Source organism: Asaia sp. SF2.1, from assembly GCF_000505765.1.
GTDB lineage: Bacteria > Pseudomonadota > Alphaproteobacteria > Acetobacterales > Acetobacteraceae > Asaia > Asaia bogorensis.
Genome location: NZ_AYXS01000050.1, coordinates 115343 through 160221, shown reverse-complemented (window position 1 = coordinate 160221; position 44879 = coordinate 115343). Strand labels below are relative to the sequence as shown.

34 protein-coding genes and 1 tRNA gene (1 of these 35 cut by a window edge) are annotated in these 44879 nt (G+C 60.6%); 12 read left to right on the top strand and 23 right to left on the bottom strand.

From position 1 onward, the window contains the following. Positions 1-422: 422 nt before the first annotated feature. The 3 genes from P792_RS35015 to rfaE1 all read right to left on the bottom strand — a co-directional run bounded on the left by P792_RS35015 (position 423) and on the right by rfaE1 (position 4005). Positions 423-938 (bottom strand): hypothetical protein, encoded by a 516-nt coding sequence (locus tag P792_RS35015; RefSeq protein WP_023979952.1) that lies wholly within the window; start codon positions 936-938, stop codon positions 423-425. 429 nt (positions 939-1367) lie between these two features. After that, positions 1368-2525 carry an AGE family epimerase/isomerase gene (locus P792_RS35010; protein ID WP_023979951.1) on the bottom strand — a complete coding sequence of 386 codons (1158 nt, stop codon included), beginning with the start codon at positions 2523-2525 and terminating at the stop codon, positions 1368-1370. 1 nt (position 2526) lies between these two features. Then, entirely contained in the window at positions 2527-4005 is a 1479-nt protein-coding gene (gene rfaE1, locus P792_RS35005) for a D-glycero-beta-D-manno-heptose-7-phosphate kinase (RefSeq protein ID WP_023979950.1), read from the bottom strand. A gap of 230 nt (positions 4006-4235) precedes the next feature. Here rfaE1 and P792_RS35000 point away from each other — a divergent pair, with 230 nt between their 5' ends. The 6 genes from P792_RS35000 to P792_RS34980 all read left to right on the top strand — a co-directional run bounded on the left by P792_RS35000 (position 4236) and on the right by P792_RS34980 (position 13853). Then, positions 4236-5417 (top strand): S1C family serine protease, encoded by a 1182-nt coding sequence (locus P792_RS35000; RefSeq protein ID WP_023979949.1) that lies wholly within the window; start codon positions 4236-4238, stop codon positions 5415-5417. Positions 5418-5537: 120 nt separating this feature from the next. After that, positions 5538-6218: a response regulator transcription factor gene (locus P792_RS34995; protein WP_023979948.1), complete on the top strand. Its 681-nt coding sequence runs from the start codon at positions 5538-5540 to the stop codon at positions 6216-6218. 18 nt (positions 6219-6236) lie between these two features. Next, on the top strand, positions 6237-7649 hold the full coding sequence (locus P792_RS34990) for an ATP-binding protein (RefSeq protein ID WP_023979947.1): 1413 nt from the start codon (positions 6237-6239) through the stop codon (positions 7647-7649). A 122-nt stretch (positions 7650-7771) separates the two neighbouring features. After that, the gene (locus P792_RS0120345) at positions 7772-8098 is read left to right on the top strand and encodes a hypothetical protein (protein WP_031241686.1); all 327 of its coding nucleotides are present in this window, start codon (positions 7772-7774) and stop codon (positions 8096-8098) included. 125 nt (positions 8099-8223) lie between these two features. Next, entirely contained in the window at positions 8224-11283 is a 3060-nt protein-coding gene (locus P792_RS34985) for an FAD-binding and (Fe-S)-binding domain-containing protein (RefSeq protein WP_023979945.1), read from the top strand. 335 nt (positions 11284-11618) lie between these two features. Next, complete coding sequence (locus P792_RS34980) at positions 11619-13853, top strand: TonB-dependent siderophore receptor (protein WP_235075547.1); 2235 nt, start codon at positions 11619-11621, stop codon at positions 13851-13853. Between the two features lie 47 nt (positions 13854-13900). Here P792_RS34980 and P792_RS34975 read toward each other — a convergent pair whose 3' ends face one another. Next, positions 13901-15352 carry a sugar porter family MFS transporter gene (locus tag P792_RS34975; protein ID WP_081866883.1) on the bottom strand — a complete coding sequence of 484 codons (1452 nt, stop codon included), beginning with the start codon at positions 15350-15352 and terminating at the stop codon, positions 13901-13903. 230 nt (positions 15353-15582) lie between these two features. Further along, positions 15583-18111, bottom strand: a complete 2529-nt coding sequence (gene hrpB, locus P792_RS34970; RefSeq protein WP_023979942.1) for an ATP-dependent helicase HrpB — start codon at positions 18109-18111, stop codon at positions 15583-15585. Between the two features lie 10 nt (positions 18112-18121). On the opposite strand from hrpB, the gene P792_RS34965 reads away from it, so the two are divergent. Next, a complete protein-coding gene (locus P792_RS34965; RefSeq protein ID WP_235075546.1) occupies positions 18122-20302 on the top strand; it encodes a protein-disulfide reductase DsbD in 2181 nt (726 codons plus the stop codon). Between the two features lie 26 nt (positions 20303-20328). On the opposite strand, the gene P792_RS37205 is transcribed toward P792_RS34965, so the two are convergent. Next, the gene (locus P792_RS37205) at positions 20329-20544 is read right to left on the bottom strand and encodes a hypothetical protein (RefSeq protein WP_152530281.1); all 216 of its coding nucleotides are present in this window, start codon (positions 20542-20544) and stop codon (positions 20329-20331) included. A gap of 105 nt (positions 20545-20649) precedes the next feature. After that, positions 20650-21588 carry an AraC family transcriptional regulator gene (locus tag P792_RS34960; protein WP_031241677.1) on the bottom strand — a complete coding sequence of 313 codons (939 nt, stop codon included), beginning with the start codon at positions 21586-21588 and terminating at the stop codon, positions 20650-20652. Between the two features lie 145 nt (positions 21589-21733). On the opposite strand from P792_RS34960, the gene P792_RS37200 reads away from it, so the two are divergent. Continuing rightward, positions 21734-21934, top strand: a complete 201-nt coding sequence (locus tag P792_RS37200) for a hypothetical protein (RefSeq protein WP_023979939.1) — start codon at positions 21734-21736, stop codon at positions 21932-21934. Between the two features lie 92 nt (positions 21935-22026). Further along, on the top strand, positions 22027-22758 hold the full coding sequence (locus tag P792_RS34955; RefSeq protein WP_023979937.1) for an SDR family NAD(P)-dependent oxidoreductase: 732 nt from the start codon (positions 22027-22029) through the stop codon (positions 22756-22758). A gap of 53 nt (positions 22759-22811) precedes the next feature. Here P792_RS34955 and P792_RS34950 read toward each other — a convergent pair whose 3' ends face one another. The 10 genes from P792_RS34950 to hisG form a co-directional block, all read right to left on the bottom strand. Beyond that, the gene (locus P792_RS34950; protein ID WP_023979936.1) at positions 22812-23540 is read right to left on the bottom strand and encodes a glycosyltransferase family 2 protein; all 729 of its coding nucleotides are present in this window, start codon (positions 23538-23540) and stop codon (positions 22812-22814) included. Next, a complete protein-coding gene (locus tag P792_RS34945) occupies positions 23540-25162 on the bottom strand; it encodes a hypothetical protein (RefSeq protein ID WP_023979935.1) in 1623 nt (540 codons plus the stop codon). Before P792_RS34945 ends, P792_RS34950 begins: the two co-directional genes overlap by 1 nt. Beyond that, a complete protein-coding gene (locus P792_RS34940) occupies positions 25159-25533 on the bottom strand; it encodes a phosphatase (RefSeq protein WP_023979934.1) in 375 nt (124 codons plus the stop codon). Before P792_RS34940 ends, P792_RS34945 begins: the two co-directional genes overlap by 4 nt. A gap of 471 nt (positions 25534-26004) precedes the next feature. Then, positions 26005-26080: transfer RNA gene (locus P792_RS34935), tRNA-Phe, on the bottom strand. 28 nt (positions 26081-26108) lie between these two features. Further along, positions 26109-26294: a DNA gyrase inhibitor YacG gene (locus P792_RS34930; protein WP_023979933.1), complete on the bottom strand. Its 186-nt coding sequence runs from the start codon at positions 26292-26294 to the stop codon at positions 26109-26111. Further along, a complete protein-coding gene (locus tag P792_RS34925; RefSeq protein WP_023979932.1) occupies positions 26291-27379 on the bottom strand; it encodes a ribonuclease E/G in 1089 nt (362 codons plus the stop codon). The genes P792_RS34930 and P792_RS34925 overlap by 4 nt, the downstream gene beginning before the upstream one ends. Further along, positions 27376-27984 (bottom strand): nucleoside triphosphate pyrophosphatase, encoded by a 609-nt coding sequence (locus P792_RS34920; RefSeq protein ID WP_023979931.1) that lies wholly within the window; start codon positions 27982-27984, stop codon positions 27376-27378. The genes P792_RS34925 and P792_RS34920 overlap by 4 nt, the downstream gene beginning before the upstream one ends. Positions 27985-27994: 10 nt before the next feature. Next, complete coding sequence (infA, locus tag P792_RS34915; RefSeq protein WP_023979930.1) at positions 27995-28213, bottom strand: translation initiation factor IF-1; 219 nt, start codon at positions 28211-28213, stop codon at positions 27995-27997. Between the two features lie 237 nt (positions 28214-28450). Then, positions 28451-29746 carry a histidinol dehydrogenase gene (gene hisD, locus P792_RS34910; RefSeq protein WP_023979929.1) on the bottom strand — a complete coding sequence of 432 codons (1296 nt, stop codon included), beginning with the start codon at positions 29744-29746 and terminating at the stop codon, positions 28451-28453. Next, positions 29743-30477, bottom strand: a complete 735-nt coding sequence (hisG, locus tag P792_RS34905; RefSeq protein WP_023979928.1) for an ATP phosphoribosyltransferase — start codon at positions 30475-30477, stop codon at positions 29743-29745. The genes hisD and hisG overlap by 4 nt, the downstream gene beginning before the upstream one ends. 240 nt (positions 30478-30717) lie before the next feature. Here hisG and P792_RS34900 point away from each other — a divergent pair, with 240 nt between their 5' ends. Continuing rightward, positions 30718-31587: an aldo/keto reductase gene (locus tag P792_RS34900; protein ID WP_023979926.1), complete on the top strand. Its 870-nt coding sequence runs from the start codon at positions 30718-30720 to the stop codon at positions 31585-31587. 556 nt (positions 31588-32143) lie between these two features. Here the strand turns inward: P792_RS34900 and P792_RS34895 are convergent. Then, positions 32144-33643 carry a replicative DNA helicase gene (locus tag P792_RS34895; protein WP_031241669.1) on the bottom strand — a complete coding sequence of 500 codons (1500 nt, stop codon included), beginning with the start codon at positions 33641-33643 and terminating at the stop codon, positions 32144-32146. 237 nt (positions 33644-33880) lie between these two features. On the opposite strand from P792_RS34895, the gene P792_RS34890 reads away from it, so the two are divergent. Next, complete coding sequence (locus P792_RS34890) at positions 33881-34600, top strand: MgtC/SapB family protein (protein ID WP_023979924.1); 720 nt, start codon at positions 33881-33883, stop codon at positions 34598-34600. Between the two features lie 233 nt (positions 34601-34833). Here P792_RS34890 and P792_RS34885 read toward each other — a convergent pair whose 3' ends face one another. Together P792_RS34885 and P792_RS34880 are read right to left on the bottom strand one after the other, a co-directional pair. Continuing rightward, a complete protein-coding gene (locus P792_RS34885; RefSeq protein WP_369794259.1) occupies positions 34834-36237 on the bottom strand; it encodes an aspartate ammonia-lyase in 1404 nt (467 codons plus the stop codon). Between the two features lie 186 nt (positions 36238-36423). Continuing rightward, positions 36424-37464 (bottom strand): aromatic ring-hydroxylating dioxygenase subunit alpha, encoded by a 1041-nt coding sequence (locus P792_RS34880; RefSeq protein WP_023979922.1) that lies wholly within the window; start codon positions 37462-37464, stop codon positions 36424-36426. Between the two features lie 110 nt (positions 37465-37574). Here P792_RS34880 and P792_RS34875 point away from each other — a divergent pair, with 110 nt between their 5' ends. Beyond that, positions 37575-38495, top strand: coding sequence for a LysR family transcriptional regulator (locus P792_RS34875; RefSeq protein ID WP_023979921.1), 921 nt, complete (start codon positions 37575-37577; stop codon positions 38493-38495). 11 nt (positions 38496-38506) lie between these two features. On the opposite strand, the gene P792_RS34870 is transcribed toward P792_RS34875, so the two are convergent. The 3 genes in view from P792_RS34870 to P792_RS34860 are tightly spaced (at most 42 nt apart) and all read right to left on the bottom strand, a layout consistent with a single transcriptional unit that may run on beyond the window. Beyond that, a complete protein-coding gene (locus P792_RS34870) occupies positions 38507-39535 on the bottom strand; it encodes a L,D-transpeptidase (RefSeq protein ID WP_235075545.1) in 1029 nt (342 codons plus the stop codon). A gap of 42 nt (positions 39536-39577) precedes the next feature. Then, positions 39578-41587, bottom strand: coding sequence for a S9 family peptidase (locus P792_RS34865; RefSeq protein WP_023979919.1), 2010 nt, complete (start codon positions 41585-41587; stop codon positions 39578-39580). A gap of 8 nt (positions 41588-41595) precedes the next feature. Next, a protein-coding gene (locus tag P792_RS34860; protein ID WP_023979918.1) for an efflux RND transporter permease subunit crosses the window boundary here: on the bottom strand, positions 41596-44879 show its 3' portion. The gene runs 25 nt beyond the window's last position; 3284 of the gene's 3309 nt are visible here — the last part of the coding sequence; its start codon lies beyond the right edge, outside the window; the stop codon is at positions 41596-41598.

Below are 44879 nucleotides of genomic sequence, written 5' to 3'. Positions count from 1 at the left end.
CAATACAGACATAAATCCCTACCCAACGCCTCAGCTTAGCTGCACGAGGCGTCTTACGCGCGCGTATGGCTCGCGTTGAGCGCAGCCCAGATAACCCCTGATCCTGCGTCGAAAACGCTCACTGCCTCACAGCAGGCACGAATACCGCCATCAGCGCGACCCAAACACAGGATAATCAAATCCTCGGTACAGATGGCCCATGGTCGTTATAAATTCTCAAGGCGTAGCGGCCTCATGAAGGAGGATCGTTCTTGCTTGTAGACACTTGCAACAGGGGCTCTACGGCAGATCCTCTCCCGAGCAAGAGCTTTACGAATCATTCGCAGAACATGTGCGAAATTCGAAACGATTCCCTCCGAAATTTATAGACTACAGCTGGAACCCCTTATCCTCGCTCGATATCGAGATTTGCAGGCCGGGCCTCAGAACCCGCCATAGAGATAGAATGGGATCAGGGCGAAGATAAACCAGGCGATGAGGAAGACCAGTGGCGCCTGATGGGCGAACATGCGACCGCGGCGCGCACGGTGATTCATCGCGCGAGCATCCTCGTCGCTTCTGGCCAGAGTGAACTCCGAAAGGTTGGGGCATTGCTTGTGCAGATGCTGCTCCTTCTCGTTCCATTTGCTGATTGCCGCATAGCCAGCGCGAATACCTGGCAAAGCCATCAAGGTCAGCATGAACCCTAAAAGCGAAAGCAGCGGCGGGATAAGGATCGCCATGCGATCGCCCCATCGCGTCGTTGAACCTGTCATGGCTGTGGCATAGGCGATGACCAGAAAGGCTTGCGAACTCAGGAGCGCCTGCAGGCGGCCATTGACCGTCTCTGTCTCGAACCGGATTTCGGAGCGGTAATAGGCGAGCAGTTCATTGTCCGTCGGTTTGCCATGGGCAATGACCTCTTCGGCCTCTGGCGGTGGAAAAGCAGGAATAACCATGATGCGTCCTCTCCTTGAGTTATGTCTGACAGGACGCGTTTCTTGTATCGTTTGGCCCAGAAGGCGACCGCGCTGAGCGCATGATCGCCGGGCCTGCCGCGTGAAGGATCAAAGCGCATGAGGCGCTTATCGGTTCGTCTTGTTGTTGATCGCTTGGATATGTTGCCATGAGCTTGCTTGTTAGGAGGCAAGCGCTGGGAGACATAGATATCAGTTCAGGCACAATGCTGGACCGTGCGCGCTTTGGATCAAAAGGAGGCGAGCTGATAACCCCCGACGTCTTCATCAGGATGTCTTCACGCGGTCCGGGAAGTGAACAGGCTCTAACGTCAGCCCACATAGCGGCCAGTAGGTGGCAGCATTAGCGCTTGGATCGCGGCCGCTTCGTGAGAGACCAGCCTCTCACGACGGCGAAAAGCCCCTGCTCACTCAGCGAGAGATGATTTCGCGTCCTGCACCATAGATGTGATAGAGAGAGCTTGCCGGCATGTAGTCGACCAGTGCGGCACTCCGCGCGTCGATATGGTCGACCCAGCCTCCGCCAAGCTGCGAGGGGGCGAAGATACGCAGGAAGGCAGCAGCATATGGCTCTGCGTCGTCGGTCTTGGGTGTCAGTCCCTGAGTGTAGAGCAGTCTCAACAGCTCGGTCTGCGCCCAGATCCGCGCCGAGTGCTCCTGGACCACATGCCTGTCGCTCATGCTGTCCAGCACGACGCGGCGTTGATGATCACAGCCATGCGTAAAGCCAGCCTCGAAAAGTGAAGCTGCTGTCTGTTTGCGCCATTCAGCCCCGCTCTCAGCTTCAGGTGTCAGACGACCGAAATCGCGTAACAGCCAGGACCATTCAAACAGATGACCTGCTTGCACCTGATTGGCACCATACGGGGCGAGGGGTGACCAGTCCGGGGCGAAGAATTCTAGGAGCAGCCCCGACCGTGTGTCGATCAGATGGGTGCGGGCCAGTTCGACAAGGCTCCGCGCCTTGTCGAGGTAGAACGAATCGCCCGTTGCCTCGAATACGACCAGATAGGCCTCAAGCAGATGCATGTGCGGGTTCTGGCTGCGTCGTGTCCCATCATCAGGTATCGCGTCGAGATAGCCACCGTTGTCTGCCGTAAAGATCAGGTCGATCTCATCAGCGATGCAGCGCGCCAAAGCCCGGTCTTTTGAGCGGTTTGCATAACGTATGGCCCAGCCGCAGGCGAAAAGGATGAAGGCATGGGCGTAGAGATCGCGTTTCGTACTGGCAGGGCGATCAGTCGGGTCGATCGAGAATACCCAGCCCGGCTGGGCATCGGTGCGGTGATAAAGCCTTTCGACCCGGTCCAGGCAATCAAGTGCCTGATTCCCCGCGGCATACACGCCATCCAGAGCAGCGCGGCAATAGGTCGCAATCTGCCGCGCCTGGACCATGAGTCTTGACGCATCGAGCCGGATGGGGCGCGCCTGCCAGTCAAGACGTTCGTGATACAGTACGCGTGACGGATCGAACCCGGCCTCGCTCCACAGGGGGAGGGCTTGCCCCACAAGCCAGTCGCGCCACTGATCCCGAATGGCGGGGGCCGTTTCTTGCTTGGCGCGGGTCATGTCACTCAGGTTTCAAACTCACTGGTTCCGGGCTCGTCGTCGCTGAAGGACCAGCCTTCATCTTGCGAACGATCGATGTTGTCGAACGCCCTGATACCAGATCGGCCAGAACGACGCGACCGCCCCAGGATTTCACTTCTTCGCCGCCTACAACCTGATCTTCAGTGTAATCAGCACCCTTGACCACGATATCCGGCCTGAGGGCGCAGATCGTTTCAAGAGGCGTGTCCTCGTCAAAAATGACGACCAGATCGACATCGCGCAGTGCGCCCATGACGGTTGCGCGGGCCCGCTCGTCCTGCAATGGGCGCTCTGCCCCCTTGAGACGACGTACCGAGGCGTCACTGTTCAGCGCGACGATTAGCTTGTCGCCCTCTCTGGCCGCGGCATGAATCAGCGCGATATGTCCGGGGTGGAGCAGATCGAAACAGCCATTGGTAAAGACCACGCGCGCACCATGCCGACGCCAGGCTTCGATAATTCCCTGGGCCTGGGGCAAAGTGGCAATAACACCATCACGGTCGATCTTGGATTTGAGGGCGGCGCTGAGTTCCGCGCGTGAAACGGTCGCAGTGCCCAGCTTGCCAACCACAATTGCCGCCGCATTGGTGGCAATGACCATGGCCGTGCGCAGATCGGCCCCGGCCGACATCATGGCTGCTACCGTAGCCACAACCGTGTCGCCGGCCCCCGAGACATCGAACACCTCGGATTGCGGAACATGCGCGTGGGTCATGCGCCCGTTGCGCTCAAGAAGGGTCATACCCTCTTCCGAGCGTGTCACAAGAACATCGCCGCCGAACTGCTCCTGTGCGGCAAGGGCTGCAAAATGGATTTCGGTGTCGCTGTTGACCGGTAGCCCTGTGGCTGCTGCCAACTCCTTGCGATTGGGCGTGATAAGCTGCGCGCCTTTATAGACCGAAAGATCCCGGCGCTTGGGGTCGACCACAACAGGGATGCCGCGCTGATTGGCTGCCTGAATGATGGCCTGAAGCACCTCGTTGCTCAGCACGCCTTTGGCGTAGTCGGAGCAGATCACGACATCCGCCTGGTCCATGGCAGCGAGTGATGCGGCGATCAGACGTTCCTGAACCGGCGGAGGAACGAGCACCGAGGGTTCTTCATCGATCCGCACGATCTGCTGGCGGCCGCTCAGCACGCGTGTCTTGGTGATGGTGACCCAGTCGGGATCTTCAACCAGATGGCCCAGATCGATGCCGGGTTCGCGCCCCACGGCCCGACGGAATTCCCTTGCCGAACCATCCTGCCCCACCAGCCCGACGAGTGTAACCGCGCAACCAAGCGCTGCGGCATTCATGGCCACGTTGGCAGCCCCTCCCGGCACGCTGCTGTGTTTGGCGCGCAGCAGCACCGGCACCGGTGCTTCGGGTGAGATACGATCGACCGAGCCGTGGATATAGCAGTCGAGCAGCAGGTCTCCGATGATCAGGACGCGCCCGAATATGAAGTCGCTAATCATCTGTAATCCCCGATAAAACCCGCCTCATGGCGCCACAGCATAGTCACTCTGTCGTCCTGCCAAAGGCGCGGGAGAATGACAATCCTGCTTCCCGTTCTGGAAGTGTCGGTCCCGCACCTTCGGGTGATGGCGCCTTGTCGCGGGTAAAAATGCAAGAGAGATGGAATCATTTCATTTCTGCGCTATCGTGCTGCCATGACCCTGAATATTGCCCTGCCTGTGGTTTGTTGATGCGCAAAGCTCTCCTCCTTCTCGTTCTGGCCGGGTTTGGCATTGACAGGGCCTATGCCTTGCCGGCGTTCCTGGAAAAATTCCTGCCACACCCGCCGCCGCAGCCCAGCCATCCGGCTATTCCCGCTGTGCCCCCTGCCAGCGCGGTGAAGATTCCGGCCCAGGCGGCGGTACCGGACGGAACGCCTGCCTTGCCCCCCGTGCTGGTGCAGTCGGGGCCACTCTCGTTTGCGCCGCTGGTGCAGCGTGTCATTCCGGCAGTCGTCAACATTGCCATCACACAGATAAGCTCGGAAGGCGGGGGCAAGGTGCCCGCCCAGATCAAGGGCACACCGCTCGAAAAGCGGTATCGCGAGAAAATGCAGCGCCATCAGGAGGAGATTCTTGGCGCTGGTTCAGGGTTTATCATTGATCCGTCCGGTATCATCGTGACGAATGATCACGTGGTCGGTGATGCCGATAACGTGACTGTCTCGCTCTCCAACGGGCAGGAACTGCCCGCCAAGCTCGTGGGGGTCGATGCCCTCACCGATATCGCCGTCATCAAGGTCGAATCACCCAAGCCACTGCCCTATGTGACCTGGGGAGACAGCCACAAGGTGAATGTCGGTGACTGGATCCTGGTTGCGGGCAACCCGTTCGGGTTCGGCTCGTCTGTCAGTGCCGGTATCGTTTCGGCGCGCGGGCGTGATCTGGGGGCGGGTTCCCTCGATGATTTCCTGCAGCTCGATGCGCCGATCAATCCAGGCAACTCCGGTGGTCCTGCCTTCAATATGAGAGGTCAGGTCGTGGCAGTGAATGCGGCCATGGTTTCCCCTGCCGGGGGATCGGTCGGGATCGGCTTTGGTATTCCCTCGGAAATCGTGGCCCCCATCGTGGAAGAGATACGCCGCACGGGCCATGTCGATCATGGCTGGCTGGGTGTCACGCTCGATGACGGTGACGGTTCTGTCGTGCTCGTGGATGTGGATCGTAACGGCCCAGCGCAGAAGGGCGGCCTGATGAAGGGCGACAAGATTACCGCCATCAATAACGCTCCAGTCGAAAACGGTCGTGCCTTGCTGCGTATCGTCGCCGCAGGAAAGCCGGGAAATGCCGTGACTTTCACGGTAATACGCAAGGGCAAGACCGTGACAGTGACACTTCCAATCGGGAAACGCCCGGCAGATGCCGATGAATGAGCGGACATTGCGTTCTTCGCCCTTTCTTCTGGCGCGTAACTGAAAGATAATAAGGTCACTGCAAAGTGAGGGGCGGGCGATCCTGCCCGTCATGGCCCCCGCCAAAGCCAAGGACTGATCATGCGTATTCTGCTTGTCGAGGATGATCCTACCGTCAGGAGCTTCATCGTGAAGGGACTGAAGGAAACCGGGCATCTCGTCGAGGAGGCCGATAACGGCAAGGACGGTCTCTTTCTGGCGGTCAGCGAGAATTTCGATATCGTTATTCTCGACAGGATGCTGCCCGGAGGCATTGACGGTCTGCGTATCCTGGAAACGCTTCGTGCCCAGAACAACGCTACGCCCGTGCTGCTTCTCTCGGCACTCGCCGATGTGGATGAGCGCGTTGCCGGCCTGAAGGCTGGTGGCGACGACTACATGACCAAGCCGTTCGCCTTCTCGGAGCTTCTGGCTCGTGTCGAGGCTCTGGCCCGTCGCGGAAGTGCCGAACAGGCACCGCAAACCAAGCTTGTTGTGGCCGATCTGGAAATGGATCTTCTCTCGCGCACCGTGAAGCGCGGTGAAGAGAAGATCGATCTGCAGCCGCGTGAATTTCGTCTGCTCGAATTCCTGATGCGTCATGCCGGTCAGGTCGTGACACGCACCATGCTGCTCGAGCGCGTGTGGGACTATCACTTCGACCCGCAGACGAACGTGATCGACGTGCATGTGTCACGCCTGCGCCAGAAAGTTGACAAGCCTTTTGAAACCGCGCTGATCCATACGATCCGCAATGCAGGTTACATCCTGCGCGCCAATTAAGCAGGATGATATAGCTCCATGAGGTTCAGCCTGTCGCGCTTTCCCCTGCTTCGCGTCTGGTGGAAGCGCGCCTGGCGGTTTCGTTCAGCCGGGCTGGGCTTCTCATTGGGCTATGGGCTGGTTTTTGCCCTTTCCGCCACACTCTTCCTGACCTTTCTGTGGTGGCACACCATCGGCGCGCTCGAGCGCGAGGTGGGGCAGGCAGTCGATGCCGACGCGCATGGTCTGGCAGAACGCTGGATGCAGGGTGGTCTTTCCAGCCTGCAGCGGGCCATTCAGGACAGGCTCGATCAGGATGTCGAGGATCAGGATCTCTATCTGCTGATCACACCGGGTGGCCAGAGGCTGGCTGGCAACATGCCCTCATGGCCCGAGGCGGTACAACGGGCCGATCGCTTTTACACGCTCAAGATCAGTCGGGCCGGCAACACGACTTCAGCCGCCATGCATGCCTATGTCCTGCCGGGTGGCCTGCAATTGCTGGTGGGCCGCGATATCAGGGGGCGGGATATCCTTCGCCGTGTGCTGACAGAAACCTTCCTGTGGTCATGGCTCATGGTGACAGCACTCGCCATTGGTGGGGCATGGGTTGTGCGCGGTATCTTCAGCCGTATTCTGAGCTCCATAGCCCGTACCACCACGGCGCTGGCCAATGGTGACATGCGTCAGCGTATGCCGCTGGTGGGTAATGATGTCGATCTCGTTGCCCATTCCATCAACCGCATGCTCGACCGTATTTCCAAGCTCATGGAAGGCGTGAAGCAGGTTTCCAACTCCATCGCTCATGATCTGCGCACGCCGATCACGCGTGCACGTAATCGTCTGGAAGATGCCGCCCTTCATGCGCGCTCGACCGAAGAGATGCATGACGCCATTTATCGTGCCGTGGCCGATCTGGATCATGTCACGGCGGTTTTTGATGCGCTCATGCGCATTGCCCAGATCGAGGCCGGTGCCCGCCGCGCGGCTTTCGAGACGACCGATCTCATCAGGCCGCTGCAGGATATCGCCGAGCTTTATGAGGCGACAGCCGAGGATGCCGGGCTGCAGATTGCGCGCGACCTGCCGCCGCGCCTGCTCTTTCATGGTGACGCCCGCCTGATCCAGCAGGCCGTGGCCAACATGATCGACAATGCCATAAAGTTTTCGCCTGCCGAAACGACGGTCACGTTACGGGCCAGCGTCTCCGGTAATCTGGTCCGTATCAGCGTGACTGATGAAGGCCCGGGCATGTCTGCAGAAGATCTTCTGCGCGCTTCCGAGCGGTTCTTTCGTGCCGATCAGGCACGCAATACACCGGGTGCCGGTCTGGGTCTGTCGCTGGTGCAGGCTGTCGCGCAGCTTCATGGCGGGGCATTGGCGCTCGAGCCCCTGCAGCGGGGGCTTCGCGTCGTGCTCAGCCTGCCAGTAGAGGAAACCGGGCTGGGCTGAGAGGCCGGCAGATCGGGGCTTGCAGGCTGTTTTGACACGCCCGGTCCAAAAACTGACTACATAAACAAGTCTTCATTCGCAGCCCATGAGAGCGCAATACGGACTGAATTAGTGCCGGTTCTATGACCCATACAGCCTTTGCGCTTTTTTGCCTGACCTGCGCGGTCGGGTTGCCTGGCGCTGCCAGAGCCGATGCCATACCGGGCGCCAGTACGGCGCCCGTGCATGAGGCCGTGCCTATGGCTGTCACCAGCGATACGCTGGACTATTGCCGCACCCTGGCCCGCAAGGTGCATCGCACCCTGCGTCAGACTGCGGCGGCTTCGGCGCCAATCATCAATCAGGCGATGTATCTGGAGCATGAAGGCGAGGCGCTCTGTGCTCACGGGCATCTGCGCTCGGGTATCGCGCAGGAAAGGCGGGCGCTGGTGGTTCTGACACGGTCCTGAGCAGGGCGTCATCGGTGGCGGGTCCGTTCTGGCAGCCATCGGTGATGAAGGTAGCGTCACTATCGTTCCAAGGTGGTTCAGGCTAATCCAGTGCCAGCGCGTGCCCTCGTGATGGATGACCGGCCATGACCATGATTGCTGTTCTCGACAAGACCCCAGGCAATGCGGCGGATCATGCCGCTTTCCTCAAGGCACTGCGTCAGCAGGGGTTCGAGGGCGAGATCGGCACGACGCACGATACGCGTCTGGTCCATGCGACCGATAATTCCATCTATCAGCGTCACCCCGAGGCCGTGGTCTTTCCTCGGCACAGGCAGGATCTGATCGTGCTGGCCCGGCTTGCGGGCGAGCCCGTCTGGCGCGGTATCACCATTGCACCGCGTGGCGGCGGAACGGGCACGAATGGCCAGTCCCTCACCGATGGTATCGTGGTCGACCTGTCCCGACACATGAACGCTATCCTCGAAATCAATGTCGAGGAGAAATGGGTGAGGGTTCAGCCCGGCGTGGTGAAGGACCAGCTCAATGCGGCCATTGCCCGTCATGGGCTGTTCTTCGCCCCCGAACTCTCGACATCCAACCGTGCCACGATCGGCGGCATGATCAGCACCGATGCCAGCGGGCAGGGAAGCTGCACCTATGGCAAGACACGCGACCATGTGCTTGGTGTGACGGCCGTGCTCGTGGGTGGCGACGTGCTCGACACGTCACCGCTTGATGAGAGCGAACTGGCGGTGCGCCGTCAGGGTCATTCCCGCGTGGCGCAGATCCATGATTGCGTGGCGGCGCTCCATGATCGTGAGCGCGACACGATCGATAAGGTGTTCCCCAAACTCAACCGCTGTCTGACCGGTTATGATCTGCGTCATCTGCGCAATGAGGCCGGGCAGTTCGATCTGACCAGCCTGCTCTGTGGATCGGAAGGGACACTCGGATTTCTGGCCGAGGCGAAACTCAATCTGCTGGCCATTCCGCCGCACAGTATTCTGGTCAACATCCGCTACGACAGTTTCATGGATGCACTGCGCGACGCGCGGGCGCTGATCGGGCTCAAGCCGCTCTCGATCGAGACCATCGATTCGAAAGTGCTCGGTCTTGCCATGCAGGATTTCGTCTGGAGCTCGGTCGAGAGCTATTTCCCGCAGGATGAGGCTGGCCCTGCGAAGGGGCTCAATCTGGTCGAGTTTGCCGGTCATGATGAGGCTGAACTCGGAAGACAGGTCGAGGGCTTTCTGGAGCATCTGCGGCAGGATCAGACGGTACGTCGCCGTGGCCATACGCTGGCTGTAGGCCGCGCGGCAGTTTCGCAGGTCTATGCCATGCGCAAGCGTGCTGTGGGTTTGCTCGGCAATGTGCACGGGGAGGCGCGGCCCCAACCCTTCGTTGAGGATACCGCTGTGCCGCCGGAAAAACTGGCGGATTTCATTGCCGAGTTCCGGGCGCTTCTCGATGGGCATGGGCTGGATTACGGCATGTTCGGCCATGTGGATGCCGGCGTGCTGCATGTCCGCCCCCTGCTCGACATGCGCAACCCCGATGATGCTGCGCTGATTCGCCCACTGAGTGACGCCGTGCATCGTCTGACACGCCGTTATGGCGGGTTGCTGTGGGGAGAGCATGGCAAGGGGGTGCGGTCGGAATATATGCCGGATGTGTTCGGCCCGCTTTATCCCTGCTTGGAACAGATCAAGGGTGTGTTCGACCCGCATAACCAGCTCAATCCCGGCAAGATCGCGGCCCCTCCGGGCGCTTCAGCACCGCTTTTGCGTGTTGATGACGTGCCGATGCGCGGGGCGCAGGATCGACAGATTCCCGATCCGGTCTGGCAGGGTTATGGCACGGCGCTGCATTGCAACGGCAATGGCGCATGCTTCAATTACGATCAGGACGATCCGATGTGCCCGTCCTGGAAGGCAACGCGTGACCGGCGTTTCTCCCCCAAGGGGCGCGCCTCGCTCATGCGCGAATGGCTGCGCCTGCAGGCTGGCGCGGGTGTGGATACGGCGGCGCTGGAGGCGCATGCGCCAAGTCTGCTCGACCGCGTGTCAGCGCAGTTCCGGCGCAGGCAGAACACACCGGTCGATTTTTCGCATCAGCTCTATGACAGTCTCGCCACCTGTCTGGCCTGCAAATCCTGCACCAGCCAGTGCCCGGTCAAGGTCGATGTGCCTGATTTCCGCTCCCGGTTTCTCAATCTGTACCACCAGCGCTATGCCCGCCCGCTGCGCGATTATGTCGTGGGGTTGATCGAATATACCCTGCCACTCATGGCGCGTATGAGGCGGCTCTATAATGTTGTGGTCGGCCTGAAGCCCATGGCCGCGCTGGGCAAAACCCTGCTTGGCCTTGTCGATATGCCGCCCCTCTCACGCAGTGGGCTGGCAGAAACCTGCCGTCGCTGGCACGTGCAGCCTGCCACACCAGAGCGTCTGGTGGCCCTGACCGAGGCAGAGAGGGCACGGTCTGTCATTCTGATGCCGGACCTGTTTACCCGTCATTTCGAGGCGCACCTTGTCGAGGCGTTTATCGAGCTGGCGGCGCGCTGCGGTTACAGGGTCTATCTTGCCGAGAGCCTGGCCTGCGGCAAGCCGCTGCATGTGCATGGCTTTCTTGGGTTGTTTGCCCGACAGGCGCGTCGCAATGCCGCATGGCTGCGCATACTGGCCTCGTTCGGGGTGTCGATTGTCGGGCTCGATCCTGCCATGACGCTGATCTACCGGCAGGAATACCGCAAGATTGCCGGGCTTGAGGCTCTGCCTGAGGTGCAACTGCCTCAGGAGTTTCTGTTGCATGCCTTGCCCCGGATGCAGGACGCTCCGCAAGCAGCGGCCGGTTTCGTGTTTCTTGGGCACTGCACGGAAAAGACAGCTCTGACGGGTTCGGGGGCAGACTGGCAGGCCCTGTTTGCGCGGCTTGGCCTTGGTTTGCAGCTGGAAAAGACGGGGTGTTGCGGCATGTCCGGCACCTTCGGTCACGAGGCGCGCAATGTGGAAACGTCCCGCGTGATTTTCGAGCAGTCCTGGGGGCCGCATCTGGACAGACAGGGTGAGAAAATTGTGCTGGCCAGTGGTTATTCGTGCCGTAGTCAGGTCAAGCGCTTCCGCGGGGCACAGCTCGATCATCCGCTCGTAGCCCTGCTGGATCGTCTGCGTGACATTGCACCGGAGTCCACGCGTCCGGTCTGATTGCGTGCCTTGCCAGTGTGTAAAACGCGTCGTCATCAGGGAGCCGGATCATTCGACCGTCTCATGGCGAGATGCGTCAGGCTTTGCGATGACGGATGCGATAGGCAACGCCGCTTAGTCAAAGGCAGCCACTTCTTCGCTCAGTCCCTCCCGTGGCATGAGCCCAATGCGTAGATATGTACACGATCTAAGATCGAAACGTGTCGTCACGGCCACAAGGGCGGTTGGACCCTGATCGCCTTGATTGACAGGCAGGCTAGCGGTTTCTAAGGAAACCTCAATGCAAATGATAAACGTTCTCATTTGTTTCCCTGTTTGTCTGTTCCGGTAGATTGATGTCCGTTTCCCTGCGTGCCGCCTTGTGTCTGTCCTCACTCCTTTCGGCGGCAATGGTGCCAGACGCTCTCGCTCAGGAACGCCAAACCCTGCCGGAGAAGGCGTCGCCCCTTCATGAAGGGGCGGGGCAGCACAGGGCCACGCCTGCACAGCCAGCCACGCGACCTCAGGCAGCAAAAGCTCAATCCGCCCAAGGAGCTCATGAGGGTATTCACGAGACCATTCGTGTGGCGGGCAGGCGCGGGGGCTTTCTTCCCGCTGCCGCAAGCAGTGCTACAAAGACATCGACGCCGCTGGAGCTGACGCCACAGAATATCACGGTCATCACACAGGAGCGTATGAGCGTGCTCAACGCCCGCAGCCTGTCCGAGGCCGTGCGCTACGCAGCAGGCGTTTCGGATTACGGGTCGAAGGACGACCCGCGCGGCTATTTTGGCACGATCCGCGGGTTCACGCCCGATATCTATCTTGATGGCACACGCGCTCCTGATGCCAGCACATCGCAGAGTTTCAGCATCGAGCCCTGGGGGCTTGAGGAGATGGATGTCTTGCGCGGGGCATCTTCGGCTCTCTACGGGTCGGGGCAGCTTGGGGGCATCATCAATGCTGTCAGCAAACGTCCGCATCCGGATCAGGTCAATGAGATCGATTTCCAGACCGGTTCCTATGGTCGTGTTCAAGGCGCGGTCGATGTCGGCGGCGCACTGAATGCCCGCAAGACTCTACTCTGGCGATTCAACGGGCTGATACGCAAGTCGGACACCTACGCGCGCAATATCAAGAACAACGAGATATATGTGGCACCCTCGCTGAGCTGGCGCCCTGATGAAAAAACCACGCTTACCCTGCTCACCAGTTTCGAGCAGCTCGATGCCGGGTCGACGGCGCAATTCCTGCCGGCTGTCGGGACCGTCCTGCCCTCGCGCTGGGGCCAGATTGCCCGCAACTTCCTGAGCAGCGATGCGGATTATGATGTCTACTCAAAGCGTCAGGTGGCGGTAGGCTATAATTTTGTCCGGCACATCCTGCCCAACTGGACCATCACGCAAAACATGCGTTACGCGCATCTCGACGTGCTCTACCGTTTCGTGACCACCTCGTCACTTTCAGCGGATAAACAGAGCATCAATCGCACCGCGCTCAACCAGCAGGGCAACTACAACAACGTCACCCTCGATACGCGGTCGGCAGTGACCTTCCATACGGGGGGTATTCATCATGAAATCCTGACAGGCGTGGATTTTCGCAGTGATTTTCTGGCCAATCGCCGCGGCCAGCGCGCAGCCCCCGCGCTCAATCTCTACAAGCCGGTTTATCGTGCCATCATCTGGCCAGGCTATGGCACCACCACGAGCACAAACGAGACGGAAACAGATACCGGGATCTATGCGCAGGAACAGGCCAACTGGCAGCGCTGGTATCTTATCCTGTCAGGCCGCGGTGATTTCACCCAGAGCATGACGGTCAATAATCTCAATGGCGGGCGGACACCGCAAAACAACAACGCTTTCACGGGGCGGGTCGGGCTGGTCTATCAGTCTTCCATAGGGCTCAACCCCTATGTTTCCTACGCGACGTCATTCCAGCCCCAGGTCGGGACGACATTCGGTGGTTCGGCCTTCGTGCCGACCACAGGCAAGCAGATCGAGGCAGGTGTCAAATACAAGCCGGTCAAACCCCTGCGTGGTGTGGATAATTTCATGCTTACGGCTGATTTCTTCAATCTGGTGCAGGATAATGTCCTGACAGCCGATCCGGCCAATTCGTCTTTCAGCGTGCAGACCGGGCGGCAGAGAACACGCGGCTTCGAGTTCGAAGGTGTAGGTCGTTTACCCTACAGGATCGATTTCATCGCAAGCTTTACCTATCAGGATCCGCGTGTGATGCGCTCGACAGTGGCAGCGCAGGTTGGGCAGCGGCCTGTGGCAATTCCCTCCCATATGGCGTCGCTGTTCCTCAAGCGTGACGTTGCCTTTTCGGCGCTCTGGCAGGCCGGTCTCGGGGCGGGCATGCGCTACACGGGTAATACTGCGGGCTCCATTCCCCTCACATTTTCCGTGCCTTCGCAGCTCGTATGGGATTTGCAGGCCCATATCGACCGGGGGCGCACGCGGGTGCAGTTCAACGGCACCAATATCGCCAATCGCAAATATGTAGCCATGTGCACCCGCGATGTTGCCTGCGCCTGGGCGCCCGGGCGCGCGGTATTCGTGACCCTGTTGCAGCGCTGGTAAGGCATAGCGACGGTAACATCCCGACGGGTCGCCTTCATGCCCCTCGCTCAGTGGGGCGTCTTTCGCGAAAGGAAGTCACCCTCATTCAGACTGCGTTCAATGGCTTCCAGCGAGCGGCCCTTTGTTTCGGGAATACGGCGCTCGATGAAGATCCAGGCAAGAGTGGTCAGGGCTGCAAAGAGAAGGAAGGTGCCCGATACGCTGATCATCGAGATGATGGACAGGGTCACCATCGAGATCAGCAGATCGAAAGACCAGTGCGAGACGGTGACAAGGCCCATGCCCTTGCCGCGCACAGCGAGCGGAAAGACCTCGGCACCTACCAGCCAGAGCGAGGCATTGATGCTCCCCAACGTGCAAAGCACATACAGAATCAGGCCAGCTACCGCGAAAAAGCGCCCCATACCCTGCGGGTCGCCACCGAAGAACACGACAGCCAGAACGATCAGGGCAAGGATCGACCCGGGCAGCACGCGCAGCATGAGGCGACGACGCCCCCAGTGATCCACGGCCCAGAACCCGAACACCGTCGCAACGGTGATGGCCACGCCAATGGCTAGCGAAATGAGCAGGGCAGAATTGCGGTCGAACCCCGCGCCGGAAAGGATGGTCGGGGCATAGGTCAGGACGGCATTTGTGCCGGTTACCTGACTGAACATGGCCAAGCCGGTTCCGGCAATCAGGGCCGGGCGGAGCCGAGGCGAGAAAAGCAGGCGCCAGCTCCCCTGTTCCTGCGCGGCACCCTCAATGTCACGCATTTCGGCCTCGGGGTCCTCACCGGGGCCCCGGAGGCTGCGCAAAATCGCGATGGCCTCGTCCCGTCGGCCCTTTGCGGCAAGAAAGCGCGGGCTTTCGGGCAGGAAAATGAGGCCGACCAGCAGCATCAGCGCGGGAATGGCACCGATGAGCACCATCATGCGCCAGTCTCCTCCCCGGTCGAGCAGTCGGATGAGCAAGGGGCTGCCGCTCAGCCACCAGCCGATCAGCGAACTGATAAGGACGCCGCTAACGATGGCCAGCTGAAACAGCAGGACGAGCCGCCCCCGTCGTGAAGCTGGTGCCAGTTCAGCGATATAGACGGGCACGATCTGGCTGGCGGCACCGACGGCCAGACCAAGCAGCAACCGCATGAGCGTCAGTTCCGTAGGGGACATGGCCATTGCCGAGCCGATAGAGCCAAGCAGGAACAGCGCCCCCGACAGCCCGACCACCATGCGACGTCCCAGTCGGTCTGATAGCGGCCCTGCGGCCATGCATCCCAGCAAGGCACCGGCAACCATGCCTGCGGCAATAGCCTGTTTGCCCAGCGTGCCGAGAGTGAAGCTGTCACCCAGTGTCAGGAGTGCCGCAGAAATGATGCCCTGATCATAGCCGAAGAGAATACCCGCCAGACCTGCCACGCAGGACGCGATGAACACGCGTCGGTGCCCCGCCTGCCCTGAGTGGGTGTTGTTTTCAAGGGCTGTGCCGGACGTACCTGCCGGGTGAGTCGAACGCATGATGGCCTCTCAGACGCGGATCATCCAGGCGATCCGTGCCCAAGTGGTGTGAGAAATATTTTCGATACGAAAGACAAGATTTCGTTACGAAAGGTTCTCGAGGTGTGATTTCAACCAGCGTAGCGCGGACAAATCACAGGATTCGTCAGGTGAATCGGGTATCATAGCGTCACGCGTAACATTTTCGTGGTTCGATAGTCACGTTCTGTGTGACGAATCGCGTGAGGCGCTCAGGTGTCGCGTGGACGCCTAGGCGGGGGCGGGCTGGCTGTCGCGGGATTTTCCGGCCAGTCATGTTTCGGGTAACGACCACGCATGTCGCGTCGCATGTCGGCCCAGCCCGTGGTCCAGAAGGCGGCGATATCGGCAGTGATGGCCTGCGGGCGACCCGCAGGTGACAACAGGGCAAATTGCAGCTTGATGCGCCCATTGGCGATGCGTGGCGTCTCCTTCAGCCCGTAGAAGGCCTGGGCACGGGCCGAGATCGTGGGCGTGGCATCGCGATAATCGATGGCGGGTTGCGCGCCGGGCAGGGTGAGGCTCGTCGGTAAAGCCTGATCGAGCTGTTTGAGCTGGGTGTAGTCGAGGCGTTGCCGCAGGAGGGGCAGCAGGTCCAGCGCCTGTATCTGGCTGAGCTTCGTCATGCCATCGATATAGGGGAGCAGCCACTCATCGAGAGTGGCGGCAAGGGTTTCGTCATCGGCGGCAGGCAGGGTCTCATCGAGATGGGCCCTTGCCAGGGCGAGCCGGGCACGAAATTGCTGGCATGAGTCGGACCAGGTGAGGCTGCCAGCCAGATCGGCGCGTATGCGTGACAGCAACAGCGCCTGCACCTCCTCCGGCTTTGCCGGGGCAGAACGGTCGCGCAGTACCAGATTGCCAAGGCGCAGCCTTCTGCGGGCGATCACGTTGCCGGTTGTCGTATCAAGCGCGGTCTCGACCTGTTCCTCCGTACGGGCCAGCAAGGTTGCAGGCAGGTTATCGAGATCGAGCGGGGCGGCGAGGCAGATTTCGGTTGCCGTACGCACATGAAGGGCAGGGGCGACGATCAGGGTTTCGCGCGCCAGCGGGTCGATGGCGCTCAGTCGGGCCGATCCTCCCCCCGACAGGCGATATCGTCCCGTTTCGCCCGCGGCCATGGCTACGCGATCCGGAAAGCCTGCGGCAAGCAGGGCCGACGCGCTGGCGGGGTCGGGCGCAAGACGCTGGCTCAGCCCGAGGCGCTTCTGATAGCGCTGGGCGGATTGCCGGATACGGGCAAGGCTCGCCCGGTCGGCATGGGGGTGATGCTCGGCGCCCTCGATCAGGCCGAGACGCGTCTGGATATCGGCGGGTACCGAGGGGCTGCGCGAACCGGGGACGATACGCGGGCGTAGGGGGTCGCGTTCTTCCAGAAGGGCGGCGAGGGCGGCGGCGGTGGCCTTTTCGGGTGGGGTACGGGCTGCGCACATCATCGCAGCCAGACGGGGCTGTGCGCCGAGCCGTGCCATGGCGGCGCCCAGCGGCGTGATCTTTTCTGCCTCATTCAGTGCCCCGAGCGCCGTAAGCAAGGCGCAGCCGGCCTGAAAGGCACCGGCTGGCGGTGTATCGAGTAAAGGCACAGCGGCTGGGGGCGTGCCCATGACTTCGTGCCATGCAGCAAGGTCAAGGCAATGGCCGGTCAGGTCGCTGGTCTGGATTTCGGGCAGATCATGGGCAATCAGGGCGCGGCCAGTGGCTTCTGTCCACAGACGTACCGCAATGCCTGGTGCCTCGCGGCCGGCGCGCCCGGCACGCTGTGTCGCCGTGGCCCGCGAGATGCGCATGGTCTCGAGCCGTGACAGGCCGGACCCCGCATCGAGACGCGGCGCACGGGCAAATCCGCCATCCACCACGATACGGACGCCAGGTACGGTGAGCGAGGTTTCTGCAATCGAGGTGGACAGCACCACCTTGCGCCTTTCGGCTGGTTTGAGGGCCAGATCCTGCTCGCGGGTATCGAGTTCGCCATAGAGGGGGACGATCAGTGCCGGAGCATCCGCCAGCGCTGCCGCACAGCGCCTGATTTCGCCGACACCGGGCAGGAAGGCCAGAATATCGCCTTCCTCCTCAGCCAGCAGGCTGCGTATGGTGCGCGCCATGACATCGGGCAGTTCGCGCAGGGCTGCGATGTCCCTTCTGGCGTGACGTATGTCCAGCGGAAAGGCGCGGCCTTCGCTCTCGACCAGGACGCCATCGAGCAAAGAGGTGAAGGCGCGCCCATCCGTTGTGGCCGACATGGCCACAAGACGGAGTTCGGGGCGCATGGTGCGTTGCAGATCGAGCGCGAAACCAAGCGCTGTATCGAGATCGAGCGAGCGTTCATGCACCTCGTCGAACAGAATGGCCGACACGCCCTCAAGCAGCGGGTCGGTCAGCAGGCGTCGCAGCAGCAGCCCTTCTGTCACCACCTCGATTCTGGTGGCCGCGCTCATAGCCGAATCCGTGCGCGTGCGATAACCGACTGTCTGGCCTGTGGCTTCGCCCAGCAGGGCGGCCATGCGATGGGCGGCCCCACGCACGGCAACACGCCGGGGCTCGACGACAATCAGGCGCCCTTCCTCGCGCCAGGGGGCTTGTAAAAGATGAAGCGGCACCAAAGTGGTCTTGCCTGCGCCGGGCGGCGCAACCAGTACGGCATTGCGTCCGGCATCGAGCACGGCCTGAAGCTCGGGCAGGGCTGCACAGACAGGAAGAACGGGAAGCGAAATGAGATTGGCGGGCAATAGGGGACCGGTCATAATGACTTCTATGGCGCGTCCGCGGGGCGGTCGGCAATTCTCTTCCTTCACAGCGATTGGTCTCATGCTGCGCAAGCTGTCTCCTGTTGTCCTCACCCTGCTCGCTTTCGGTTCTGCTCCTGCCTTTGCTGCCGAGAGTGCCCCCGTCACCTCGGCCCATGACACCGCCACCCTGGTGACTGACCGCGACAGCGTCACGGCCGGGGGGGATCTGCATGTCGGGCTGCGTCTTAAGCTTAAGCCGGGATGGCATACCTACTGGCTCAATGCCGGTGATGCGGGCGAACCCCCGACACTGAAAACCACGGCCAGCGGAGCCATGACCGGCCAGAGCGAGTCGATCAGCTTTCCCACCCCTGTACGCATCAGCGAAGGGGGGCTGATGTCCTACGCCTATACGGGTGACGTGCTTTTGCCCCAGACCCTGAAGCTGGAGGGCAAGGCGGGTGAGGTGACACTCAAGGCCCATGCGGAATGGCTGGTATGCGCAGCAACCTGCGTGCCTGAATCGGGTGATTTCAGCCTGACCCTGCCTTCAGGCAATGCGGCGCCCAACAGTGCCGCCGAGGGGCCGCTATTCGTCAAGGCGGCGCAGGCAAGCCCAATGCCGTCACCTTTTGCCGCGACAACGACATCAGACGCCACGCTGACCCTGAGTGGTCAGGGGCTGTCGGGTGAGAGCGTCAGCCGGGCCTGGTTCATGCCCTCCGTAACCGGCGTGATCGATCAGGTTGCCCCGCAGAAGCTGGAGGTCAGTCAGGGCAAGGTGTCGCTGGGCCTTCACTGGATCGATGCAGCGCATAAACCCGCGACGCTTGATGGTATCGTGGTGCTTCAGGATCAGGCGGGGCAGCAGACGGCTCTGTGGGTCAGCACCAGCCCCGGCACGGAGGCGGCCGGACAACGTGCGGGTGCGGGCGTGACCCTTCCCGTCGCGGGAGTGGCCTCGTCTGCGGCGGCTCCCTCGCATACGGCGCTCTGGCAACTGGTAATCTTTGCCTTTCTGGGTGGGCTGATTCTCAATCTGATGCCGTGCGTGTTCCCGGTTCTGGCCATGAAGGCGTTCTCGCTTGCCCGTCTGGGCGGGTCGCATCGCCATGAGCAGATCAGCAGTGCGCTTGCTTATATGACCGGCGTGATGGGCAGTTTTGCCGCGCTGGGTGTCGCCATGATCGTGCTGCGCAGCGTGGGCTCGGCGGCAGGGTGGGGCTTTCAGTTCCAATCGCCCGTCTTTGTGCTCGGTGTAGCCTGGCTGCTTGTCATGATGGCTCTGAACCTGCTGGGTGTTTTTGAGGTAACAGTAGGACGCCTCGGTCAGGATGTCACGCCACGCCACGGCATATGGGGCGACATGCTGACGGGGCTGCTGGCTGTGGTCGTGGCCACGCCCTGCACGGCGCCGTTCATGGGGGCTGCCATTGCGGCGGCTCTGGGTGGACCGGCATGGGCAGGACTCATGCTGTTCCTCGCCATGGGGTTCGGTCTGGCATCGCCCTATGTCGCGATTGCCACCATTCCGTTCCTTGCCCGGCATATGCCAAAGCCGGGGGCCTGGATGGCCATTCTCAAGCAGGTTCTTGCCTTCCCGCTTCTGGGAACGGCAGTCTGGCTTTTCTGGGTTGCCTGTGTGCAGCGTGGCGCCATGATCCTGCCAGTCGGGCTGGGCGGCGCGGTTGCGCTGGGGCTGGCAGCCTGGCTGTTCGGCCTGACGCAACGCGAGGCGATGATCAGGGGTGCAACCCCCTGGATCGTTATCGGTCGGGCTGTGGCCGTTATTATCGTGCTTCTGGCGGGCGCCAGTCTTGTGCGCGTTGCCGATAGCGAGGCAGCTTCACCCAGCTTTGTTGCTCATAGCGAAAATGGCGTCGTGGCCTATTCACCCGATCGGCTCGCCTCGCTGCGCGATGCTGGCAAGCCTGTCTTTATCGACATGACGGCGGCGTGGTGCATCACCTGCATGGTCAATGAGCGCGTTGCCCTGCAGGCGGCGTCCGTGCAGAAGGCCTTCGCTGCGCGGGGCGTGACATACATGAAGGGGGACTGGACCAATCGTGACGAGACCATCAGCGCCTATCTTCGTGCGCATGAGCGCGATGGCGTGCCGCTCTATGTCTATTATGCCCCCCACAAGGAGGGTGTGATCCTGCCGCAGATCCTGACTGTTTCCGAGGTGCTGGACGTTCTCAAATAGGATCGCCAGCCCCGGTCATCCATGCGTCAGGGCGTGGAAGCACCAAAGCCCGAGCCCATATACATGTGACCATGCGGACCATGGCCGGATGGTCCCTTCATGCTGACGGATTTGCCGCCTGACCCGGTACCCGTCCCTGTTACTGGACGCAGGAGTCCGGCGCGGGTGTCGTCCTCTGGTGGGTGGGGATGGGTGCAGCAGGCCAGCAACAGCATGGCAGCGAGCAGGGGGAGAGTTCTCATGAGACACCTTGGCTGTTCTCGTGTCGCACCGTGGGACTGTCAGGGCCCCTGCGCAATCTTTCCGATTCTAGGGGCTGAGCCGATAACGGCAAGCCCGCAAGCGGATTACACCCAGACAGCCTCATTCAACTCCCGGTATCGCTCGATGCCGATGGCGCGTATGCGCGACACATCCTGATGGGGTGGCATACCGAAAATCGACCTGTATTCGCGGGTGAACTGCGAGGGGCTTTCATAACCCACAGCAAAACCGGCATCGGCGGCAAGGCGGTTTTCATACAGCATCAGGCGTCGTGCTTCCTGAAGGCGCAGGCGCTTGCGATATTGCACCGGCGATAGCCCCGTAACCTCCTGAAACTTGCGATAGAACGTCGATCGCCCCATCCCTGCAAGACCGGGGAGGGCCGAGGCCTCGGTCTCTTCCATGAAATGGGCGCGCATATGGGCGAGCGCCCGGTTGATGCGTGATGCATCGCTTTTCTGGTCGGCAATCTCGTGCAGAACGTGGCGTTGATCACCCTGCAGGGCGCGATAGATGATCTCCCGCTTGAGCATGGGTGCCAGAAAGGTACGGTCGTCATCATTGCCGAGGGCGATGAGCAGACGGCGCAGGGCGTCGAGCAGATCGGGGGTCACGGCACTCAGGCCAAGACTGGTGTGCAGGGGGGATCTGAGGCCCGGGTCAGCCCGTGTTTCGGCAATCACGCTGGCGATTTCCTCAGGCGTGAAGGCGATACAGGCGGCGAGATAAGGCGCCTCGGGCGTAGCGCGTGTGATGTGCCCCGAAAGAGGCAGATCGACCGTCGCGACGAGATAGTGGTTCTGGTCGTAGTCGAAGCTGCTCTTGTGAATCCTGATCCTCTTCGCCCCCTGAATGATGATGTACAGGCGCGGCTCATAGACGATCAGCAGAGGGTCGGTCGTGGTTTCCGAGCGATACAGCGTCAGGAAATCGACAGCCGTGCGGGTGCTTTTGCGCGGACAATGGGCGCGCACGAGGGACTGCACGTCGCCCAGCATGGTTGCGTCAGCTTGTTGACTCATCACCTCAGTATGGGACTGCGAGACGATAAGGCAAGTTTTGTGGATTCGAGAGATAACGGGTCTGCGGTGTGGACGCGCATGGTCTGCCTGTTCCGCAAGGACGGGAGTTTCACTGCATCAGAGGCCTGCCATGCCAGATCACGCCATGTCACCCGCAAAGGGGCTCATGACCACCCGCGCCCAGTCACAGCAGATGAGGCAATTATATCGTGTCTGGCGGGAGCAGATCAGAAAGCTCGAGCGACGCAGGATCTGTCTCTCGGCTGGGCAGAAACGCCTTATTCTGCGTGACCTGCGCCAGCATTACAGGATGCTCGAACGCTCCTGCCGATTGCTCCAGGCCTGAAAGATGATGGATCTCATCTTCGTTGCGGACGCCCTCAGATATGTCGGCCTGAACGTCTATCTGGCCTTTTTTCAAAATGGGAGAACTGATCAATGACGGCAAAACTTGCTTTGGTGACAGGCGCAAGCCGTGGAATTGGCGCCGGAATTGCCCGCCAGCTTGCCAGCGAAGGCTATGACATCGCCTTTTCCTATCCCGGTGAAATGGCCGGGGCGCAGGAGACAATCAGGCAGGTCGAGGCACTGGGTCGCAGGGCGCTGGCTATTCAGGCCGATGGCAGCACCGTTGCCGGCAATGAAAAAGTAGTGGCTGAAGCTGTGCGCGTTTTCGGCCGCCTGGATGTCCTGGTGTGCAATGCAGGCATGTACCCCAAAGGGACGATTGACGAGATCACGACCGGCGATATCGAGAAGGTGCTCAACCTCAATGTCCGTGGCGCAATGATCGAAACTATGTGCGCGGTGCGTCATATGCAGCCCGGCGGTCGTATCGTGCTGATGGGATCGGCTTTTGGCGGTCGTGCGCCGCTGCCTGGTCTGTCGCTCTATTCCGGCACCAAGGCCGCCCTGCGCGGTTTTGCCCAGGGTGTGGCGCGCGATCTGGGTGATCGGGGGATCACGATCAATGTGGTGGAACCGGGTCCGGTGAATACGGCCATGAACCCGTCAGACACCGAGGCCGCGAAAATTCTGGCCCGTTTCGTGGCGACCGGAGCCTATGGCGCGATCGAGGATATCGCTCATGTCGTATCGTTTCTGGTCAATGAGCGTTCGAGCTACATCACCGGATCGTCTCTGGCGGTCGATGGCGGGTTGCTCGCCTGACCAGAGATGTTGCCTTCTGCCTTTTTCGGAGCAGAAGGCAATGCGACGGCCTGTTATCCGGCTTCGGCCAGAAGGGCCTCGTACTCGGCAGGGACCCCACAAAAGGTGATCGCCTCAGGCGGAATCACCTCATAATGGATTTTCATTCCATCCCTGATCAGATGATTGTAGAGCGGCGCCACGTAAAGCTCAGGAGATGACGGGGTGAGACGCTCCTGTTCGAGTGCCTTCAGGAAGTCACCGCTGCGGGCGAAATGGTACAGTCCGTCACAGCACAGATCGGAAATCGGCTGTTTTTCGGTTGTGCGAATGGCCAGCGGCTCATCGCTGTTTTCCGCTGCGCCGACATAGGACCAGTTGGCACCCGACCCACGGAACACTTCGAGATAGCCATCCGACTTCCCGAACCATGCCCCTTGGGGAAAGCGGAAATTGGGGCGGAAGGTGTCGATATTGAAAATGGTCAGTGGCGACTCGGCAGACATACCAGCCTGCTTGACGCCAAATTCCACCGTCTCGGCCTGGCCTGCAGTTTCATGGTCAAGAATGACGATGCGTGCATCACGAATGCCAAGCGCCTCGATTTCGCGACGGATGAAAGCTTCCGTGTCGGCCACCGTGCGGGCGATAAACACGAAAGGATGGCTTTCGAAATAGGCTGAAAAGCTCTCGATCGAATGGGCGAACACGCTCTTGCCATGCAGGGGAAGCATGTATTTGGGCACCGGATAGCCGGCTTTGGTGAAGCGGCTGGAGAGGCCAGCCATGGGGATGACGATCATCACGCAAGTCCTTCAAGCGTGGCATACAGACGAAGGGCATTGGCGATGAATGCCTTTTGCCTGTCCGGCCGGTCGGAATGGAGCGGCAACATGGAAACGAAAAGCGATGTCATGATGGCGCGCGTTTCCCGGCTTGCCGTAGACAGACCTGCAATCTTCATTTCGGCGAAGGATTTCTGCAGCCAGTCGCGCTGGGGCGAGGCATCGAACTCCAGATTGAAATCGTACTCTGATTGCTGCGCCAGGGTGTAACGACCTGCCAGAATGAAATCATAAAGCCCATCGACGGAATGGGAGAATTTCGCGATGTCATAGCGGAAATCGCCCCAGATTTCGAGCTTGTCCGCAAACACGTAACCACGCGGATCGATGACGGAAATACGGCTGTTGCGCGAATTATAGAGAATATTGCTGAAGCAGAAATCACCATGCATCAGCGTTGCGCGCGCCGACGGGTCATGCGTGATGAGGGCCTCGATCTCCTTGGCAATGGTCATGAGCGACGGCATGGCGCGACCCTTGAATGTCAGCGGGCGCGTGACATCGAACCCTGTCTCTCTGGCATAGCGCTCAAGGCGTTCGACAGTCTTGCCACCCATGAGCTGACGCGAATAGGCCTCGCGCGGTGCATCGCTATGGGTGGTGGCGCAGAGCTCGAGAAATTCCGAGCAACTCGTCAGGATCTTCTTCCAGGTGACGCGGCCGATGGAGGAAAACACGTAGAGCTCGGAGAGGTTGGGCGCGTACTGGTATTCCGTGGTGTAGAATGCCTGGCTGTCATTCTCGCCCTTGTCGAGCAGACGGGCCGCATAGGGCTGCACCGCGGCGGGGATGGACTCGAACCAGTTGGCCTCGCCTTTCATCTTGAAGCGGTCTTCAGAAAGCTTGCGAACCGTGCTTTGCGTGATTTGCAGCGAATTGAAGGCGCGGGCGGTGGTAACAAGGCGGCGCGACCGGAAATAGGTCTGGATATGGCCGAAATCATACCAGCCATCGACCTGCTTGAGGGTCAGAGGGCGGCGCTTGATATAGAGATTGAGGCCCGTGATGAAATTGCCACGCGCCTGGCTGATGGCACGTACAAGTTCGACCCCGTTCGAAAACGAGAAAAACCCGCATGCAATCGGGCGCTCGAGGTCTTCCTCGCTGGTGGCCTCGATCGTCTCGAGGCTGCTGATCGCGCCGTCATCGTGATTGATCACCGCCCAAGAGTAGTCATCACCCTCCCGGTGGCTTGCGACAACATTGAGGCCGGTTGGAATCGTGCCGAGCACCGTGTCGCCGTGAAGGATCTGGATGCCGACCGAATAGGCATTCAGAACGTTGATCGCATAGACAACGGCTTCACCCAGGGACAGGCCATCTGGCATCGGGAGCAACGATACGCCCTTCTGCTCCAGCCTGTGCAGATCATAGGTCGGAACCTCATAGCTCTCGGGAACAGCCAGATAGATCTGGCTGATATTGAGATCCTGAGCCTTCAGACTGTCAGCCTGAATGTCATAGAGACGCCCTACGCCAAGCGGCAGAAAGGATGGTGGCAGTTGCCCAAACTCTGCAACGAGTTCCTGCGTGACATAGGCCCCGGACATGATCAGGGCGATGGAGGAAGAGGGGTTCATTTGCCAGATTCGATCAATGCATTGATTTCAGCGAGCGTGAGCGTGACAAATTCCCTGGGGCGAATGGCACGGTCATCGACATAAAACCCTTCGGTGCCGCACCACGGCTTGCCGACATAGATCTCGTCATAGGGAACGTCGTGCTTCTTCAGCCATTCAAGAATGACGGGAAGCGTATTCGCATTGATCTTGCCAACAGCGCCCTGATAGGTGCGCATGTTGCGCGCTGTCTGAATCAGGATTTCAAATCCCTGCGCCTTGTATTCGCGCAGTTTGGCAATGAGCGGAAGGTTGGGTTCCTTCTCGCTATATGACAGATCAGGATTACTGATGGTGAGGGTGTCGTCGAGATCAATAACGAGACGCTTCATAGCCAGGGTCGAGCTCCGCAAATTCTTGACTGAACTACCTATTCGGTCTGAATTGAAATTGCCAGACAACTGAGCGAGATGAAAAACTTTGTTTTTCTGATGTTTATATGACAAATCATGCATTATTTGTCCACAAACATTGCCTGTATGATACTGAATTGTTCAGATTGACTGATGACTGCAAAGAAGCCGTGCCTTTGCCCGCTTCGGAGCGCACTAGCAGGTCTGCGGCCAGGGTGCCCGGATGGAGACGAGTGTCTGACCGTGGCATGGTGACGCTGAATGCTCTCCAAGCCCGAAAATGCCTCAGCGTTCTTATGTAAACAGATTGAGGGCATCGTGCGCGCAGCATCTATCCCCGCGCGCGAGGAGGCGGGAGGGGAATGTCTCTGCGAGAAATCATTCGCTCGGCGCAAGCATATCAGATGCGATGTACGCTATTTGCTTAGCGCTATATTTTAGGAGGAAAAATGGTGCCCAAGACCGGGATCGAACCAGTGACACTGCGATTTTCAGTCGCATGCTCTACCAACTGAGCTACTTGGGCACCGTCACCTGACGGTGTGAGAGGGGGTTTACTCCAAGCCGTCACGGTGATCAAGCGGGGGAAAGCCGTTTTTTTCGGCTTCATTCTCATCCACGGCCGGAACGCTGTAGCTTTCATTGAACCAGCGCCCGAGATCCACATCAGCACAGCGCTTGCTGCAAAAAGGCCTGAAGGCGTGGAGCGTCGGTTTCTGGCAGATGGGGCACAGGCTCATGGGGTGAAACTCCAGTAGCTGTCAGGAAAATCGGGCATCATGTGCAGGGTGAGCGGTGCTCCCCATTCAAGCGAGAACTGTGCCACGGCCTGGCTGTCCGCCTCCAATGCGCGTGTGACAGCCAGCGATGCCTGCAGAACCGGTGTTGGGGTGGCCCTCTGTTCCGTCGGCCTCGCTGGCCGGTCGCGCAGGATTTGCCTCAGCGCCTGCAGGCCACGGCCACCGGGGCTGGAAAGGCACTCATGCAAGGGTGCACGCCCCCTGGTACGGACGATCTCCAGCAGACCCAGCGCAGTCGCGCCCAGCATGCGCGGTTGCATCGGATCGCCTGCGAGCGCCTCGGCCAGAAACCTGCCCAGCGCCGGACGCTTGCGCAGGGGGACTCCAGCCGGATCAACCAGGATCGCCCCGCTGAGATTGCGCATACGTATCTGCTGCGCCAAAGCCGAAAAGGCGTGACGATTGGCCGTGAACCCGTCCATCTGCCGACGTTGATCGGGATGGGGGTCATCCAGATCAATGGCGGTCAGTGCCGGGGTCGGGCTGAAGCTCGCCCTGATGCCATGGGGCAAGGCCGCCTGCGGCGTCATCAGGTCATCACATTCAGCATCGAGCACAGCGTCGAAGGCGCGGCTGACACGGGTGATGCGTGGCCTGAGGGCAGCAGGGATCAGGGCCATGAGGGTTGGAGAGTCACACAGCAATGCGGCGTCCGGGTAACGCGCTGCGATGTCTTCAAGCGGTGAGGGGCCTCGTGCAACAAGGCAGGGGCGTTCGGTCGCCGTGAGTGTGTGGCTGACGGGCTTGAGGCGTAACCCCTTGCCATTCTGGGCACTGCGCGTCACGCGTGCGGCGACCAGAGCTCCTTCAGCATGGGTGCCGGTTAAAAAGCCGGAGCTGTTGTCACCAAGGAGCACGAAAGCGCCGCCCAGGGCGGGCGCGGATTTTTGCACGCGTACGGCGTGAATGTCGCCATAGCCATCGGGCATGCCCGGGCGCCACAGGCCAAAATCGACAAGTCTATCCTCATCGCAAACCGCGATGCGTGCCTCGCCCGGTGACCAGGCGATGCGACATTCCATCATACGATGAAGCGACAGGGCTGGCCGCGCAGCATCTGGGCCGTCTCGAAAAGGGGGAGGCCGATCACGGCTGAGGGACTACCGCCCACATAGCGTATGACAGAGGCTGCGGCACCCTGAAGCGCATAGCCGCCAGCCTTGCCCTGCCAGTCTCCCTGATCGAGCAGCGCCGCTATCTGCGCCTCTGTCAGGCGGGAGAACGTCACATCGGTCTCGACCAGACGTTCGACCACACGTCCGGCAGCCCAGCCACCGGCAGGCATAACGCAGACGGCAGTCAGCACTGTATGACGACGACCGGAAAGCAGGCGCAGGCAGCGTTCTGCCGTTGCACGGTCTTCCGCCTTTGGCAGGATGCGGCGCCCGACGGCGACCAGCGTGTCAGCAGCCAGAACAAGGGCTTCCCGCTGGCAGCGCGTGGCAACAAGTTCTGCCTTCATACGGGCCAGGCGCGCCACGCAGGCGCGGGGCGTCTCGTTCTGTCGTGGCGATTCGTCCAGATCGGCCGCGTCGATGCGGTCCGGGGTCAGCCCGATCTGTCGCAGCAGGTCCACCCGTCGCGGCGATGCCGAGGCAAGAACCAGCTCCGGCCTTGTGCCGTCTGTCACGCGAACGCTCTTACTTGAAGCGGAAGGTGATGCGGCCCTTGGACAGGTCGTAGGGGGTCATTTCAACATTGACGCGGTCACCGGCCAGAACGCGGATACGGTTCTTGCGCATCTTGCCGCTGGTATGGGCCAGAATGGTGTGCTCGTTGTCGAGTGTGACGCGGAACATGGCATTTGGCAGCAGCTCGGTCACCGTGCCGCTGAATTCGATCATGTCTTCTTTTGACATCTGAGTCCTTGAAACTGTGTTCTGATACAGGCCGGAAAATCCCCGGCAGGATGGAATTATGCCGCGTATGTGCTGGCTCGACGTCGTTACGTCAAGTTTCTTGGTGATTCTGGCCTCGAAAAGAGGCGTTTTGGCCTCTGCGCGTTAGCCTCGTCACCCGGGTCACGGATTTTCTGCCCTGCCGTCACGAATGGCAGGATCAGGGACTATGACCGGGAGCGGTGCCGTTGGCAGGCTTCAGCCCAGAGCGTCGAGTCGTGCTGACAGGCTCAGCGCATGGGCATCAAGTCCCTCGGCTTTGGCCAGCCTGACGCCTGCAGGACCGACAGCGCGCAGACCATCGGCACCGGCTGAGATCGTGGTGGTGCGCTTGAGAAAATCAAACACCGACAGGCCCGAGGCAAAACGCGCCGTGCGGCTTGTGGGCAGAACGTGGTTCGGCCCGCCAACATAATCGCCGACAGCTTCGGGGCAGTTGCGACCAAGGAACATGGCACCGGCATGACGGATCAGGGTGGAGAACTGCTCGGCATCATCCAGCATGACTTCAAGATGCTCGGAGGCGAAGCGGTTGGCAATTTCAGCGGCCTCATTCCAGTCGCGCACTATCACCACCGCGCCATGATCGGCCCAGGACTTCCCGGCAATGGCAGCTCGGGGGAGGGTCTTGAGTTCGGTCTCCACGGCGTCCAGCACAGATCGTGCAAAGCCGGCATCGTCTGTGATGAGTACTGCCTGGGCCAGTTCGTCATGTTCTGCCTGGGCCATCAGATCGAGCGCCACGAAGCGCGGGTTGTTGCGGTTGTCGGCCACAATCACGACCTCGGACGGACCAGCAATCGAGTCGATCCCCACGTGACCGAACACCTGACGCTTGGCCTCGGCGACATAGGCATTGCCCGGACCGACGATGCGATCGACGGGGCGAATACTGTTCGTGCCATAGGCGAGCGCGGCTACAGCCTGCGCACCGCCAACCCGATAGATCTCGCTCACGCCGCAGACACGCGCAGCCGCCAGAACGAGCGGGTTCAGGACGCCGTCGGGGCAGGGCACACACATGGCGATACGGCCAACGCCTGCCACACGGGCTGGCAGGGCGTTCATGAGAACAGAGGACGGATACGCGGCCTTGCCGCCCGGCACATAAAGCCCCACGGCATCGAGCGGCGTCCAGCGCATGCCCAGGGTCAGCCCGACCTCGTCCTGATAGGCAAGGTTCGAGGGCATCTGCGCCCGATGAAAGGCTTCGATGCGTGAGGCGGCGAGATTGAGCGCTTCCATCAGATCGGCATCGACCTTGTCGGCCTCGCGTGCAATTTCGTCTGCGGTGATGGCCAGCCCTTCCGGGACGAGGCTCAACCGGTCGAAACGCGCCGTATAGTCGCACAGAGCCGTGTCACCCTGCTCACGAATAGTGGCGATGATATCGCGCACCGGCGCGCTCACGCTGGTTTCAACAGCGCTCCGGTCAGAAAGCAGCGTTGCGAGACGGGATTCGAAATCCGTGTCGATGCTTTGCAGCCATTTCATGCCGTTTTCTCCTGAAGGGCGTCGCGAAAGCGTTCGATCAGGGCACGAATGGCGTCGGGTCGGGTTTTCAGGGCAACGCGATTGACGATGAGGCGGCTCGTGACATGCGCGATGACATCAGTCTCGCGCAGGCCATTGGCCTTGAGGGTCGAGCCGGTATCCACCAGATCGACAATCACGCTGGCCATGTCGAGTGTGGGGGCGAGTTCCATGGCGCCGTGCAGATGCACGATTTCGGCATTGATGCCTTTGGCCGCGAAATGACGTCGCGTGATGGTCGGATATTTGGTCGCTACACGCAGATGCGAACTGGCTGCGGTCTTGTCATGATCGCCGTTCTGACCGGCCATCCCGACCGGGCGGGCGATGGAAATACGGCATCCGCCAATTCCGAGATCGAGCGGCGCATAGATATCGGGATAGTCGAATTCCATCAGCACATCGGCACCGCAAACGCCGATCTGCGCGCCACCATGCGCCACAAAAGTCGCGACATCGAAAGAGCGTACGCGCACCACGTCGACCTTGGGGTCGAGCGTTGGAAAACGCAGGCTGCGTGTCCCTTCGCCAATGGCGCTGCCATCCTGAAAAAGCCCTGTGCGCTCAAGCACGGGGCCCAGCGCCTTGAGGATACGCCCCTTTGGCAGTGCCAGAACGAGCGGCGCATCGTTCAGATGCGCGTGCTGGGCATTGTCACGGGATTCGGAGGCGGGTTCGGATACGGCATTCATCACGACATTCCTGTAGCACAATCTTGCTCAGTCAAGAACCGGGCGGCCGCAAGGTTTTTGACTGGGATGCAGGCCGTCAGCCCTCGGGCCGCAGGGCCTTGCGAGCTGGCGACAGGAGGTATGGCTCACGCAGTGATGACCATCTTGATGGCCAGGAAGGCGGGCGGACCTGCAACCCAGAGCGTCGCAATCCGCTAGATTGGGCAAGAACCGTCTTTTCGGGAATGACAGGAGCCCTGAATGTCTCGCAGCGAATTTACCCCTGACCTCGCCATTGCCACCCCGCGTGCCGATGAAGAACAGGTCCATCTGCAACTCAATGACGGGGCACGCATCCCGCAATTCGGCCTTGGTGTTTACAAGACCCCAGCTGACGAAACGGCTGAAATCGTGCGCTATGCCGCCAAGGCAGGCTATCGCATGGTCGATACGGCGGCGTTTTACGGCAATGAAAGCGGCGTTGGCGATGCGCTGCAGGATTATCCGGATCTGTATGTCTCGACCAAGCTCTGGGCCAGCGACATGGGTTACGATGCCGCCTTGCGTGCCTTTGATGTCAGCGCGAAAAAGCTGCGTCGCGATGTGGTCGACCTCTATCTGATCCACTGGCCCATGCCGAAGAAGGATCTGTACGTCGAAAGCTGGAAAGCGCTCATCGAGCTCAAGAAGCAGGGGCGTATCCGGTCGATTGGTGTCTGCAATTTCGAGCCCGAACATCTGACGCGTCTGATTGAGGAAACCGGGGTCAAGCCGGTGCTCAACCAGATTGAACTGCACCCAGCCTTCCAGCAGAAGAGGCTGCGGGCTTTCAATGAGTCGCTTGATATTCGCACCGAAGCCTGGAGCCCGCTGGGACGCGGTACGGGGCTGGATGGCGAGATCATCACCAGCATTGCGAAGAAGCACGGCAAGACGCCGGGTCAGGTGACAATCCGCTGGCATCTCGATCAGGGCAATGTCGTCATTCCCAAATCGGCGCATCCGAAGCGCATCGATGAAAATTTCGGCGTGTTCGATTTCCGCCTCGATAAGGAGGATATGAGCCGCATTGCCACCCTCGACCGGGAGGATGGGCGCACGGGCCCCAACCCGTTCACAGCTGATTTCTGAGACTGGTCTTGTCTCAGGGGCGCTCGCAGGACGAGGCGCTTGCGTCACATTGGGGCGCGAATAAGGGCCTCGTATTGAGAGGTGGAGCAACTGCTTCTTGTCGAGGTAGACGGCTTCTCTGACAGTGCAGGGGTCGCTTGCCCCGCGAGCCTTTGCTGGGTTCGCTCTATCTGGGTTAGGGGATCACGTGTCCCCTCCCAAAGGTGATGCGGCCCGACTTAACGCCTCTCTCGCGGCAGACCATCTTCGCCGGTGTACCATGAGCGTCCGGGTTCTGGTGCAGAGGACTTGGTGTCGCCCAGCATCCTGAGCGCTGACACAGTGCACTCCGTTCCGGCTCGATATCCGTCGAGTAAAAAGCGGCCCGTTTGCCGGGTCGAAGCCTAAGGCGACAGGCGAGCGAGTTCGGGTAATGACGGGGGTGGGGCTTACGACGCGCTTTTCAGGCAGACATCCCGTGACCTGTCTCGTTAGGTCGTTCGGTCACGCGGCCAATACGATAGGGGCCGGGCTTCGCTGATGGAGCATGGCCGCCTGTCGCATCCCGCGTGATCCCTCAGACGTCGTGTACTGTATCCAGATCGCCAAACCGGGTGAATTCGCCCTCGAAATACAGTGGGATGGTACCGGTTGGTCCGTGACGCTGTTTTTCCAGAATCAGTTCGGCCTTGTTATGCACGAGCGCCATCTTGCGCTGCCATTCCTCCATCGCGACCTGATATTTGTCCATGCTCTCATAAGCGCTGTCTTTGGGCATACGCTGCTGGAGATAATATTCATCGCGATAAACGAACATCACGGCGTCGGCGTCCTGCTCGATCGAGCCTGATTCGCGCAGATCCGAAAGCATCGGGCGCTTGTCTTCTCGCGACTCTACCTGACGCGAAAGCTGGGACAAGGCGATGACCGGCACCGAGAGTTCCTTGGCGATGGCCTTGAGCCCCTGGGTGATCATCGAGATTTCGAGCACGCGGCTCTCGGGTTTGGTCCCGATGGCAGGGCGCATGAGCTGAAGGTAGTCAACCACCACAAGGCTGAGCCCCTTGGTGCGTGCCAGACGGCGGCACCGTGTCCGCATGGCGGAAAGCGAAATGGCTGGAGTATCGTCAATATGCAGGGGCAGTTCCGACAATTCGCGTGAGACACGCACGAAGCGATCGAACTCGCGCTGGCCGATATCGCCACGACGAATTTTCTCACCCGACACTTCGGACTGCTCGGAGAGGATACGTGTCGCCAGCTGTTCCGATGACATTTCGAGCGAGAAAATGGCGACAGCGCCCCGCGGCTTGATGCCCTTGTCTTCAGCCTCGCGCAAAAGCGCCTGTGCGGCCGAGAAGGCGATCTTGGTGGCCAGGGCGGTTTTGCCCATGGCCGGCCGCCCAGCCAGAATGAGCAGATCCGACGGGTGCAGGCCGCCGGTTTTCTTGTCAAAATCGCGCAGCCCCGATGTCAGGCCACTCACATCGCCTGTCCGCTGAAAGGCCTGCTCGGCGACCTGCAACGCGCCGGTCAGGGCACGCTCGAAGGTGACGAAACCGCCATCCTGCCCCTTGTCGGTGGCAAGCTTGAACAGCGTTTCTTCCGCCGCCGCGATCTGGTCGCCGCCCTCAAGATCGGCACGCGCCCCATAGGCGTTGTTGACGACCGTCTCGCCAATATCGATCAGCTGACGGCGTATCCAGGCATCGTGAATGGCGCGTCCGTAATCACCGGCGTTCACGATACCGACCATCGCCATCAGCAACTGGCCCAGATATTGCGGTCCGCCTACCTCATCCAGCAGGCCTGAATGTTCGAATTCGGCGCGCATGGTGATCGGATCGGCCAGCATGCCACGATCAATGCGTCGGGCGATGGCCTCGAAAATCCGCCCATGCAGAGGGTCGGCGAAATGGGCCGCCTCAAGGAAATCCGAGACGCGCTCATAGGCCTTGTTATTGGTCAGTAACGCACCCAGCAGGGCGCGCTCTGCCTCCGGATTGGCAGGAGGGGTGCGCCGAAGCAGCGCAGTCAGGCCGTCATCGGCCATAGCTCGGACAGGGGTATCGGTCATGGTCACAGCGCCCCTCTACCACGCCCGATGGCGATTCGATCAAGTTAAGAGGATGGGGTGTTGCCACCCAGGGACAATAAGTCGATTCTCCCCTCCCTGCCCGGCTAATGGGGGGAGGCGGCCGTCTGGGGTTCGTTCGAGGCCCTTGCCTGCCGGTATCTGTCTCTGGCCTTGCTGGCCGGGCACCGGGCCTTGGAGGTGCATCCCTCTGGCATCATCGTTTTGTGAGACCAAGCCATGACCCATCCCGCCCTTTTTGCTCATATCCCCGGAGAGGGGTTGCTGCAGGTGCAGGAACTCGGTCTGGCCTTTCTGCTTTCGGCGCTGATCGGGCTTGAGCGTGAGTATCGACAGAAGGCAGCGGGGTTTCGCACCTATACGCTGGTTGGGGTCTCCGCCGCGTTGTTCATGCTGATCTCCAAATACGGTTTCGATGATGTGCTCACTCCGGACCGTGTGGTGGTCGATCCGTCGCGTGTTGCGGCCCAGATCGTGTCGGGCCTCGGCTTTATCGGTGGTGGCGTCATTTTCATGCGGCGCGATACGGTGCGTGGGCTGACTACTGCCGCCTCTGTGTGGCTGACGGCGGCTATCGGCATGGCATGCGGCGCGGGGATGACGATCGTCGCCGTGCTGACGACAATCGGTTATCTGCTGATCATGTTCCTGACACCCGGCTGGCTTCTGCATTTCCCGCGTGCCCCGCGTCACGGGTTCAAGGTCAGTGTACGCGGTGCCGCTGATATCGATTTTGTCGATCCTGTCTGCGCTGCGCTCAGGAAACTCGGCTTCACGCTGGGTCATATGGCGCAGGAACGTCATGACGAAAGCGATCGGCTGATCATGACGGTGCACGTACACGGCCTCAAAGCCCCGGATGACGTCGTGACAGCCTTGATGCACCTCCCCGGCGTGCAAGCGGTGTGGAGCGAAAAGCAGGACGAGGCTCCGGACTAGGCGTCCGTCATTGCGTATGGCGGCGGAGTTCGCGCCGTACGCCCAACAGGCATTAATGCGCGTATTCTAACGGCTGAGAGGCATCACTTCGGAAAAGTCCCGAGGCGATGAGATGGGCCTGAGCAAGTCAGAAACGGCATACTCCGGCCCGAAAAAACGGGACTTATTCTGGACGGCAGATCAAAGGTATCCAAAGGGCAGAGCCCTGAGAGAAATGTCTGCGGAAGCACTGCCTAGAAGCTGTGCAGATGGCAAAGCCCCTCCGGGGAGAGAATACGGGTCAGGGTTTCCTCGGGAACGAGCTGGCGCTCACGGACGATTTCGATCACGCCGCGTCCGGTACGATGGGCTTCGAGCGCGATGGCAGTGGCGGTTTCGTAGCCGATAAAGGGATTGAGCACCGTAACCAGCCCGATCGAATGGGTAACCATCGCCTCAAGCTGGGCGGCATTGGCGGTGATGCCACGGATGCAGCGCGATTCGAGTGTCAGACAGGCGGCGTGCAGATGGGTCAGGCTCTTGAACAGGCTATGGGCAATGATGGGTTCGAAGGCATTGAGCTGTAGCTGTCCGGCCTCGGCGGCCATGGTGACGGTCAGGTCATTACCGATGACCTCGAAGGCCACCTGATTGACCACCTCCGGAATGACGGGATTGATTTTGCCCGGCATGATCGACGAGCCCGATTGCATGGGCGGCAGATTGATCTCGTTCAGCCCGGCGCGAGGGCCAGAAGATAGCAGTCGCAGATCGTTGCAGATCTTGGAAATCTTGACCGCAAAACGCTTGAGAACGCCCGACACCTGAACGAAAGCGCCGCAATCCTGTGTCGCCTCGATCAGATCCGAGGCCGTCAGCAGATGCAGATTGGTGATCATGTTCAGATGGCCGCAGACGGTTCTGGCAAAGGCGGGATGGCCCGCAATGCCGGTGCCGATGGCCGTGCCGCCCAGATTGATCTCGCTGATTAGAAGAATGGCCTCCTGCAGGCGCTTCTGATCCTCGTCCAGCATGACGGCATAGGTGTGAAATTCCTGCCCGAGCGTCATGGGAACGGCATCCTGAAGCTGGGTGCGGCCCATTTTTAGAATGTCATGGAATTCCGTCGCCTTGGCCATGAAGGCCTTGCGGAGCACGGTCATGGCATCGGTCAGATGGTTCACGCCATGAATGGCGGCAATACGCAGGGCCGTGGGATAAACGTCATTGGTGCTCTGGCCCATATTGACGTGATCGATGGGGTGAAGCGCTGCGTAATCCCCTTTAGCCCGTCCCAGATGATCGAGGGCGCGATTGGCGATGACCTCGTTGGCATTCATGTTGGTCGAGGTGCCCGCCCCGCCCTGTATGACATCGACCACGAACTGGTCATGCAGCATGCCAGCGCGCACATCCTCGCAGGCAGCAATAATGGCGCGTGTGCGAGAGGCATCGAGCAGGCCGAGGTCATGATTGCTCTGGGCCGCCGCCTGCTTGATGGCGGCCAGGGCGTTGATCAGCTCGGGATAGACGCTGATCTGTCGTCCGGTAATGGGAAAGTTCTCGACAGCACGCAGCGTGTGGATACCGTAATACGCCTCTGCCGGCACCTCGCGTGTGCCGAGAAGGTCGTGTTCCGTTCTAGTGGCTGGCATGATCGTCTCCTCAATCCTGTCACCAGAGGAAATGATCATGCCGTGCATGACAAGCCAGACGGTGGACTTGGGGCATGTCCATTAGGGGCATGAGCCATGCGATCATTGCAGGGGATATTGCGCAGCCTTGCGATGTGCGCCCTACGTGCTTCTGGAAATGCAGGGCGTTGCACCGCAGAGGCGATGGCGTCAGGCTGTGAAGAACCGGCTCAGCCCCAGATCACGCAGCCTCTTGCGATAGGCGATCGAACTGCGATCGGCCATGACATGGGCCTCAAGCGTCGGGTCGAGGGGCAGACATTCGGGCTTTTGGGCCTCGACGAGCAGACGATCCTCCTCAAAGACGCGGCGATTGAAGTCATAGACGGCTTCGACGGGGATATCGGTATCGAAGTTGCGGCAGATCGGCGCGAACATGCGTGTCTTGCGGGCAGAGACGGGTGAGGCGGCATTCATGATCACCAGACGGCCATCTTCCGGAAAATGGATCTCCAGCGTTGCCGTGAAGGGCAGGGAGGTCCGGAAGTGTCGCAGCCATTCAAAGCCCGCAGGAGCACGCCCTGCTACGCCAATGGGGTAATTGCCGACCGAACTGCGATATTCGACCTCGAAACCCTCCTCTGTCCGCCGCGGCATATAGGGGGGAACGACCGGGTTTTCAGGGTCGGCAAAGGTGTCGGCATGCACGAAGGCAAAATGTGCGACATCCAGAAACCCCTCGACCTGCCGACCGGCAAACCCGGCGATGTCGATCGAGGGACAGGTGATCTGTTGATAGGCTGGGTCATGCCAGTGGGGCATGGTCGGCACGTCATGGGGCGTCTCGCCAGCGAGACACGTCCAGACCAGACCATAGCACTCACGCACAGGGAAGGTTTTCAGGTGCAGCTTGCCCGGTATGGCAGAGCTGGGATGGGCAGGAACACGCACGCAGCGCCCTGACCCGCCAAAGCGAAAGCCGTGATAGGCGCAGGCAATGGTCTCGCCATCACCCGTGCCGAGGCTGAGCGGCACACCGCGATGCGGGCAGATATCCTGTGCCACCACGATATCTTCACCCGCACGATAGATGACCAGCGTTTCATCCAACAATGTAGCCGCCACAGGAGCGGTGCCGATGTCGCGGCTCAGCGCGACGGGATACCAGAAGCGCGAGAGAATGGCCCAGTCGGCTGCATCAAAGCTGCACTGGAGCGGAAGCTGTACCGGGCGGTCGAGTGTTTCGGACATGAAAGCCCCCGCAGAAGGAGTGGATCGTCACAAAGACATGTCACGCGCACCCCGTTCGAGGATATATCCAAATTCCTGACAGGGCGTTTCGAAAAAGAGAGCACTCGATCATGCCGGTTTTCTCCCGTTTCTCGCGTTATTTTCTGGCCGTGGCGCAGCATGGGTCGATCCGGCGTGCGGCCGAGGCAACCGGTATCTCGGCCTCATCTATCGACCGGCAGATCCTGCAAGGTGAGGCCCGTCTGGGTGCTGCCTTGTTCGAGCGCCTGCCGTCAGGCCTTCGGCTGACGGCAGCAGGCGAGATGCTGCTCGTTCAGGTCAGACGCTGGGAGCGGGAATTCGAGGATTGCCGGACGCGCATGGAGGATCTCAAGGGGCTCAAGCGCGGCCATGTGACGCTGCTTATTCCGGAGGCAATGGCGAGGGGGCTGATTCCGCGTATCGTGGCCTCCATACGCGAGCAGCATCCAGGAGTGACGCTGGGCGTCCGTGTCATGACCAATCACGAGATTTCGCCGGCCCTGCTCGAAGGGCAGGGAGATCTGGCGCTGGTTTTCGATCCTGTGGTGTCATATCGCCTTGCGGTGCGGGCCTCGGTGGCCTTTCCCGTCGGGTTTGTCACGACACCCGGCCATCCGCTTACCGAAGGGCAGACGGCGCGGTTCAGCCAGTGCAGCCTCTACCCTGTGATAGCGCCACGACCCCCGCTGGCGCTGGGTCAGAAAATTGCCTGGCTGGCCGAGGAAACCGGACTGGCACTGAATCCGGTCTGTGACTCAGATGATATCGAGGCGATCAGGGCGCTGGTCCGTCACGGGGTCGGGGTCAGCGTGCTCAGCTATATCGATGTCCTGCCAGAGATCGAGACCAGGACACTCGCCTTCGTGCCGCTCGAGCACAGCCGGATACGCCCTCTGACGCTCGGATTCTGCGTCGATCAGGCCCGATCCTTGCCTGTCGCGGCGCGACTCGTGGCGCAGGCGCTCGAGCAGGGTCTGCCGGAACTGGCCTATTCCGCTCCGGCTGTCTGAGCGGTCAGGTCTCAGCCTTCGTGGTGGTTGACCAGAGGCTGATGGCCGACGCTAGCCGAGGAAATGGCCTGAACGGCATCGGCTGAATCGACGACAACCAGAGCATCGCCCGCGATCGGCGTAGGCGTGCGATCCTTGGGCAGCAGGGCGCGAAAACGCGTATCGTAGCTGGCGGCCTGCTCATATTGCACATCCAGCAGGCCGTTCTTGTCCATGAACACGTTCATGGTGGCAGGGATGCGTATGCAGCCCTCGGAGGCAGGATGACCGAGGCGCTGTTCCAGAAAGTCAGGGTCGGTCGCGTGGATTTCGAGCCTGATATCGCCTGTTTCATGGGTGGGTAGCCAGCCTTTGACGGCGTTGTGCCAGCCCATATCCCAGACGCGCATGCCTTTGGCACCAATGCCACGTATGCCGTTCTCGTTTTTCGTTCCCAGAGCACGGTAACCGAGACGGTCCGGGGAGTTGATGAAGACGCCTGTGGGGGTGATGTAATAGAACTTGCGGCCTGCGCGACCCGTCGAGACAGGTGTCCCCCCCAGAGTCTCCCAGTCTGCATTGCCCGGCATAGCCAGCACAAAGCACAGGCGCTGTACCTTGGGGTTGCGATCGACCACCATCAGGATCTGGGGGCGGTCGATGGGCGTATTCGTGCTGGCAATGGCGGCACGGGCAAGGCGGATAAAGCGCTGGCGCTGCTCAGGGGTATAGGTTGTGAAGCGCGAAACCGATTTTTTCATGCTCAGCGTCAGACGGCTGGCTTCCAGACGGGCATCGTGCTCCGACAGGACAGGCAGCGGCGGAATGACGATGGGCGGTGTCGTCGCATGATCCGGCACGGAAGAGACCGCTCCCGCCTGGGCGGGGAGTGGTGGCTGGGCCGCCGGGGCAGCCAGAGCTGCAGTTGTGTTTTTCGTCTGGGCCTGGGCGCAGCCGGAGAGCGCGCTGGCAGAGAGAATGCACCCCAGGAACAGGCCTGGCAGGGCCTGCCTTGTCTGGGTCAGAAAGCCCGGCGTCACGGTCCTGTTTCTCGTCTGCATTTCAACTCCAAAGCTTCACGGCTGCAACGTTCAGGGCTGCGCTCAGTTTGCTCCGTTCTTGCCGGAAGCGCTTCCATTCAGATAGCGACTGAACCATGCCAGCATGCGTTTCTGTGCATCGCTCGCATGGTCGTGACCGCGCATCCCGTGTCCTTCACCGGGATAGATCACAAGGCTGGTCGGAATCCCGAGCGCGCGCAAGGCATGGTAGAACTCCAGACTTTGTGCAGGCGGACATTCCACATCATTGGCTCCGACGTAAATAAAGGTCGGGATCCTGACTTGCTTGATAAAAGTCATGGGTGAGGAATGGGCGTAGATGGCCGGGTCGTCATAGACCGTGGCTCCGAAAAAGGGCGGCATCCAGGCATCGATACCGTTCTGGCCATAATAGGACTGCCAGTTGGCGATGCCGCCACCCGCTGCCGCGGCCTTGAAGCGGTTCGTCTGTGTCACAATCCACATGGTCATGTACCCGCCATAGGAATAGCCGGTCACGCCCAGACGGTTTTCGTCGATGGGGGCGGTCTTTTCCAGCGCGTCGATGCCGCGCTGGATGTCGCGCAGATCGCCGTGACCGAAATCGCGGCGGTTGGCCATGGTGAAGGCCTCGCCCTGGCCATAACTGCCGCGCGGATTGGGCAGGAACAGATCGTAGCCAGCATCGAGCAACACGGCCGCATCGCCGGTGGGACGCAGGAAGCGGGGCGTGACGGCCGATGAAGGGCCACCATGAATGATGGTGATCATCGGCACCTTGCCGTTGCGGGTCATGGCGGCGGGGCGTGACCGGGGTACAAGGTGCCAGCCCTGTACCTTGAATCCGTCACTCACCCAGCTGACGCTGGAGGCGGTGTAGGGTACGGTCTGGCCGTCATTGGAGTGCGTGAGTTGCTGCCATGCCCCAAGGCGACCGGCCCAGATTTCAGGCGGGCTCGTGAAGCTCTGGCGTATCACGACACTCTGGTCGCCTGCGCAGGTCAGACGGGGTTCGCTACCCCCATCGGAGAGCAGGCCATCTGCGCTTGCCATGAGGGGAGGCTTGTCATCGATGGACCGCATGACGGTCATGGGGCCTGCAATGGTCGAGGCGATCAGGCGGCCCTGACACCAGTTCAGCCCGGTGACCGTAGCCTTGAGGGTGCGCGTCAGATTGACCGGCGCGGCCTTGGACTGTGACAGATCGATCTGCAAGGCATCACCGCCAAAGAACCCGAAATCGCTCATCAGCCCTGCGACGAAGCTGACATTCCGGCCATCGGGCGAGACGAGCGGCAGGCCGATCTGCTGCGAAAGCGGGTGGGTGTACAGCACCTGCTCTTTTGAATCGGCAAAGCGCGACAGATGCGCCGACCACCAATGGGCATCACCATTGCCCGGCGCTGCCGTGCCGATGAAGGCGGGGGTGCTGTTGGGCAGCCAGTCATATTCATAGACATACAAACCATCAGGCGACTGCCAGTGAAGACCGTCCTTCTCGACGGTTGCGATACGCTGCTCGTCCTCCGTTGCGTCGATCTCACCCGTCTCGGGCGCGCCGGCCTGCAGGGCACCGGGGTCACGACGGGCATTGGCAATGGCCAGAACGGCAAGGCCCCCTTTGGGGCCGTAGCGCAGATCCTGAAGCGAGCCCGTGAATTTCAGCAGGCTGGTTACGGTCTTGCCATCTGCTGTGACGCTCAGGATTTCACGGTTCTGCGTGTTCTTGTGGCGGATGATGAAAGCCAGACGGGTTCCATCGGGGCTCCAGCTGGGGCTGGAGGGCGCACAATCCTTGCAGGGCAGCGCAACGGTCGTGGCGTGACCGTCGGGCAGGGTGCGGATCACAAGGCTGGCCGGTGCCGCCTCGGCAGTTCCCACAGCTTCCATGCTGTCGAGTGAGGCCAGAGAATGGCCATCGGGTGAAAGCGCTGGCGCAGTGTAGAAATGCAGCGGTGCCGCCTGTGCCTGTGCGCTTGCCAGGGTTACGCCGCCGAGGGTCGCGCTCCCCATCCCGAGAGAGAGCAGCGATGTGCCGAGCAGGCGGACCCGCGACAAGGAAAGGAGCGACATGATCGGCTTCAGCTTTCGGATGAGAGGGGGGTGGAGACGGTGCGCCCTGCCGGGCGGGACGGAAAAATGCGATGCCATGTTCTCGTGCCGAAGCGACCGATGGCATCCATGTAAAGATAGACGACCGGGGTGGTGTAAAGCGTGAGCAGCTGGCTGATGAGCATGCCGCCCACAATCGCAATCCCCAGCGGGCGACGCATTTCCGAGCCATAGCCGTGACCTGTCATCAACGGCACCGCGCCAAGCGCGGCAGCAAGGGTGGTCATGAGAATGGGCCTGAAACGCGTAAGGCAGGCTTCATAGATGGCTTCGCGCGGGGTGTGCCCCAGTTCCTTCTCGGCATAGAGCGCGAAATCGATCATCAGGATCGCGTTCTTTTTCACGATGCCGGTCAGCAGGATCATGCCGATCATGGCGATGAGACTGAACGACTCCCCGCCGACCCAGAGCCCCAGAATGGCCCCGATACCGGCCGAAGGCAGTGTGGAGAGAATGGTGAAGGGATGGATCAGGCTCTCATAGAGAATCCCGAGCACGATATACATGGCAAAGAGCGCGGCCATGAAGGCCAGCAGCTCATTGACCAGCATCTCCTTGGTTTCACCGGCAAGCCCCGAGAACTCGCCTGTCAGACCCGCAGGTGCCCCCATATTCCTGAGTGTATCCTCGATCAGCTTGCGGGCATCCTCATAGGTCTTACCATCGATCAGGTCGAAGCTGATGGCGGTTGAGGTCATGCCATCCTGATGATCGATTTCCATCGGTGTCGGCTCCATGACCAGATCCGCCACGTTGATGAGCGGGATCATGGTCTCGACCGATGAGGCCACGGCCGAACCGTTGGAGTTGTTGCCGGTAATCTGGTTGGCAATGGCGTTGCGCAATGAGGCCTGGCTGAGCTGTGTCGCGGTCGAGGCCGTGCTGCCACCCGCTGTACGCACACGGATCTGGTTGGAGCGTACGGCACCTGCCGGCGTACCGGAGGCGGTGGAGATCCACGTATTGCGAAGCTGCTCGGGTGATTCACGATAGGCGCGTGCCACTTCCATCACCACGGAATGGGTGGTGAGTTCGGTATGGATGCGAGATGCCACGGTCTGGCCATAGGCATCATAGAGCACATTGCCCACGAGCTGCGGTGTTACCAGATAACGCGCTTCGGTATCGCGTCGGAGTTTGACATGAACCGACGCGCCATGACCTTCGATATTGGTCATGACGGAAGACATCATCTTCTCCTTGCGCAGCCTGGCCACAAGGCGCGGTACCCAGAGCTTCAGCTCGGCCACATCCTGATCGCGCAGCACATAGCGGAAGGCACCGCTGCGATGCTGACCGCCGCCGCCATTGGGGTCACCCGCCGAGAAGAACGAGGTGCGCAGGCCCGGCATGTCACCCAGCTTCTTGCGTATGCTCTCCACGATCTGCGTATCGGTGCGCGTACGGGTGCGCTTGTCGCTCAGCCGGGCGAAAAGCTGCCCGTCACTGCTGCTGTTGTTCCAGCTCGTGACAGACAGCACATCGGGGTCATCCTTCATCACCGCACCGACATAATGGATGCGCTTGGTGATCTCGTTGAACGACATGGTGTCGTCACCGCTGATCGACCCACCCACCAGCGCGATATCCTGCGCAGGGATGCCTGTCTTGGGCATGAGAACGATGGAGGCCACCAGGGCGACAAAGCTCAGCGGCAGGGTGAGAAAGGTCAGGACGTGATGGCGCAGGGCGACACGCAATGTCCGGCCATAGAGGCTGATAATTCCCTCCAGCGCCCAGTCGATCGCCCGCAACACCCGGTCTCGCAGGGTTTTTCCTGTGGGTTCTTCATGCTCCACATCCAGCCAGTAGGCGCACATCATGGGCGTGAGGGTGAGGGACAGGATGAGGGAGATGAGAAGCGCCGAGACGATAGTCATGGCGAATTCGAAAAAGATCGCGCCAACCTGACCGGGGATGAACAGGAGCGGGATGAACACCGCAATGAGCGAGGCCGTGATCGACAGGACCGTAAAGCCGATTTCCGACGAACCGCGCAGGCTGGCACTCATGCGATCCATGCCCGCCTCCATATGGCGGGCGATGTTTTCCAGCACCACGATCGCGTCATCCACTACGAAACCAACCGCAATGGTAAGCGCCATGAGCGACATGATATCGAGGGTGAAGTGCTCCCACTTCATGACGGCAATCGTGCCGACAAGGGCAATCGGCACGGTAACGGCAGGGATGATGGTCGAGCGCAGGCGACGCAGAAAGACCAGAATCACCCCGATCACGAGAATGATGGACACGCCAAGCGTCAGCTGTGTGTCGTCCATCGAGGCGCGTATGCTCGATGAGAGGTCAATGGCCGTATCCATCTGCACACCGGGAGGCAGGACCGAACGCAGCACGGTCATGCGTTCCTTCACGGCATCGACAATCTTGACCGTATTGGCCTTGGGCTGCCCGCGCACGATAAGCGTGATGGCGCGCTTGTTGTTGAAATACCCGGCCTGATAGAGGTCCTGAACGCTGTCCGTCACCTCGGCGACGGAGGACAGCTTGATGGGATTGAGATTGTTGCGATAGCCGATGATCAGGTCACGGTACTGCGCCGCATGCTCGGCCTGGTCATTTGTCTCCAGCATCAAGCGCTGGCCGCCCGAGTCTATGAAGCCCTTGGGCGTATTGGCGTTGGCCGATGCAAGCGCCTGACGCACGTCCTCGAAACCGACACCCCATTTATAGAGGGCATAAGGGTTCACATCGACGCGTACGGCAGGGTCGGCAGAGCCCACGGCCTGCACATGGCCCACGCCCTTGATCTGCGCCAGCAGGGGTTTGACGCGTATCTGCGCGAGATCATAAAGCTTCGGCAGCGTCATCACGTCAGATGTCAGGGAAAGCAGATAGACCGGCTGTGAGGTCGGATCTTCCTTATAGGCATAGGGATCACGGTCGAGCGTGCCCTGCGGCAGGTCGGCGCGTGCGGCACGCAGAGCGGCCTGCACGTCGCGCAGGGCACCGTCGATATTGCGCGATTCCACGAAATCGACCCGGATATAGGCAAAACTGTTTTCGCTGTCGGACTCGATCTGCTTCACCCCAGCAATCTGGCCGAGATAGCGCTCAAGCGGGGTCGTGACGGAACTGACCATCTGCTCCGGGCTGGCGCCGGGCTGCTCGATCTCGATATTGATCGTCGAGGAGCCGATATCGGGCAGGTTGGCAACCGGCATCAGCGGATAGCAGATGGCTCCGGCTGCGAGCAGCGACAGGGCGAGCAGAATCGTCGCCACGGGGCGCA

Coding starts and splice junctions, on each gene's coding strand:
- P792_RS34900 (WP_023979926.1), top strand. CDS start 30,718: ATGTCTCGCAGCGAATTTACCCCTGACCTCGCCATTGCCACCCCGCGT.
- P792_RS34980 (WP_235075547.1), top strand. CDS start 11,619: ATGTCCGTTTCCCTGCGTGCCGCCTTGTGTCTGTCCTCACTCCTTTCG.
- P792_RS34930 (WP_023979933.1), bottom strand. CDS start 26,294: ATGAGCCTGTGCCCCATCTGCCAGAAACCGACGCTCCACGCCTTCAGG.
- P792_RS34960 (WP_031241677.1), bottom strand. CDS start 21,588: ATGAGTCAACAAGCTGACGCAACCATGCTGGGCGACGTGCAGTCCCTC.
- P792_RS34880 (WP_023979922.1), bottom strand. CDS start 37,464: ATGTCCGAAACACTCGACCGCCCGGTACAGCTTCCGCTCCAGTGCAGC.
- P792_RS37205 (WP_152530281.1), bottom strand. CDS start 20,544: ATGAGAACTCTCCCCCTGCTCGCTGCCATGCTGTTGCTGGCCTGCTGC.
- rfaE1 (WP_023979950.1), bottom strand. CDS start 4,005: ATGATTAGCGACTTCATATTCGGGCGCGTCCTGATCATCGGAGACCTG.
- P792_RS34955 (WP_023979937.1), top strand. CDS start 22,027: ATGACGGCAAAACTTGCTTTGGTGACAGGCGCAAGCCGTGGAATTGGC.
- P792_RS34965 (WP_235075546.1), top strand. CDS start 18,122: ATGGCGCGTCCGCGGGGCGGTCGGCAATTCTCTTCCTTCACAGCGATT.
- P792_RS0120345 (WP_031241686.1), top strand. CDS start 7,772: ATGACCCATACAGCCTTTGCGCTTTTTTGCCTGACCTGCGCGGTCGGG.
- hrpB (WP_023979942.1), bottom strand. CDS start 18,111: ATGACCGGTCCCCTATTGCCCGCCAATCTCATTTCGCTTCCCGTTCTT.
- P792_RS34865 (WP_023979919.1), bottom strand. CDS start 41,587: ATGTCGCTCCTTTCCTTGTCGCGGGTCCGCCTGCTCGGCACATCGCTG.
- P792_RS34870 (WP_235075545.1), bottom strand. CDS start 39,535: ATGCAGACGAGAAACAGGACCGTGACGCCGGGCTTTCTGACCCAGACA.
- P792_RS34995 (WP_023979948.1), top strand. CDS start 5,538: ATGCGTATTCTGCTTGTCGAGGATGATCCTACCGTCAGGAGCTTCATC.
- P792_RS37200 (WP_023979939.1), top strand. CDS start 21,734: ATGTCACCCGCAAAGGGGCTCATGACCACCCGCGCCCAGTCACAGCAG.
- P792_RS34940 (WP_023979934.1), bottom strand. CDS start 25,533: ATGAAGCGTCTCGTTATTGATCTCGACGACACCCTCACCATCAGTAAT.
- P792_RS35015 (WP_023979952.1), bottom strand. CDS start 938: ATGGTTATTCCTGCTTTTCCACCGCCAGAGGCCGAAGAGGTCATTGCC.
- P792_RS35000 (WP_023979949.1), top strand. CDS start 4,236: ATGCGCAAAGCTCTCCTCCTTCTCGTTCTGGCCGGGTTTGGCATTGAC.
- P792_RS34985 (WP_023979945.1), top strand. CDS start 8,224: ATGACCATGATTGCTGTTCTCGACAAGACCCCAGGCAATGCGGCGGAT.
- P792_RS34975 (WP_081866883.1), bottom strand. CDS start 15,352: ATGCGTTCGACTCACCCGGCAGGTACGTCCGGCACAGCCCTTGAAAAC.
- hisD (WP_023979929.1), bottom strand. CDS start 29,746: ATGAAATGGCTGCAAAGCATCGACACGGATTTCGAATCCCGTCTCGCA.
- P792_RS34945 (WP_023979935.1), bottom strand. CDS start 25,162: ATGAACCCCTCTTCCTCCATCGCCCTGATCATGTCCGGGGCCTATGTC.
- P792_RS34925 (WP_023979932.1), bottom strand. CDS start 27,379: ATGATGGAATGTCGCATCGCCTGGTCACCGGGCGAGGCACGCATCGCG.
- P792_RS34990 (WP_023979947.1), top strand. CDS start 6,237: ATGAGGTTCAGCCTGTCGCGCTTTCCCCTGCTTCGCGTCTGGTGGAAG.
- P792_RS34890 (WP_023979924.1), top strand. CDS start 33,881: ATGACCCATCCCGCCCTTTTTGCTCATATCCCCGGAGAGGGGTTGCTG.
- P792_RS34895 (WP_031241669.1), bottom strand. CDS start 33,643: ATGACCGATACCCCTGTCCGAGCTATGGCCGATGACGGCCTGACTGCG.
- hisG (WP_023979928.1), bottom strand. CDS start 30,477: ATGAATGCCGTATCCGAACCCGCCTCCGAATCCCGTGACAATGCCCAG.
- P792_RS35010 (WP_023979951.1), bottom strand. CDS start 2,525: ATGACCCGCGCCAAGCAAGAAACGGCCCCCGCCATTCGGGATCAGTGG.
- P792_RS34950 (WP_023979936.1), bottom strand. CDS start 23,540: ATGATCGTCATCCCCATGGCTGGCCTCTCCAGCCGCTTCACCAAAGCC.
- P792_RS34875 (WP_023979921.1), top strand. CDS start 37,575: ATGCCGGTTTTCTCCCGTTTCTCGCGTTATTTTCTGGCCGTGGCGCAG.
- infA (WP_023979930.1), bottom strand. CDS start 28,213: ATGTCAAAAGAAGACATGATCGAATTCAGCGGCACGGTGACCGAGCTG.